The organism is Halomonas sp. AOP5-B2-8 (assembly GCF_052376475.1).
In the GTDB taxonomy this organism is placed as follows: Bacteria; Pseudomonadota; Gammaproteobacteria; order Pseudomonadales; family Halomonadaceae; genus Vreelandella; species Vreelandella casei.
This window is the reverse complement of the sequence record NZ_JBQSVS010000004.1, coordinates 460,853-518,523: the sequence shown is the minus strand read 5'-3', so window position 1 is coordinate 518,523 and position 57,671 is coordinate 460,853. Positions and strand designations below refer to the sequence as shown.

The following is a 57,671-nucleotide window of genomic DNA, read 5'->3' as shown; positions in this document are numbered from 1 at the left end:
AATCAGCGCATCACAGGTATAAAGGCCGCTATCGCCTTTCAACGTAAACGGTTTTTCGCCTAAACTGACCTCATTGATATGGTCGAACAGTACTTCCGTATTGAAGCGTTCAGCATGCTGCTGCATGCGTTCCATCAATTCTGGGCCCTGAACACCCTGAGCGTCACCCGGCCAATTATCCACGTCGGTCGTCGTCGTTAGCTGCCCGCCGGCTTGAATACCGGTGATCAATAACGGCTTCAAGTTTGCCCGGGCGGCGTAAACGGCGGCCGTGTAGCCAGCCGGGCCGGACCCAAGAATAATCAAACGCTCATGACGAGTTTCCATGACACCACCTTCTAGAGACTTAACTGATAGCTTTATCGATAGCCGTGTAAACAATAGCTATGCAAACAATTTGGCAGAGAGTCTGCCTGAAATGGCGTCAAGTACAAGCTATTGCAAGGTTTGCCATAGGCTATTAGGCGAATAAACCTTGAAAGCAACTGTGCAAACACCCATGTATTATTACTATGGTAAGCCATACTATAAAGAAAGACCGTGACCGTCACGTTGAGCTAAACGCTCAGCAACAAGAGGAGAATGGCATGAGCAAGATACCTGATACGCTAAGTACCTTAGAGGTTGGCAGCACCACGTATCACTACTACAGCCTCCCCCAAGCGGCCGGGGTGCTCGGCAACATCGATCGGCTGCCCAAAACGCTCAAGATTCTACTCGAAAACCAGCTGCGCTTCGCCGATGACGAGAGCGTAGCCGAAGAAGACATGCAGGCCTTGGTCGACTGGCAGGCCGAAGGCAAATCTAGCCGCGAAATAGGTTATCGCCCCGCGCGCGTATTAATGCAGGACTTTACCGGCGTGCCCGGCGTAGTGGATTTAGCTTCCATGCGCGCCGCCGTAGAAAGCCTTAACGAAGACCCTGCGAAGATCAATCCGCTGACCCCTGTCGATCTGGTCATCGATCACTCAGTGATGGTCGATAATTTCGGCAACGCTGGCGCATTTCAAGAAAACGTCGATATTGAAATGCAGCGCAACCGCGAGCGCTATGAGTTTTTGCGCTGGGGCCAGCAGGCCTTTGACAACTTCCGCGTTGTGCCACCCGGCACCGGCATTTGCCACCAGGTGAACCTGGAGTACTTGGGCAAAACCGTATGGACCAAAGAAGAGGACGGCAAGTCCTTTGCTTACCCTGACACGCTGGTGGGCACTGACTCACACACCACGATGATTAACGGCCTGGGCGTGCTTGGCTGGGGCGTGGGCGGCATTGAAGCCGAAGCAGCCATGCTCGGCCAGCCGGTGTCGATGCTGATTCCCGAAGTGATTGGCTTTAAGTTGACTGGCAAGATGCGCGAAGGCATTACCGCCACCGATTTGGTGCTGACGGTCACTGAAATGCTGCGCAAAAAAGGCGTAGTGGGTAAGTTTGTTGAGTTCTACGGCGACGGTTTGAAAGACCTGCCGCTGGCCGATCGTGCCACTATCGCCAATATGGCGCCTGAATACGGCGCTACCTGCGGGTTCTTCCCGGTCGATGATGAAACGCTGAACTATTTGCGTCTAACCGGACGCGAAGATGACCAGGTTGCGCTTGTCGAGGCGTACAGCAAAGCCCAGGGCCTATGGCGCGAGCCCAACGATGAGCCGATATTCACCGATGCCCTGCAGTTAGATATGACAGAGGTAGTCGCTAGCCTTGCCGGCCCCAAACGCCCTCAGGACCGCGTGGCGCTACAAGACATGGCGTCGGCCTTTGGTAAGTTCATGCAGGAAGATACGAAGGCAAGCGCTACAGAGAAGGGCAAGTTCTCTTCTGAAGGTGGCCAAACCGCCGTGGGCGTAGAGCGCAGCTTCAAAGATGACACCAGCCAAGCCGTTAAGCTGAATGATCGCGACTTCAGTCTTGACCCTGGCGCGGTGGTCATTGCAGCCATTACGTCGTGCACGAACACTTCAAACCCAAGCGTTATGATGGCGGCGGGGCTGCTGGCACGTAAGGCTCGCGAAAAAGGATTAACCACCCAGCCATGGGTGAAGACCTCACTGGCACCGGGTTCTAAAGTAGTCACCGACTACCTAGCCGCCGCGGGCTTAAATGAGGACTTGGACGCCCTAGGCTTTAACCTGGTCGGCTACGGATGCACAACCTGTATCGGCAACTCAGGCCCTCTTGCCGATGAGATTGAGCAGGCGATTAACACCGGCGACCTTGCTGTCGCGTCGGTGCTTTCCGGCAACCGTAACTTCGAAGGCCGCGTTCATCCGCTGGTAAAAACCAACTGGCTTGCATCGCCCCCCCTGGTTGTTGCCTATGCACTGGCCGGCAACGTGCAGCGCGACCTTACCAAGGAACCGCTAGGACAAGATAGCAATGGTGAGCCCGTCTATCTCAAAGACATTTGGCCGACTCAGGCTGAGATTGCCACTGCCGTCGAGAAGGTCAACACCGATATGTTCCGTAAAGAATACGGTGCGGTGTTTGAGGGCGATGATGTCTGGAAAGCGATCAGCGTTTCGAAAAGTAAGGTCTATCAGTGGCCTGAATCCACCTACATCCAGCACCCGCCGTTCTTTGAAGGCATGGGCCGTGAGCCGGATGCCATCGAAGACGTACACAGCGCCCGCGTGCTAGCGATGCTGGGTGACTCGGTGACCACCGACCACATTTCCCCTGCCGGTGCCATTAAACCCGACAGCCCTGCAGGCCGCTACTTGCAAGAAAACGGCGTCAAGCCTGTCGACTTCAACTCTTACGGTTCACGCCGTGGCAACCATGAAGTCATGATGCGCGGTACTTTCGCTAACGTTCGTATCAAAAACGAGATGCTTGATGGCGTCGTCGGTGGTGAGACTCGCCATGTGCCCAGTGGCGAACAGATGGCTATTTACGATGCGGCCATGAAGTACAAAGAGGAAGGTAAACCGCTAGTCGTTATTGCCGGTAAAGAGTACGGCACCGGCTCCTCGCGAGACTGGGCTGCCAAGGGTACGCGCCTGCTGGGCGTGCGCGCAGTGATTGCCGAATCCTTCGAGCGTATTCACCGCTCCAACCTAATCGGCATGGGCGTTGTACCGCTGCAGTTTGCGGAAGGTGAAAGCCGCCAAACGCTAAAATTGACCGGCGACGAAGAGATTTCGATTGCGGGTTTAAGCGATCTCACGCCGGGCGGCACGGTGAAGGTAGTCATCAAAACTGCCGATGGGGAACGCACCGTTGATGCCAAGTGCCGAATTGATACGGTAAACGAGCTGGCTTACTACCGCCACGGTGGTATCCTTCACTACGTGCTGCGCAAGATGATCGGCGCAGCCTAAAGGTAAAACCTACCAATGCTTGCATGCCCCCACCTCGGTGGGGGCTTTTTTTTGCCTTAAACCTGCGTTTAGAAAGCGCGGCGACGGTAAGTACGGTAATCCGGCGACCAGGACGCTTTGTCAATTAGCTCACGCAGTGTAGTTCCACTGGTTTGCAACGCCACGCCGTTTTGCTGGGCCTGCGCAGCCACCTCAAAAGCAATTGACTTACTGATCTCACGAATGCGCGACAGCGGCGGTAACAACGCACCCTTGCCATCTTTCACCAGCGGCGCTTCGCGAGCCAGTGCCCGCGAAGCGCTCATCAGCATTTCATCCGTGATGCGAGTGGCACTCGCAGCAATAACGCCCAGCCCAATACCTGGGAAGATATAGGCATTGTTGCACTGAGCAATGGCATAGGTACGGCCGTTATAAACAACCGGCGCAAAAGGACTGCCGGTAGCGACTAGCGCCTGCCCATCAGTCCAGCGGATGACATCTTCCGGTACGGCTTCAGCCTGCGAGGTGGGGTTCGAAAGCGGCATGATCACCGGGTGCTCGCAGCCCGCGTGCATCGTGCGCACAACCTGTTCGGTAAAAATACCGCGTTGGCCGCATACGCCAATCAATACGGTTGGTTTGATCTGCGCAATGGTCTCTTCCAGGCCTTGGCCATTCCAATGCGCCACTAACGTAGCGTCATGGGCTAAACGGCGCTGAAAATCTCGCTGCCATGCTTGGTCGTTGGTCATCAGGCCATCGCGATCAACAATATAAATACGCGCCCGCGCTTCGCTTTCGGTCAAGCCTTCGGCTTCCATCGCGACAACGACCTGCTCAGCAATACCGCAACCCGCTGAACCACCGCCCACAAACACCACTCGCTGCTGAGCAATGGTTTCTTCACGGGCCTGGCAGGCGGCCATTAAGGTGCCGACCACCACCGAAGCAGTGCCTTGAACGTCATCATTGAAACAGCACAGCTCATCGCGATAGCGCTCTAAAAGCGGCACCGCATTGGCCTGAGCAAAGTCTTCAAACTGTAACAACACATTAGGCCAACGGCGCTTCACGGCGGCAATAAACTCTGCCATAAACGCCTCATATTCTTCTTGCCCTACCCGCTCGTGGCGCCACCCCATGTACATAGGGTCATCCAACAGTGCTTTGTTGTTGGTGCCCACATCAATCATGATCGGCAGTGTATAGGCGGGGCTGATGCCGCCACAGGCGGTATACAGTGCCAGTTTACCAATCGGGATGCCCATTCCACCGATTCCCTGGTCGCCCAGGCCTAGAATCCGCTCACCGTCCGTGACCACGATCACTTTAACGTTATCCTTGGTCGCGCTGCGCAGGATGTCATCCATATGTTCGCGATCAGGGTAGCTAATGAACAGGCCGCGATGATTACGATAAATATTAGAGAATTCCTGACACGCCTGCCCCACCGTCGGGGTATAGATAATCGGCAGCATCTCTTCAAGGTGCTGGGAAACCAGGCGGAAATAGAGCGTCTCGTTATCGTCTTGAATGGCGCGCAGATGAATGTGCTTCTCAAGATCACTATGGCACTGCTGGTACTGGCGATAGACGCGCGCTAACTGATCATCAATGGTTTCTACTCTCTGAGGTAGCAAACCAATCAGGTTAAACGCCAAGCGCTCCTGTTGAGTAAACGCACTGCCTTTGTTCAATAGCGGCATTTCGAGCAAAGAAGGACCGGCGTAAGGAAGGTACAAGGGGCGTTTACTCTGGGTAGTCATAAGCACTCTCTTTTAATGTCTATCACTGCTGCAATGCAGCAACATCGGGCGTTTGCGGCGTTTGGGCTTAATGTAACATGCTCCTGAGACAAAGGTAGAAGAGACCCGTATTAAGCGTAAAAAAATGCCCCGACCAACGGCCGAGGCATCGAAACAATGACACGTTAAAGCAGAACGTGATTAGCAGCTTTTGGCCGCGGCTTGGCGCCCTTCTATACCTGCAAAAAAGAACGGACGCAGCTTAACGCCCACCATATTCCCCGCAAATGCCGCCACCAGCCACACCCAGCCGTGTAGGCTGCCCGAGGCAATACCGCTGAAGTACGCGCCAATATTGCAGCCATACGCCAAGCGCGCGCCATAGCCCAACATGAGGCCGCCGATAATCGCTGCTAATACGGACCTCAACGGAATTTTGAAATTAGGCGCAAAGCGACCAGCCAAGCTTGAGGCCGCCAGCGCGCCAAGCATAATACCGACGTTCATTACCGTGGTAATGTCGTTCCATACACTGGTTTCCAAGGCCGCTGCATTGCCAGGCGCCTGCCAATATCCCCACTGACTAACATCACCGCCTACCAGCCCATAGGCCTTGGCACCCCACAGCGCGAACGCAGAGGTAATGCCCCAAGGGCGGCCTGCCAGTGCCAGGGTGGCAAAATTTAACAGCGCCAGTGCCACCGCACCCGCTACCAGCGGCCACGGGCCTGTTAACCAACGCGAATAGCCATACTTATTCACGACAGGCGCCTGCTCAAGCTGTCCATGGCGACGTTTCTCCATCACCCAGGTAAAGGCAGCGATAGCAGCAAATAGCACCAGGCTAACCGCTATTCCGCCGCTTACTCCGGCAACGTTAACCAGCGACACTGGCTGAAAGGCGGGTAAGCTCTGCCACCAGGCAAAATGCGCCGTGCCAATCACCGAACCAACAATGAAGAAAACCAGGGTGATCAGCATGCGCGCATTACCGCCGCCCGCTGTAAACAGCGTGCCAGAGGCACAGCCGCCGCCCAACTGCATGCCAACGCCGAAAATAAATGCTCCAACCAGTACCGAAATACCAATCGGCGAGACAAACCCAGTCACCGGTGTACCAAACAACGTGCCCGCGCCAAGAGCCGGGAAAAACAGCACCACGGCAATCGCCAGCATCACCATCTGCGCGCGCAGGCCACGCCCTCGTCGCTCGGTAATAAACACACGCCATGCGGACGTAAAGCCAAACGCCGCATGGTAAAGCACCATCCCCAGCAGGCCGCCGACAATCATCAGCAGCCCGGTATTGGCTTCAAACACCATCCCCACCAGCAACGCGCCTAAAACAATCGCCGCCGTGGCGATCAGCGGCACACGATAGCTTGCGGGTTCAACAATAGAGGTTGTGGACATAGGTCACCTTTAGCAACACCAAAAGCGCCTGTTAGAAAACAGGCGCTTTTGATAGACATAGACAATAGTTGCAAGCCTAACGATAGTAGTACAACGCGGGAAATTCTTTATTTAGCAGTGCTTATAGCTTTATGGAATATGGCAACTAAGACATAGCAGCTGGCCAAGGTGGGCGCCGCCGCGCAGAGGATCCGGTGTCAGGCCGATGCAGACCAAGGCAGGAGCACTCATATCTTGTAGGTGGCCGCTGCCACCGTAGATGCGTAGAGAACGAATAATGATAGAAGACTTACCGCCAAGAAAATTAGCAACTGCTTTCCTTGGCAAGTAATGAGTGCGTCGGGCAGCATCAATGCTGCATTATTAGTCAAACTCAGAATAGATATTTAGTGACGTTTTCTGTCCCTTTTTGCATCTTTTTTACGTTGAAGTGTATTGAGTCCGTTACCAGCACTATCGATAAGTACTATAAACGTAGTTACTATAGCAAACACTGCGGATAGACGACTGATCGTCTCTAATACCTCCCATAATGCGCCTGTTAAAATCCTGTCGAACCCAAGGTGCCCGAAGTGCCCAAGTACGAGTGACCCACCGCTTGCAAAACAAATTATAAAGGCCCATATCCGAACCTTGTTGATTAATTTTATCGTCTTATTCATCTTGCCCTCCTCCGATGTCCAACCAGGCATCGTTGAGCGTGCTAATGATGCCGTTTAGATCCAGCGCTTCTACGCCGTTGGCAGAGGCTTTGGGGCCAAGTAGGTAATACGCCCACCGGGAATAGCGTGGGTTTCCCCGGCCTGATGGGGCTGTTTAAGATCAGGCTGTGGCAGATCCGGTTCTCCTAAACTCATTGTTTATACCCTGATGATAAAGATCAGAATCTCAAAGCACGTCGACCTTTCCTTCTTCATAAGCTGCATTCGGCAAATGTTCTTTAAAAAACTGAATGCGCTCATCCAACTCCTCTGGAAGACAATAAATAAGATGTGTACGCGGCCTATAGCTTGAATTCCGCTTGAAAGGCTTCCACTGATACGTCAAGGCAATCATGCTTCGTTTTCGCCAGACCTTGATATGCTCCGTTTTTGTCCAGTCAATCTCTTCATGTCGGCTGCCTCGGGCCATTTCCTGATAGCCTTTTGATGATCCCATCATCCAGGCCGCGAAACCCATTGTTAAAGGACCCAGGCTGGTAATGAGCAGCGACTGATCCATGAGAATCAGCACCAGAACAATCGGCATCAAAATAATGGCGGACCATTTTAAAAATGGTTTTACCGAATCCATCTGAGGTTTCCAGGAGCACACTTCAGCGTTTTGCTCTGTAAATCTGTAAACAAGGATGGAGGTCTGATGAGTCATACTCATGGCGATTAACATAAAGAGGGTGAACATCCCCCCCCCGATCAAAAAAGAAACTAACGGCGACTCATCAACGAGCGCCATAAAATACCCACCTCCCAAACTGATAAGAAAAAATACAGAAAACAAAGCATTCGCCGCAGACGTATTATAGTTACGTGCCCGGATTTGCCAGCTCACGACTGCAGACTCATCCACATGCTTCCACGGCATCTGAGAGACATAGTCCTGTTTGGGTTGTACAAACCACATATAAATATCCTTACTCTTCTAAATTCATGGGTACCGTGATGTCAAAGCGAGCTGGCAGGCTGATGCCTTGGCCTTCTTCGCTATTAGGCTCGATCTCTTTTTTGCCACGGGCAGCATTCGGCTTGTAAAAGGTAAAGCCCAAACTGTTTTCTGATGATGCGAGCAGCGTCTCTGCATAATTCGCTGCCAGTACAAACGGCTCGCGCTCGGCTTGTTCACTGGCGGGAATCCAGGCTTGCCATACTCGTACATCGTCAGTGTCATAGCCAGCGTCAGCGGGTAGCACAGCCCCCCGTTCACCTTGTTGAGTGGGACTCTGCTCATAACTGTTAGCAGGTGCCCAGAACCCGCCTCGCGCATTATCGGACAGTTTGATGGTTTCACCCGCAAGCAAAGCGGGAAAAGCAACTTGTACCCAGCAACCTTGGTACACGCGGCTCATTTTACCCGTCCCATAATAGCTCATGCTGGATGAGTCAAATTCCAGTTCAGTGACACTGGTGAGCTTCACAGAGGGCTGAAGCAGAATTTCCATTAGTGCCTGCCACTCGCGCTGATGCCCCTCATCACTGGCTTCCCATGCTATTTCGCCTTGTCCCCACGTGCTGGTATATAGCCACCCCCGCACCCCCTCACGGTTATATCGTGCGGCAAAGTGGGAGGCGATTAGATGGATAACACCGGCAGCAAATAGTATTCCTGAGACCCACGGCCCTAATATCCAAGCGAAGGCAAAAGTTCGGCCCAGAAGTGCGACACGTCCTCCAGTAGCTCCAGCTAACTGAAACCCTGTAGCCACAGTTATCGCCGCGCCAGCAGCTCGTTTTGTATGCAGAGCGGCACGCTCGCCACCAGAGGTTGCCTTTTCCAACTCTGTGCCCGTTTGCCACATATCAAGCCCAGCTGCAATTGCCCCAATAGCCGACAAACCTGCCATACGAGTCGCTAACTTGGCGGCGATACGTGATGCCGCATTTCTACTATTGCTTTTCCATTCACCTATAGAGGCATCCGTAAGTCGGATCATATTACCATTAAGCCGGAAGGACTTTTTCGCTGCGCGGTTCCAAAACGGCATGACCCATAAGCTCATGACCGCTACTGTAGTAGCCCCCGTGGTCGCCGCCAGTTTGCGCATATCCTCGTCATCAGCGCCTTCTTTTTGGGCGATATGTGCAGCATCTATAAAGTTGTAAAGATTTAACCCTGCGATTAACAGTGCCAGGCCACCGCCCAGTTGTTCAACGCGATTTGTCACGTGACGGCGAACGGCACTGGCCCCGTCCATCAATTTTAGTTGGTGCTGATAACGAAGCTCGTGATAGCCCGCGCTGGTAAGATTATTGGCCCGCGTTTGATTACCTGATGCGCTCTGATCCAGCGAACCGTCGGTGGCGGTAACACGCTTGGGTTCATTGAAGGCATGCTCGTAACGTTGCTCTTCAAGTCGTCCCAATTTACTGGTGCTTGCCGCGCGTTCCTGAGCGCTATTGCCGGCGTTTTGGCCACGCAGTTCTTCGGTCTGAATTTCTCCCGAGATTCGCCATGCTTGTTCCCGCCATTCACGATGTTTGGCCTCATATTCGAGGTCGATGACAATTTCCGTTGAGGCGACATCGGGATGTACGAGCGCCACCATTGAAGGGTGCATCAGTGCCCTGGTGGCTTTCGCCATCGACGCCTGGCTCTTGGCGCTTAACGAAGGGAGGAATTGATAGCCAATGGTTTCCCATAGCTTTGTGGATGAGCCGCCAACCTCTTTGCGAAGCGTCTCAAAAGCCTCTCTGACATGCGGCGCCAGAGCCTGATAAATGGGATGACTCTGCACCTCCTCAAGCTTTAGAACGCCGATAGCAGCGTTGACTTGCGTCACCGCGCTTGTCGCCGTTACACCACTGTCTGCGGGCTCTCCATCTTCGGTACCTTGTTCAATGAAACGTTGCGCAATGGTCTCGAGGGCATCGGATAAGGCGGGGTCAAAGTTACTCATCGCAAAACCAATCAGCGAGTCGCGTGCTTGGTAGGTGCTATCCAGCCATGCTCGACCTGTCTGCGTAGCGCCAAGTGCTTCCATGGCCATACAGCCGCATTCATGAATGGCCTTGTTTTGCTCGGCATCACAGGTATCAAAACAGAGATCCTGGGCGGATGTTGGCAGCCGCTCTAACCAGATAATCAAGTCCGCGATACTGTTTTCCACATGAGCTTGCAGACGCTCAAGCTGTGGGCCTTTTTCAGTCAAGAAGGCAATCGCGTCATCCAGTCGGACATCAAGGCGAGGCAGCTCTTTTCCGCGCCACTCTTCGTATTGCGGGCTATTGCGGCCAGGAGGGTTCGACATGCCGAGCTCAATCAGCTCTTCGCGACGCTGGCTGATACGCTGTTGCCTCTGAAGCAGGGTATGATCTGAACCATTAGTTACATTTTTTAAGGCATCGAACAGCTCACCGGTTTTGACGGTCAACTCGCGATAACGCTCCGGGTCTTGGCGGACGTCATTACTGATCAGGTCATCAATATCGATCAGACACAGCGCTTTAACGACTTGTGCCGTCTCGAGCTTGTGTCCATATTCGTCCAGGAAAACTTCTAGTTCCATTTCGCGCCCAACCAAGGCCATGGTCAGGTCGTTAACGATTCCTAAATCATCATCAAGGGCTACAAAGATCGCTTCATCGTGTTTTTCAACGTCGGCGAGTACGCTGTCTTGCGTAATTTCAGGTTTTACGGCGAGTAGATGATAAATGCTCTCCTCTTCGTCTCCGCCTTCACTACCCTCCGTCTCTTCTCTTTCGACCGTCGCTACCGTCGTGCTGGTAAAGTTGTCAACGGCGCCATTGGGTGCAATATCCGCTACGTACTCGGCGAGCTGTGTTAAAGGGCCTGCGTGGGCAGACAATGACGCTTCATCTCCAGTGCCATTCATCACTGCCATTAGATCCACCGAGCGCATAATGCGTTGGCGTGCTTCGGTGTTTTCAAGAATATGCGCGCGAATACGGTCAGTCCATTTTACCGAAGAGTAGGCAAGTGCGATGGACGTACAGGTAGCGTAAGTGAGATGAGGTGCACTATTGAACGTCGCGCCTTCCACACGATACTCATCGATACGCTGCTCCCCCTCTTCCTCTACCCACACATAGAGCCAGCCATCGCGCAACTGGCGCAGCGTATAGCTACGGGTATCAATGGAAGGATAACCAGGCCCTTGCCATTGGTCTGCAATCGGGTGGGGCGCAGCTGAGCCCGCCTGTTCCGGTGCTTCATCAATGGCATAGCGCACTGGAAAAAGGGTAACGTCAAGAAGTAAAGGGCAGACACCACCGCCTACGGGCGTTTCGTCAAAGGCGGCGTCGCGAGATTGTGCCTGAGCATCCGAGTTAGCCATGTTTGTCCTCGTTTTTTAATCGTGATACCTGCGCGATGCTATCCGGCGGTGTCTCTGAAGTCCGACTCCAGGCATCTAGCGCATAAAGTTGCTCTTGTCTGGAAAGGGGTTTATTGCCATCGGATTGTGTTATCCAGCGGTCATATAAACCATCTCGCGCCGTCATGAAATCGCTGCCCCAACGCAAACTCAAACTGAGCCAAATAGCGACCTGACGCTCTGTATTGGCGCCCCAAGCGGCAGCATCGCCCAAGCGTGCATCAAGCCACCGCCCTCTATTCTCAGCAGAAAAGCACTGCCACTCCTCAGGCATATGATCGCTGAAATAACTCGTCAGACGCTCCTTGAGCTGCCAACGGGCCACGGTATCCAGCGCCGTTAGCTGAGTACTCCCCATGGGCGTAAAAGTCTTTGCCTGAACCGCTGTGGGTGATTCCTGCCTATCGTTTAATGGAAGCCGTTGCCACGTCACTGGGCGCGGTTCTGCCCAATTAGGCGCCCAATCGGCCACCCACCACGTGTCGATGGGCCCCATCATCTCTGCCGGTAGAGCACTTCCGTAGCTGACCAGCCAATGCCTGGTGACAAGTGGGTCAGCAAAACGCAGTATCTGCTCTTGCTCCCCTTCCCCCTTAAAAGTCACAAACTGTCCAAGATGCTTACTCAACTCGCTGGTGCTTGCCTGGCTGCTCAGTAACGAAAGCGAACGATACAATTTGCTGTCGTCGTTAGCGCAAGCTTCATCCGCTAAACGGCTGCTTTTCAGGCGCACCAGTATCGGCCCCTGTTCCGCTAACGATGACCAACGGGTCATCAGGTAGAGGGGCTCGATATCCTCAATGTCATCGCGGCCATACAAGCGTTTGAGGGCATTGGGGTAACGGACGCCATCCACCAATGCATGGGTTATTGCCTGGGGGCGATCCATCTAGCGTTTTCCCTGGCTCAAATCTTCACAAATCTCACAACGTGCAGGCGCTTTGAGCAGGGTTTTAAGCTGAGCCGGACGATTAACAGGTGCAACCGCTTGATGGTTTTCAGTCTCAACGTCCACCGGCAACTGCGGCCCCTGCACCGCCTGCCCACTGCCCGAGCCTGGGCTTCCCCCCGAGTTGATCTTGACTTGCGGGCCAACAATCGTGACGCCGCTGGGGTCGATTTTCAGGAAACTGCCGCCTGCTTTTAGAGTGATTTCAGCACCGGCTTCAATCACGACTTTCATGCCTGCCTTGTGATGGATTTCTTGACCTGCTTCTAGCAGCTGGGCCTGGCCGATTTTTTCATGGTGCGTGCCGTCGATCATCAGGTGGTCGTCGCCGTCGACCTGGGTGTGGCGGTTGTTATGCACCGTGTGGTGGTCATCATTGTCGACTTCGCTGATGCGGTTGTTGTGCACCTTAAGGTGGCTGTCGTTTTGAATTTCTTCAGTGCGGTCGTTAAGCGTTAGCAGCTCCAAGTCTTTCTGGGCATGCAGCCAAATCTGCTCTTCACCCGCCTCGTCTTCAAAGCGCAGTTCGTTGAAGCCTTCGGCCTTGTGGCTCTGGGTACGGATGACCGTGCGGGTTTTGTGCTCCGGCAGCGGATACGGCGCGGTGTTGACTGCGTGATAGGTGCGCCCGGTGACCAGCGGCTGATCGGGGTCGCCTTCCAGGAAAGAAACAATCACTTCGTGGCCAATACGCGGGATGGCGATGCTGCCGTAGCCGCCGCCCGCCCAGCCTTGGGCAACGCGTACCCAGCAGCTCGCCGTGTCGTTGGGTTCGGCGTAGCGGTCCCAGGGGAACTGCACTTTGACTCGGCCGTGTTCGTCGCAGTGAATTTCCTCGCATTCGGGGCCGACCACAAAGGCTACTTGAGGGCCATCCACGCGGGGCTTAGGATTGGGAGTGGCCCGCCAGGGAGCGTCGCCTGGCGTCAACGTGACGTGGTTAATATAGCGAGTCATACCCCCTGATTCGCTGCTGCTGATGCTGTCTTCTTCCAGCGCCTGGGGCTGCTCGCCGTGGTGAATAACACTGATTGCCTGCCAATCACGGTTGAGGCTGTCAGTATCGTGATCAGTGAGTGTAAAGCGCAGGCCGGGGGCCAGCTCGGGTAGATCACTTTCGGCATTGGCGGTGATGGTCTCGCGGCGCAGCTGCTCCAGGCGAATGCGGGTAAACGGTTCACCGGAGGCGTCCTGTTTATAGCGGCCGGGGTAATCAAAATGTTCGTAGTCAGACTGCTGACCGTGGGCCTCGACATCGCGGCCCAAATGTTCGTGTAACTGGGCGTAGGCCGGGTTCTTGAAGCTATAGTCTTTCAGCGTGGCGGAGGCTGCAGCGACGCGGGCCTTTTGACTCAGCTTGCGCACATGGCGGCTGGGAGCCGTGCCCCCCGCTCGGCTGTGATAAGTGCGTTCGCCAAGGCTCGTGAGTACTTGCGGATCATCGGCAAAGATCAGCCGGTGGCCGCCGCCATCGGTGTCTTCACCTCGTTCAGCAAATTCATGAAAGTAGAATAGGCCTTCTTCGGCGGCGAGGCGCTCGATAAAGGCGAGATCCGTCTCGCGGTATTGAACGCAGTACTCGCGCTCAGGAAGATCGCGGTTAACCGCAAAGGCCACATCGGTGATACCGCGCTCATCGCACAGAGTATTAATGATAGTGAGCGGATCGGTCTTCTGGAAAATCCGCGAGTTGTGGCGTAGCGAAAGCCGCCAGAGCGCGGGGCGCAGTACCAGCGAGTAAAAAGTGCGTCTGTGGCCGCGATCACCTCGGCCAAATTCAGCGATAATGCCGTGCACGCGGCGCAGCGGTTCGCCATCCTGCCAAATAGTCAGGGTAGCTTCGCTATCAAGGAGGTCGGCGGCGTCTAGGCTGCCATCGCGGCTAGCCAGATTCAGCGCCAGCTCAAAGGGTTGGGAAAGCGCTTCGCGGTGGGTGAAGTCGATCACCGCCACCTCGTCCACACCGGGGAGTGTTAACGTAAATTGCAGTCCTGTGCTTGTCATCTCAACTTCCCTCTCCTGAACCAGACCCGATGACCACGCCACCGCAGTCCACGCCGTGGCCCGTTAACGCAGCGGGTTTGCCGTCGATTAAAATAGTGCCCGAGCCCTGTGCAATGGCGCGCGGGTGCGTGGAGTGGTTGGGCTTGTCATGTGGCGCGAGCGGGTCGCCTACGCGAGCGACGGGCTTACCGTCCATTAGCACCGTGCCGCTACCGGCGGTTACCGGCGTAGCAGAAAAACCGTCGTGGTCGGTTCCCATATCGCCCACTAGTACAAATTGCTGGCCCATTGCGGGTACTCCTTATTACATGACTGCATTACATGACTGCTTATTCGTGCGGCTTACTCATCCCGCTTATTCGTCCCACTTTGCGGGCGCTTCGTAGCTGGCGACCTCAAAGGCATCAACGTATTGGCGAGTAAAGCCGGCGGCTTCCAGGCTATCGATGGCCGAGTGGCACACCAACGGCAGGCGTGTCTGCAGCGGTACGCCGCTGAGGCTGCGGCGCACGGCCATGAGTAAGCGGGTGCCATGGCCGCTGCCTTTCCACTCTTGGCTGATGTAGAAAAAGCGTAGCTGCCAGGCAGCCTCATCGTCAGGGCGACAAGCCAGCACCATGCCTAGCGGCGGCCCGTCGCCATGGCGTAGCGCCAACAGTCGGCCCTGCCAATGCGCAACCTTGCCTTCGTCGCGCTGTAGCCACAGGCCGCGGTGAACGGTAAATTCCAGCGCCCGACGCAGCGTTTCCAGCACGCTTTTATCTTTTAGCACCCACGGTGAGTGCCCCTTGGCATCCGCGTGGTAGACCGCTTCGATAAAACTGTCGATGTCCTCGCTGCGCGCCTCCACTAGCGGGCGGGCGCGCTTCACGCTGCTCTGACGCTTATGGCGCGTCGTAGGCTGAGACGTGCCGGCGCTAAACAGTTGCTTAAGTTTGGTCAGCATTGCTGCCTCGCTCGGCGTAGAGCGCCGCTGGCAACTGGAAGCCCGCCGCTAGCGGGCGCGTAAAGGGGTTGGCTGAGCCGTTAGCAAACAGGCGATAACGCATCGAGCCGCCATCGACGTTGAAGCGCAGTTCCAGCTCCCGCTCGCTGACACTGGTGATATCGGCTTGTTCTAACAGCCGGAACCAGGCCCAGGCGCCGTCTTGAGTCACGCTGCGCGGAGAGCGGTTGATTTCACTAGGCACCATAGTGACGCGACTTTCATTGCCACCGCGTAAAGTATTGGGCCAAATCATCGAAACACGCTGGCTGGCGCTGTGGGCGTATTCGATCAGTTGGCCGTCCACGCTGATCACACTGCGACGCTTGTCAGGGCTTAAGCTCACCGGCTCTAGGGCGAACTCCACATCCAGCGCGCCGTCGCGGCTAAAGTAGGCGCGACGAATTTGCTCGGCCTGTTGAACGGCGGTGTGCAGGCTATCGCGCAGTAGCGAGTTACCGTCAGCATCAACTAAGTACTCGGGCGCGCCCTCAATAAAGGGCTTTAAGCTTTCTTCATAGAAGGCATCTAGGGTGCCGCTGGGGGCAAAGAAGTCTTCAAAGTCGCTAAGCGCTACTTCACTGGTGGCGCCAGGGGCAAGCGGGTAGCGGCCGGCTAGGCGCTCTTGATAAGGCGCGACCACTTCATCCAGCCAAAGGTGTTCTAAATGACGCGTGGCACTCACCATCATTAGCTGCCAGCTCTGATCAGCCAAATCATGCAGCATTCGGCCTACCGGCTGCGGCGTGTTTTCGGCAATGCGCTGTAGATTGTAAATGGGGTCGTTACCGCGCAGCGAAAGCCGATCACGCACATTCATAAAGGCTGCACGCTCTGCATCGCTCGACTCTTCAATTTCCTGCAAGTAGTTGCGCAGCTCAGTAACCGCTACCTTAATTTCCTCAAGCGACGAAGGATTGTCATTACGCGCCTGGCTGAGCTGGTTAATCGGCGTAAAGGGCTGCTCAATGGCCAGCGCTAGCTGGTATCGCTGAGATTCGCGCAGCGCTGCGCGGGCCTGTTCGTCATCCTCGGGCAGCTCAGGATAGAGGCTGGTATTACGTTCAACGGCGTTCAACAACCTGTCTAATGGGCGCTGTGAGCCTACCAGCGCATCCGCCACCACGATGGCCTGATGAATGTCCGGCAAAGGCACCAGCTGCGTATTGCGCAAGGCATCGCGCCAGCTAACGTGATAGTCACTCACGTAGTATTCGCGCAGCGCCGTTTGCAGCTGCTGTTTATCGGCTTCGCTAAAGTTGATGTTATCGCGCTGACCCAACACCCACACGTCGATCAGCGCAAGCTCTGTGGCTCGATCAAGCTCTTGTAGAAAGTAATTCTCGAAGCCGTCGCGGGTCACCAAGTGAGGCAGCTGCACGTACTCGGCCTGGTCATTGCGCGCCATAAATACCGTATTGAACAGCGTGCCGACGCTAAGACGCAGATCAAGCGGTTCACCTTGGCGGCTACCGGCGACTTTCAAGGACGTATACACCCGCTCATCAATCGGCTGACGAGAAAGCTCTTGCTGTGCCGCGTCGATGCTACCTTGAAGCGGTGCCATGGCCTGCTGGGCACGCTGCTGACCGTCAGCAATATGCCCCTTTAGATCGCTATGTATCAACGCGTAGTCAAGGTGTGTCAACAGGCGCTCTTGAACATCGCCCTGCTGAGGAAAGTAACCCTGCCAGCGCTGCGCCATAAAGCGCTCTACCCGCTCAGGCTGACGGCCACTGGCGTCTGACATCATGCGCAGCACGCGCAGTAGCGCTAATTTCGCGTTACTGCCTTCCTCGGAACGATTCATGTCGTCCACGATGCCGATCATTAATGCCGGCAGGAACTGATTTTCCAGCATCGCCAGATAGGCACGTTCAACCTGGGCGCCAATGATATGCCCTTGATAAAGCCCCATATCGGCAAGGTAAGGCGTGTGCGTGCGGTATTCGGAGAAGGTTTCCAGCGCATAGCGCAGCCTGTCCAGCGGTTCTAAAAATTCATAGCCGCTGGGATCGTCGCTTTGGAAAGCCTCAGGCTGAGTGGCTAAAAACGTTGCCGCCCGCTCTTCTACTGCGGCGAGAGAGACACTGTTCTTTTGATAGAAATGCGCCCAGCCACCGACCAGCCCAACGCCCATGATCAAGCAGGCAACCAGACTAATATTGCGCGCCCGACGGCGCCTCTGAGTCATACGGGCGTTATCGCCCGCCAAGCCCGCTTCGGGATAAATAACTTTATCAAACAACTCTTCGGTGAAATAAAGCGCGCTGCGGGTGGCCCGGTGCGCAGGCTGCACGGTATCGCCCATGCCGTAGCGGCGCGCGGCGGCATCAACAAACGGATCTTCCGGCACGCCCTGCTGATAAACCGAGGTGAAATACGTGCCGCGCACCATCGCCGCCGTTGAGAAGCGATCGCTCGACAGCGCCTCGGCCAGAAAGCCGAACAGTACATCGCGCAGCCCCGCTAACTGGCGCACAAACCGGAATACCGACTCACGCTCATCGCGGTCGCGGCACTCGGAAAGCATGGTCGGCATATGCTGGTTCAAGCGGGCCAGCATGGCGTCATAATCAGCTTCGAACTCAGACTCCCATTTCCCGGGCGTGTCCATCGAAGCCGCTGAAAAGGTAAAGCCAAGCGGCGCACGGCGGGCTGCGCGGGAATAGTGGCGGAAGAAGTCGTCAAAGCCGTGCAGCAAGTCCATTTTGCTAAACGTGACGTAAACCGGTAGCCGGGTGCCGTGACGCTCCATTAATTCACGTAAGCGGCTTCGCAACAGCGCGGCATAGGCTTTTCGTACCGCCACTTGGGCGTGGCTTAAACGGGCTAGATCCAGCACCAGCACAACGCCATCTAACGGCCGCTGGGCACGATTGCGCTCAAGCCAATCGACAAAATGATCCCACAGTCTGCGCTGTAGCTCTTGAGGCTCACCGCCTTCCATAGCGCCCTGCGTTAGCAGCTCACCATCGGGGTCAATCAGCACCGCTTTATCGCCAATCCACCAGTCAAAGCCTAGCTGGCCCTGCTTGCTACTCTGCCCGGATGCTTTCATCACGTGGGTCAGCGCAAAGGTTTGGCCGGAGCGATTGATCAGGCTGGTTTTGCCCGCATTTTCGACCCCCATCACCAGGTACCAAGGCAGGCGATAACGGCTGTTATGGCCACCGCCTAGGCTCGACGTAATCTCAGTCAACACGCTGTCGAGCGACACTTCTTGTCGCTCCACCTGCGACATAATCGGGTCTTGCTGGCGAGCGTCTTCGTGCTCACGCTCTTCATCCAGGGTGCGCAGCCGGCGCGCTAAGCGGACACCCCAGATCACAGCAATAAGAGTGACGACGGCCAGCGTTGCCAACAGGCGGTTAGTTAACGGGGCAAGCGGCATGACGTCGCGTATTTCCCAACCCGGTCCCAGCCACCAAATAGCGACCAGTAATACGATGAGCAGCACCGCCCACAGCAGTGTTGAGATCCGCAATAGCCCTTTCGCTTTATTACCATGCGCATTGGCACGGTTTTTCGCTGTTTGTGCCCGCGACAAGCCAGGCACCCAGCGGCTCAGCTTTGATGTTAATGTTGACCACATTAGCCTTTATCCCTCGTCCCTGTTACTGATGAATATTGTTTAGTGCGTTTCTTTAACCGCCGCGTGAAGACGCGACACAAGCGATGGTTCCCACTGCTCCATCGCAAGTTCGGTGATGGTTTGATGCAATGTGCGGTAGTGCTGCTGCGCAAGGCTTTCCAGGCCAGTTTCATGTAAAAGGTCCGCACTTGCTAAACGCCAGTAGGCGCTTTCACGAGGCGATCGGGCGGCGCTAAGGCCTTGATCAAGAACTTTTAATGCCGCGCCCACATCGCCACTTTCCATTTCCTCGCGAGCCTCTTCTAAGCCCGCCTGCCAAGTATCATTACCGCCACTGCTGGCCCCGCCGCTACCCGGCATTCCGCTGCTATGCAGCCAGCGCTGCGTCTCATCATCGACGAACGCCGCACCGTTATTAAAAGTCAGCGCCTCAATGCCGGGCAGGCGTTGCACAAAGCGCTGCGCCTCATCACGGATCGCCTCAGCGCAGCGCGGATGCCCCAGCTGCTTGGCAATCCCGGCGCTCAGCCGATGGCCTTCTAGCCAATAGGGGCTAACCGCTAGGCTGTTTTCAATGCGCTGCCATAAGTCGCTGTCGCCGCCGCGCGCAAAGGCTTCTCGGTAGCCGGCAATGCGGTCGGCGGAAACGGGCGCAAGCTCTGTTCGCCCGCCCTCTTTAGCCGAAGGCAGCGCCTGTATGGCACTCCACACGGCGTAGCGGCGAAGGCGGTAAGCAAGCGGCTCACCCGAGGCCTGCTCGGTCAAAAAGTCCGCCATCTTGAGCAGCGCCTGACGATTCGAGCGCTCGTTACCCGCTTCTAAGCGCAGCTCCGGCACTTTCGCGGGCGCCTCAGCCGTCGGTGCCGCTTGCTGCCCTGCTTGGCTGCTCGCGGTCTCGCTTCGCTCACTCGGTGGCGTAGCGCTATTGGCTGAAGGCGGTGTCTGCGTAGGACGCTGCGCAGTGAGCTGGCGACTTAACTCATTCAGCGCTTGCCCGGGTAGCGAGTATTGCTCTACGCGTGCCTGCAGCTCCGTTAGCGCTGTATTGCAAGCCTCGAACTCATCGTCCGCATTATGAAAGTCCAGCCCGGCGGCGAGCTTTACGCTGCGCTGGCTAAACTGCTGAAACAACCGCGGGCGCAGCTTGGCGCCCCGCGGGCCATTAAAGGGATAGGCATGCGCCCACCAGGGCTGCTCCAGAGCACGCGTTAACAGGCGCAGTGACAGCGCAAAGCGCACGCCATTGCCATCGTGCTGTAGGCAGTGCAGCAAATGGCCTAGCACTTTTAGGTCTTTGCCGCGCTCGCTCAGCATGCGAATCGCCAGCGTTTCAGCGCTTTCCCACGCGACACTTGCATGTTGCAGCGAACCGACTTTCATCATTTCAGCATCAAGGGCTAGGTAGTCGCTGGTTTCCTCAAGCGACTCCCCCACAGGCTGCCCGTCTGCATTGTTAGCCAGCGGGGCCAACAGGGGGTCAAGATGAGCGACGGCGGTAATACGCATAGTTGGCTCCCTTACCAGCGGCACGCTTCGCGCATGGGCTGAATGGCTTGGCGCAAGCCCGTGATGTCAAAACGCAAACCATTCAACACGGCAACATCGCTCGTCAGCGTGACCTCATCGGCGTTAAGCAGCTGTCGCAACGTCTCAATCGCGGGCAGCCCACGGCCGCCGTTAAGTACATGGCCATCGTCGCGTGCGCGCCACTGCTGCTGAATACTGCCCGTATTAGTCGAAAGCTGAAGATCAACGCGAGCCTCGTTGACCGGTTCAGGCATGTGCAGTTGGAAGCGAGTGATCGCGTTCTCACAGGCCATCACCATCACCGGGCGCGGCGGCGTGGTTCCCAGCGCAGGTACGCTCATCAACACATCGTCGCCGGCTTGTTCCACCATCAGCCCTAGCGCCTGTGTATCTCGCTCGGACTCTTGGCGCTCAATGGCGTACCACAGGTCGGATAGCTTTGAATCGTTTGTCGCCGTCAACGTTGGTTTAAACACGTTGTCGTAGCAGCTAAGCCGATCTAAACGCGAGGGTTCTTCCGCGCAGGCCTGCGCGTTATCCAACACGCTCTCTGGCACTGCTTGATGCTCGTCGGCGTACAGCCCAGCGCTACTGCAAGCGCCTATCATGAGCAGCGTCCTGCATGACCATTGGCGCGTCAGTGAGGTCATTTTCATTTGGTATCCAGTTCTAGCAGTTGGCACTTGTGCGCCAGCGTTCGCTTAGGTAAGCCAAGACTTTCAGCGGTTTGTGCTCGGTTGCCGCCAAAGTGCAGCAACCGCTGACGAATAATGTCGGACTCGACGTCCCGCAGCGCCTGGCGCAAGTCGTCAATACTGTCCGGCAACGCATACGCACCCCGGCTGGTCGGTAAAGTCGTATGTACGGGCGCGTCATTATCAAGCTCTCCTGGCAGCACATAGGCATCAATATCGGTGCCTTGCGCGGTCATAGCGCAGGCGTAGTCGATGAGGTTTTTTAACTCGCGTACGTTGCCAGGGTAATCGCGACCGTGCAGTAAGCGCAGCGCCGCGGGGGTGATGCCCATTTCGACACGCTCTTCACGCTGGCAGAAATCGGTGATAAACGATTGCGCCAACTGAGCGATATCATCGCGCCGTTCGGCAAGCGGGGGCAGGGGCAACGGGAACTGGCCGAGCCGGTAGTAAAGGTCGGCGCGGAACTGCTGCGCGCGGATATGCTCGCGTAGCGGCTGATGGGTTGCAGACACTATGCGTAAATCGGCGCAGCGTTCTTCGCTCGCCCCCAAAGGGCGATACCGGCCGCTCTCCAGCACGCGCAGCAGCTTGGCCTGCAGCGCCAGCGGCATATCACCCACTTCATCCAGAAACAGCGTGCCGCCGTCGGCTTGGCTAATCAGCCCTTCCTGGGCCTGGTCCGCGCCTGAAAACGCCCCTTTGGAATGACCGAACAGCTCAGACTCCAGCAGCGCTTCGGGAATGGCAGCGCAGTTAATCGCCATAAACGGGCCTTTCGAACGCGCCGAAAGCTGGTGCAGGGCACGCGCCACCCGATCTTTACCCGTCCCGGTTTCGCCTTGCAGCAAAACGGCTAGATTAGTTTCTGCTGCTCTCACCACTTGGCGGCGCAGCGTGTGCATAGCCACCGACTGCCCCAGCAGGTCTTCTGCTAGCTGGTCTGCCAACGTCTGGCGCCGGGCACCGTCGTTAAGTTTGGCGAGCGAATCACGCAGGGCGCGCGTACGATGCCGCTCGCCCTGCTCTCTCGAGAGCCGAGCCCACAGCCTGCATAGCAATGCTTCAAAAGCGGCCATGCCGGGCTCATCATTAAGCGCGGTGAGAGCGTCCCGCTCGCCGACCATCAACAGCACACCCAGCCACTCTTGATCACCGTCCATTGCCCGTAGTGGCCGCACTTGGAGGCATTTATTCGCCGCTAAGCGCGCCACTTGCGTTTGAAACGCGCGGTGGTCCAAGCGCGTGCGTGCGTCCCCCACGCTGAGCGTTAGCGCTTTACCGCTACGAATAACGTGGGCGTAGGGATGGCTAAAATCACTGCAATCAAACTGCGCGGCATCGCCGTCACGCCCCAGCCAGCGGCCGCTGCCCTCTACATAGAGGCACTCTACGCCATCCAGGCCCAGGCCATCACGCACCAGCGTTGCTGCGCGCGCGCGCAACGCCTCTGCGTTAGCACTCTCTACTAGGGTTAATGCAATCGGCATTGCGGCTAGCAGCGTCATGGGGTTACGCGACCTCCGCGGTAAAGGTGCCCAGTGCAGCATCGACACCCAGCGCAACGCGGGTCACCTGTTCACGACGCGCCATGCGTTCGAGCAAGGCGCGCGACAACGGCGGAAGCAGCTCACCGTCAATCACCGATTCCAGCATGCGCGCGCCGTTTTCACTGCGGGTGGCGCGCTGGCAAATTGCATCAACCAGGGTGTCATCCAGCGCCACATCAGCATGCCGATGGCGTTCGCGAATGCGCGTTGCCAGCGTATTCAGCTTGGCTTTGGCAATATCGCGCAGCGTATCGCCATCTAGCGGTAGATAAGGCACCACTTCCATACGGGCGAGGAGTGCGGGCTTGAAGAACTCAGCCAGCACGGGATAAAGCGCCGTATCGAGCTCGGCAGCGTTGTCGCCATGGCGTACAATAGCCTCATAGCCAAGGTTCGAGGTCATGAAAAAGAGCACGTTTTTACAGTCGATTAAGCGCCCTTCTCCGTCGGCCAGCTCACCTTTATCGAACGCTTGATAGAAAAGGTTCAACACATCGGGGTGCGCTTTTTCGACTTCGTCCAGCAGCACCACCGAGTAAGGCCGCTGGCGGATCGCCTCGGTCAATAGGCCGCCCTCGCCAAAGCCCACATAGCCAGGCGGTGAGCCAATTAGCCGAGAAACGGTATGCTTCTCTTGGTATTCGGACATATTGATAGTGGTCAGAAACTGGCGCCCGCCATACAGCTGATCGGCAATCTGCACCACGGTTTCAGTCTTACCGACCCCGCTGGGGCCCACCAATAAAAAGGCGCCCAAGGGCCGCCCTGGCCGACGTAGATCCGCACGGGCAGTCAGCAGATGGCGGTGAATGCGCTCTACCGCGCTGCTTTGGCCCTGGATTAATTCCCCTAGATAAGTAGGCAGCTCGGTAAGCCGCGTTAGCTCATCACTGGTCATGCGCTCTACCGGGACGCCTGTCCAGTCGCCGATCACCTGGGCAATCTGTGCTTCTTCAACGCTAGGATTAACCAACGCAAAGGTTTCTTGCAGCTGCGTCAACTGCTGTTCACGCTCGGCCAGCGCCTGATGAATGCCTTCAGGCAGTTGATCCAGCGCATCGCTATTGGTGGCGTCTAGCAACTGGCGATGCATCGCAACAATCGCATCAACACACTCACGCTGCGCCTGCCAAGCGGCTTCCAGGCTTGCTAGCTCCTGCTCAAGCTTGACTAGGCGCTCCGTTAAGACGTGATGGTTTTCACTATCGGGCTCGCGACCCAACAGTCGTTCACGCTCGAGCTGGTCGCGCTCACGCAATGCGGCGGTGTGCTCGCTTTGTAGATGGCTAAGCCTGCGCGGCGGCGTGTCTAACGCCTGTGCTAATCGCGTGCAGGCGGTATCCAGCACGTCGATCGCTTTGTCCGGCAGCTGCCGCCCGGCCAAGTAGCGTGCCGACAGTGCCGCAGCGGCGCGCAAACCGCTGTCGCCAATCAGCACACCATGGGCACGCTCATAAACATCGCGCAGGCCGCGCAGAATCACCAGCGCCTGCTCCACGCTCGGCTCAGAGAGCGCTATAGGCTGGAAGCGCCTTGAAAGCGCGGGGTCTTTTTCGAAGTACTTTTTGTATTCACGCCACGTGGTCGCGGCAATGGTGCGCAGCTCGCCGCGCGCCAGCGCAGGCTTGAGTAAGTTGGCTGCATCACCGCCGCCTTCCTGATTACCGGCACCAATCAGCGTGTGCGCTTCATCAATAAACAGCAGCGTAGGGCGCGGTGCGTTTTTCACCTCATCAATCACTGCTTTCAGGCGCTTTTCAAACTCGCCTTTAACGGCAGCGCCTGCCTGCAGGGCGCCTAAATCAAGGGTCAGTAGCTCAACATCTTTTAGCGCTGCAGGAACCTGCCCTGCCACTATGCGTGCTGCCAACCCCTCCACAACGGCGCTTTTACCCACCCCGGCATCGCCGATCACAATCGGATTGTTCTTGCGCCGACGTCCCAAAATATCGAGCATCTGGTCGATTTCCGGGTCGCGCCCCAGCACGGGGTCGAGCTCGCCTTGGCGTGCCTGTTCGGTTAAAGAGGTGGCAAACCGCGCCAGCGCACTATCGTTTCCAGGCTTCTCGCTTCCAGGCCCCAATCTTTCAGACCCCATGCCAGACTGACGCCCTGCATTTGAGGATGGATCACTGGGAGCCTCCGCCGATTCGGCGGTAAGGTGCTCTAAATGGCGGCGCAGCGTTTCGCGATTGATATCCGCCAGCAGGCGCACCGAACCCGCGCCAAGATAGCGCTCAGCGTTATGCAGTAAAGCCGTTAGCACGGCGCCACTGCGTAATGCACGGTGCTGATATTCGGTAGCGGCGAGCAGCCAGGCGTCTTGTAATAGCTCCACCAGCAGCGGTGAAAAGCTGGGCGTGATGATCTCCAGATCGCGTGGCGGGCGCGTTTCTTCGGCAAGCGTTGCACGCAGCGCCGCAGTGTCGATCTCAAAATGCTCGCACAAACAGCGTACATCGCACAGCGGCTGGTCCAGCAGCGCTTGCAGCAAATGCGCGGCAGCAACTTCGGGCGCCTGTTGCTGTGCGCACAGCACTGCGGCTTGTTCGAGTCCTTGGCGGGTGATCGGGTTCAGGCGATCAATAAGCGCCGGTAGCTCTACCCTGAGCATGGTATCTCCTAACGATAGATTTGGTTAAGAAGCAAGGTGATCTGCTCAGCCTGCTGGTCAAGTGACCATGACAGGCCCATATACACCGCCACCATGGCAAGCCCAAATAGCCCAAAGATGCCCCAGATAGGAAAGCCCGTTCGCCGCCCTTGGCGAGCGTTAACAACGTTACGCAATGGCTGCGTAAGCGCCTCTTCAGAGGGCTGATCCAGAGTAGAAAGCTGCTCACCTAGCGCACGAACGATTTGTTCGTACTCATCACGGCCGTGGGTCATCACTCGATAGCGACCTTCAAAACCCAGGCATAGGCATAGGTAAATAAACGCCAGCATGTCGCGGTAACGCTTGGGCTCTTGCTGCAATCGCGCCAGGATAGAAAAGACTTTTTCGCCACCCCAGGTTTCGTTATGAAAGCGCGTTAGCAAGGAGTGTTCCGCCCACTTACTTTGCCGCCCCCAGGACATTCCCATCACCGCTTCATCGATGAAGGAGCACAGCACGTAGCGGTAAGCGAGCAGCGTTGCCCGGTCGTAGCCTTGTTCGGTCAGCTCGATTTCAATCGCGGCAATTTCGTCGACGACCTGGCGATAAAGCCGCTCAACATCGCCTGCGCTATCGAGCTGGCGCACACGTACCACCATGCCCAGCAGGCTGCTCGCGGCGTCTACCAGCGGATTTAAATTGTGGCCGCGCAGGCGAAACCAGTAGTCCTCATCGGCATCCAGCTGCTCGGCGTGGCTGTGTATTAAATGCTCTAGGCCACGCTCATTGATCAGGTCTTCATGGCGTGCTTTGCTGCGCTCAGCGCGTGGGCGCGCCAAATTGCGCTCGTCGGTCGTGAGATGTTGCATGGCTTAACTCCTGATGGCCCAGAACTGCATTTCCAGGCCGGGGAACTCCCCTGCGACGTGGAAGGCAAACCCGCTGGCACCGTTGAGCATTCCCCAGGCTTCGCTCTGACGGTCCAATTGGAAGTAGCTATAACCGGCGTGATAAGGCAGCTCGCGAGGAGCAACCGGCAACGGTTCAAGCGGCACACCGGGTAACTGAAGACTGATAAGGTCGCGAATACGCTCGACGCTGGCCACTTTGGTTTGCTGTAAGAAAAGCTTACGCAGCCGCTCGTTGGGCATATCTGCCCGCACCGCCAGAATAAACTCCGCCGACTCGATCAGGCTGACATCGGAAAGCGGCGCCACCAGTAAGCCAAAACGGCGCGTTTGTAGCTGAATCGCCACCGCACGTGGCTCAAGCACGGTTGAAAGCGCCTGGCGCATCATCTTCATCAGCGGCCGGAACGCGCGATCAGGGTGATCGTGGTCATAGGCGGGGCACTCTGGCGGCAGCCGCGACTCATCGGTAAAGGTCACTAGCTCACAGGCCACTTCGTGCATGGTGTCGTAAAGCCGCTCAGGATGGAGCTGCCCTAGCCGTGCCAGATGCTGAAAACGCGGCTGAGCACGGTTAAGCAGTTGAAGCAGCATGAAGTCGGTCACATCGGCCACGCCTGCCTGGTGGGGTGTCGAGAGGCGCTGGGCAATATTGCGCGCCCGTTCGCGCATTAGCCCGGCCATTTCACCCACGAAACGCTGAAGCCCAGAAGCCGCCTGCACGTTAAGCAGCGTGGGCAGGAACTGCTCATCCAACACGAGGCTGCCATCCGGGCGACGCTCAACAATACGCGCAACCGCCAAACAGGCGTAGCCGCTGCGATCATCGCGTTCTAAAAGCAGCCGAGGGGAGACGCGTGCAACGTCTAGATCTGCCGAGTCGCCATCGCGGGAATGTAGGTCGCGCACGCTGCGTGACAAGAGACGATAGCGGGCCGGCAAATCATCGCCCGGCCAGCGCACTTCGCCCACGCCATCGGTTGCCAGCGGCAGACCTAAATAGACCACTTGGTTGGTAATGCTCGCATCGCTGATTTCTAGCGGGCTAGGCTCCATATCATCAGCGGGCAGATGAAAAGCAACGCCATCAGGCATAACGCCACTAGCGCGACTGATCGCTATCCGCCCAAAGCTTAAAAACTCGCTGTTCAGTTCCAGCGATAGGAAGCCATATAAATAGTGGCTAACCCCTTTTAGACGCGTATCGATTAAGCCTTCTAGGCTGCGCTGCTGCTGCTGGAAATGCTGGGGCTTGATGAATAAGCCTTCGCTCCACACCACACGATTTCGGCTGGCCATTATTCCTCCTTCCTTAGCTCGACTTCATTGGCACGGAGGTGAACCAGCAGGTGGTAATGCTCGCCACTAGCCTTTACCTTAACGACCTTTTTCCACTCGGCTTCGTTGGGCGTTGCATAAAACGCAATCAGCCCGATGTAACGCGTGTCTTCATCGACTTCAAACGGTTCGTAAAACTTCCACTGCCCGGGCAGTAAAGTGAAGTCGTCATGGGTCAGGTAATTCGTGCCTAGCGCTTCCTCTAAGTCACGGCTTAACTGACCCAAGTCGGCAGCCATTAGCATGGAATCGTCTTTTAGCTGCAGCACCTGAAAGCGCAGCGGCGTTCCTTCACCTTCCACATTGGGATTGACGTTCGGCTCGGCAATCATGCTCAGATCGACCGTGGTGGGCCGATCTTCGGGATAGCCAACGGGGATTGAAGGATCACGCATAACCTGCCACGTTTTCACACCCGCCTCACGGGTTGAAGCACAGCCGGCCAACAGCAGCATGAGGCCGGCCAACCAAACAAGACGCAGCATCTTCGACATGCTCATGCTTGAGGCGATCATGCCTCCTCCCGCTGCTGGCGACGCACCGACTGGTCATACGCCTGCTCAAAAACTTCCCAAAACAGCTTTTGAAAACCTTGCTGGCGCCCTGAGTTGAGCTCGCGGTAATAGTGGTGATACATCTCCCACGCCCAGCCGCCTTCGTCTTCAATACGATTGCCCGCACCGCGGTAGGCATGAAAACGCTTTAACAGCGCTTCAGGTGAAAACGCATCAAGAATAGTGCCGAGCGCATGCCCAATGGCCTCCTCCACAGCGGCTTGATGCTGGCCTTGATGGCGCAAGCACTCGGCGACGGCCTCAGGGGCGGACAGATGCACAGGGCTACGCTGGGCCGAAAATAGGGTTTCAGCGGTCTCTTCGTAGGACTGCCCCAGCCGCAGAGGATTATCTTCAATCGGCTGTAAACGACGGTCGCGCAGCGGATATTTACTATTATCCTGGGCCTGCTGCAGTATCCGCAGGCCATCGATAGTGGCTCGCAGCGTTTGGCCTGCTTCTTCTAGAAACGCCTGCTGTTCTTCGCTGTCACGAAAACTTAGATCCAAACCTAAGCCTTTAAGCAGCGGATCTGCGCCAACATGGCCAAGCGCCTGTGTTGTGGGTGCTTGCCAGCGATCTTCCAATTGCTCACCAACCGAGCGCTCTAAGTCGTTTAGCTGCCGCTCATCCATGCCACTGCTCCTCTGCGTCGTTGTGCTAGTCGTGCTAAAAGACGGTTTATTAAATGCCTGTTCTTGATAAGACGGCTCTTGATAGCCCGAACCTTGATAGCCTGATCCTTGATAGGTCTGACGCTGTGAAAACGCCACACTCTCCAACGGCTCAATGACGTCTGAAGCGGCGTCATCACGGTCTAAGGCCACCATCGGGTCATGCTGAATAGAGCCTGGCAGGGCACCACCCAACGCCTCGATGGGGTCACCCTTTTCAGCCTCATGGCTAAACGTTTCGCCGGCGCCCGCTGGCCATAGCGTGGCATCAGCCGTCACGTCGTCATGCTCTTCGTCGATGAGCCGAGAAAGCGAATGGACACCGGGCTGCCAAGCGTGCCGATCGCCTAGGTGCACCTTTAAGCAGTACTCACCGACGAGCAGTTCATCGCCATCGCGCAACGCCACTTTTCGGTTGCGCCCCACCGGCAGCGTGGTGCGGTTGATATAGGTGTGGCCGCTGAGATCGACCAAGCAATACTTGCCGTCAATCTTGATGATTTCGGCATGGCTGGGCCTAATTTGCCCACCGTGATCCTGGAGCAGCCAGTCGTCATGAGGGCTGCTACCCAGCGTGCCGCCGTCCTGTTTAAAAACAAAGCTGCTGACTGAGCGGCCTTCAAGCTGCTCGCTGTTAGTTACCACTAACGTTATGGCTTCAAGCTGATTAGCGTGCATGGCTTAACTCGTCATCTGAATGCGTACACAGCGGCGCGCTGTGCTGTCGTCGCTTTCTGGGTCAACAAACGTGGTCCACCCAAGCTGGCATGAGCCGGTGTCGCCTAAACGCATCGGCTTGACCTCACTCTCCAATAATTCAAGTTCAAGGTCGTAGGCCAGCGGCTCGCGCAGTACAAAGCTCACTAGGGTTCGTAGCGGTTTGTGTTCTTCACCGTCGGGCAGAAAATCTCTGAAACGCGCTAAGCTCAGCCCGCGCAAACAAAGTGCAAACTTGCCTTTAACATCGGCGACACGCTCCCCGGTGACCATATCTTCTCCTAGGGTCATTCCCGCCATGCCTGTGCGGCTTCGCTGGTCCGCTGGAATTTCTACCCAGCGCATCACCCACTCGTCTATCTCGACACTGGCTAAATCAAAGCAGTGGCCCACAATGCCGCACACCACATCCGGCGAGCGCGAGCGCCCCGCTAACAGGCCTGCGTAGGCGAGCATTTTGCTCCAGTTGATTGGCGTTTCGCCGCGCAGGTCGCTGTCGGCAAGCCCAACCAACGCAAAAATGGCGGCGGAAAAACCATCGGCAGCGTCATCTTGATAGCGCACGTAATGGCGATATTTACGCCAATTACGGTGGGCGAGCGTCAGCAGCCGATGGTTGAAGAAGTCTAGAAAATCGCCTGCGGCACCTTCCTGGTGGGCGGCGCTATGCGCCAACGTTTCCAAGTAGTAACCGGGTAGTGGGGACTGCGAACCCTGCAACCCGAGAAAACTGACTTCCATCTCATACTGGCCTGCCTGGCTTTCTCGCAGGGCGAGCACGTCACTGCTGGGAAAGCCTAGCGACGCCGATGCGCTGTAGCGCACTCGTTGAAAAGAGGGCACGCTACCGCTATACCGCTGCTCTAAGTCATCGCCATGATGCCGGTGCAGAAGCTCGACGAGTCGATAAAACTCGTAGCGTCGCGCCCCCTGAATCACGGGGGCAAGCGCTACATTAGGGGCTGCTGCCCCGCCTGTAAGGTCCATGTGTAGCGCTCTTGGTTATGGCGATTAATGACATGCAACTCGTGAAAAGAGTTGATGCTTGCGTAAAGCGAAAAGAAGCGCGCCAGCACGCTACCAAACAAATAGAGGCCGCCTTCGTCACCAAAGGCCTCCTGATCAAGCGTCATCACCGAACGCAAGCCACGCACGGGCAGCCCTTTACGCAGCCGGTCAACCGACTGGGTGTCGATATCGATAATCCCGGCTAAGCGTTTTTGCGCCACCCGCTCAGCCTGGCGGTCCACCAGCGCACGAAAGTCATACGCCCGTAGTACCGAGCACAACGCATCACGCTCAAGCAGCGAGAGATAGTTAAGCGACAGGTTGGAAATCAGTATCCACAGCAGCCCATCGTCAAGCGCAGGGCGCAGCACCGGCGTTGGCCGGGTGATATTGCGAAACGCAGCGTAAGCAGGGCTCTCTTCGGTCGGCACGCACAGGTCGCCAATAGTCAGCTGCTCGGGCAGCTCACGGTTACTGCAGGTCAACTGTAAAGAAATCGTTTCGCGACGCCCCACGCGGGCCCGCTCATCACCGCGCACAAACGCAATGTCATGATCAAAGCCATCGCTGCGCAGGCTGTCGCGCACGCGAACGCGGTAATACAGCGCTTCACGCCCCCGGTCTTGCTCTATTTGGTGTTGAAAGCTTTCAAACGGGACGTAGTTTCTTGGATTTCCCTGGGCATCCGCATGCTCGCCCGCCAACCCGCCCTGCACCTGATCAACGCTGAATACCTCGTAGTGAGAAGGCGATCGGCTGCTAGGTCGAATACGGTATTCGCTGCGTTCACCGCTTAAATCGATGGGCTCAGCATCATGCTCAAAGAGATTGATCGCCGGCGTGCAGTACAGCGCCAAGTGCTCATCTTGCACCCGCGCATCGGTCGGCAAGATGCGTGAAAACACACAGCGCAACGTCACGCTGCGCGCCGCCTCCCCAGGCAAATACTGGTTTAAATTCAGCACATCGAAAAAATGGAACGCCTCAGGAAAGCAGAGGTACTCCTGCAGTATGCGGTAACCTTGATGAACGTTCTGCGGGTACGGCAGCAGTGCCTGATCGCGCTCATACCCAACGGCTTTTAAAGCGCTAGCGGGTAATGTCTGTACCTTACCGTCGATCTCTAGCTCAAGGCGGGCCAGGTAATGGCTCATCCATAGGTACAGCGTACGAGCGGTATAGCCATCGCCGCCCAAATGCAGGCGCAGAGCGTTAATTCCCATGGCATTCATCGGCTGATCGCTGCGTACGTCCATGGTCAGCTCAACGATAGACGACTCGCGCGTGTGGCGGGCATCTACACCGGCATGCGCTAACGGATAAAGCACCACGTCATGGCAGGTACGAAACTGGCACGCCGTGCCGTCTACCGGCTCGCTAGCAAGTTCAGTGCCGCGCGGCACTTGCTGCTGCTGGCTTAGCGCGTGCCACGTCGGCGTGAACTGCACCACGGTCATGCTGGGTACGGGGCGAAGGTAGTTCGGCCACAGCATGCTTATTAAGGAGTGAGTGAGTTCCGGGAACTCATCATCCACCTTCTCGCGCATTCGCCCCGTGAGGAAAGCGAATCCCTCTAACAAACGCTCTACGTCAGGGTCCGTGCTACGCTCAGAAAGAAAGCGGCTCAGGCCGGGGTTTGCATCTGCAAACTCCCGCCCCTGGCGCTTCAAGAAGTTGAGTTCATCTCGATAGTAGCGATTAAGCATGCGTGCCTCTTAGGTCTATCAGTTAAGGCACTGATAACGCTTGTTGTTGAGCAACAAATCGATAGTGGCGTGGGTGTTATCTCTGCCCAGCGCAACCGTTGCATGCACCTGAAAACGTAGCTGCAGCGGGTCACCGTGATTGGGCAACGACTCAACGTCCACGCGTTTGACTCGCGGCTCAAAGCGTTCAATACACTGGCGGATGGCTTGCTGAATATTGAGCTCTAGATCCAAAACGCCGATCGTGGCGTCGTTGAAATCAAGCAGCCCCAGCTCAGGAGCGCACGCACTGTTGCCTGGGTGGCTATTGAGCAAATCAACCAGGTGGCGCTTGACCGACGCCACCACCGCCATTAGCTCGTCGCCTTCGTCCCGCAGCACGGGCTGGTGAGGCGCCGCAAGGCGTTCGAATAAGCGGCTCCCCAACGACTCTCTTCCCTGCGACTCATTTATCAACGACTTGCTTCTCAACGACCCACTTCTCAGCAATCCACCGCTGTCAGCTGCCATGACGGTGTTCCTTTATTCTTTGTCGAGGCGTCCAACAAGTGAGAGTTCGAAGTTAGCACCCATGTATTTAAAGTGCGGACGCACGGACATGGAGACTTGGTACCAGCCTGGCTCACCCTCAACATCAGAAACCTGAATAGAGGCAGCACGTAGCGGGCGGCGGCTACGCACATCTGCAGGCGGATTTTCCTGATCAGCCACGTACTGACGTATCCAAGCATTCAGCTCACGCTCAAGATCCTGACGTTCCTTCCAGGAGCCGACCTGCTCACGCTGAAGCACTTTTACGTAGTGTGCCAAGCGGTTGATGATGAACATGTAAGGAAGCTGTGTGCCCAACTTAAAATTGGTCTCTGCCGCTTTTCCCTCAGGGGTATTGGGGAAGACCTTGGGCTTTTGAACGGAGTTGGCTGAAAAGAACGCAGCGTTATCGCTACCCTTACGCATGGTTAGTGAAATGAAGCCTTCTTCGGCCATTTCAAACTCGCGTCGATCGGTGATTAACACCTCGGTAGGAATTTTCGCCTGTAGCTGGCCCAGCGCTTCGTAGGTGTGCACGGGCAAATTCTCAACCGACCCGCCGCTTTGTGGCCCAATGATATTGGGGCACCAGCGATACTTGGCAAAACTATCGGTTAGCCGCTCGGCTAAAAGGTAAGCGGTATTGCCCCACAGATAGTCTTCGTGACCTTCACTCACATTTTCACGGTAGTTAAAGGTCTTGATGGGATTTTCTACCGGATCATAAGGCGTCCGTAGCAAAAAGCGTGGCGCGGTTAAGCCCAGGTAGCGGGCGTCTTCCGACTCACGCAGGCTGCGCCAGCGAGCATACTTGGGCCCTTCAAAAATCGCTTTGAAGTCTTTGATATTCGGCAGCTCTTCAAAGCTATCGATACCAAAAAACGAAGGGGCAACAGATGACATAAACGGCGCGTGCGCCATGGCGCCCACGGCTGATGCATACTGCAGTAGCTTCATGTCCGGCGTGGCAGGTGAAAAGTCATAATGGCCAATGATACCGGCAACGGGCTCACCGCCGAACTGGCCGTAGCCAGCGTTATAAACGTGCTGATATAAGCCGCTCTGGCTGATTTCAGAGGCGAATTCAAAGTCTTCTAGCAGTTCTTCTTTGGTCGCATGCAGCACATCAAGCTTAATATTCTCACGAAAATCGGTGCGATCAACCAGCAGCTTCAAGCCGCGCCACGCTGACTCTAGCTGCTGAAAGCTGGTTTCGTGTAATACTTCATCAACTTGATGACTAATTTTGCGATCAAGCTCAACAATCATGTTATCAACAAGTGATTTATTGACCTTAGGGGCCGCCTCGCCGCCATTCAGCAGCTCAGCGATAAACGCCGCCACGCCTTGCTTGGCAACATCGTACCCTTCATCGGCAGGCGCCATGCGCGTTTGCGCCATTACCTGATCAAGTAGCGATACCTCTGCTTCTGTCTCTACCGATGCTGCTGTGCCCTGCTGCTTTGCTGACTTACTCATCACTGTGCCTCGAATACGCTATATCGCATTGAAAAAACGCTGCTAATACCTAGGATTTATTTATCCTTATCGGCATCCAGCAAGTGCAGCTCGTTTAACAGCTGCTGGCGCGCTTCGTCGTTTTCCAGCAGCTTCTGCAGCCGATCACGAAAAGCAGGCACGTTCCCCAGCGGCCCTTTCAAGGCAACCAGCGCTTCGCGCAATTCAACGAGCTTGCGTAATTCAGGCACCTGCTTTGCGACTGCGTCAGGCGAAAAATCTTCGAGTGATTTGAAATCAAGATTGACAGCGATATCGTTCGCTTCATCACCTTCATCGAGCCGGTTAGGCACCGCGGTTTGTAAACTCAGTCCCGCCTCACGCATGACCGATTGGAAGTTGCTTTTATCAACAGAGACGGCCTGGCGCTCTTCAATAGGGGTTTCTTCCTCCCCGCCTTTAAAATCACCCACCACCATTAGCTTGAGCGGCAGTTCCGTTTCGGACTGCTGGTCACCGGTAGCTGGCACATACTTGATATTGATGCGCTCTTTCGGCGCAACGGTTCCTTGCTTAGCCATGGAATTTAGCCCTGGAGAGAAATGTATCAATGTAACTGTTAATAGTTCTCAATCTAGGGACGGTAACTAATTGCTTGGACATGCACCAATCACGGCTTCTCTACCTATAACACCCCAGCTGCCTAAGAACCGTTAAGCACTCAGTCATCAAAATAGGATTTACGCCACGTTAGCGACACATTTTAAGAAGTTAGGCTGCAAATTATCAAAATAGTAATTAACATTCATTTGCTAATCATAATTTGTAAGATATCTCTTACAAACTCTGTCGGCAATCTCTTAAGGTTATTGACTGAAATCACGCACAAATGAGGCGGCTAAAATGAATAGCGCCTTAATGATTAAGCTGATCAGAGATTGAATAAAAGAAAATATGCACCACGTTTTGAATATCTACGTTACTCAATGAAACCAAAAGCACTCATAAATTACTATAAAAAATAGTCTAAAATTATAACCAAAGATGAATGAGCAATTCGTTGCCAAGCAAGCAAAGAGTTGCTTAAAATAGGCAATATTTTGCCTAATAATAATTAACAATTAATATAATTATAAATAAACTATTGAAATTATTGATTAAATTATAAACGGCATGACCCTTGCTTTATATATTGAGTCAGCGTGACATTTCTTTCTATATCTCAGTCAAGGAGCAGACCATGCCAACACCATGTTATATCAGCATTGAAGGCCAAACTCAGGGCAACATTACCGCTGGTGCCTTTACACCGGACTCTGTCGGCAACATTTATGTTGAAGGCCACGAAGACGAGATGCTGGTTCAAGAGTTCAAGCATGTGGTTACCGTACCGACTGACCCGCAGTCTGGTCAGCCTTCCGGCCAGCGCGCTCATAAACCTTTTATCTTTACCGTTGCTCTCAACAAATCAGTACCGTTGATGTACAACGCTCTTGCGTCTGGGGAAATGCTGCCTAACGTAGCACTCAACTGGTACCGCACGTCTGTTGAAGGTAAGCAGGAACACTTCTTCACCACAACATTGACCGATGCCACGATCGTTGACATCAACCTGCGCATGCCACATGCCCAGGACATCAACAAATCTGAATTTACTCAGTTGATGGATGTGTCATTGGCTTACCGCAAAATCGATTGGGAACACACCGTTGCCGGCACCTCCGGTTCTGACGACTGGCGCGCTCCGATTGAAGGCTAAGCAGAACCGTTAAAACGAACCTGCAAAGCCGCGTCTCAAAGCACAGTGCATGTTGTAAAAAAGCCCCTTTCATTTGGAGAATATAGTAATTTCTATGTAATTCTCTGAATACCGGGCTGCACATCCCATGAATATCATATTCATGGGATGTTTTTTTACGCAGCGTGTAAAAAATAAAAAGCTACCTTGGCTGTTGTTGCCATCTTGGTTTGCTAACCAAGATTGTGCCTGCGTGCTATACCGCCCCGTACCTCTGTCGGAGGAAGACAAGATCTAGTCTAAAGCACAGCTGTTTCCTTACTGATGCTAAACAAAGGGTTCACACCTCTCTCTTCTTACTTCAGCTTTCGGCCAGTATCGAACAGCAGGGCATTAACGCAGAGTGGAAAAATATTGTGTAGGCGATTTGCCTAGCGCTTTCTTGAACATCGTGATGAATGCATTCACAGAGTCATACCCCAGAGTGCCGGCCACACTTTGCACAGAGGCGCCCTCTGCCAGATGGCTCAGTGCGATCATTAGATGCAACTGCTGGCGCCAGCGTCCGAAGCTCAGCCCGGTAGCGCTTTGCACTAGTCTCGCCAGCGATCGCTCGCTGGTTGCAAGCCGGGCGGCCCACTGGCGGAGCGTTGTACGGTCACCGGGGTCTGCAAAGAGCGTATCTGCAATCTGTCTGATTTTCGGGTGGTCTGATATTGGCAGGTGCAGCTCTTTAACCGGCGCGTCAGAAAGCTGTTCGAGAAGCACCGCAACCAGCCGCGCTGTTTTGCCCTCGGAAAGGTAAGTCGGCTCCTGTTCAGCAAGATGCAGGATCAACTCCCGGACAAGAGGTGTGATGGCAACCGTACAACATGCTTCAGGCATAACTGCCGCGTCAGGCTCAACAAATAGGAAACAGGTGCGGGCGTTTTGGGTAACTCGGCAACTGTGAGGGGTGCCGCCGGGTATCCATACCGCATGCTGGGGAGGAACGAGCCACAGTGCGTTCTGTACCTCACAGCTCACCGCACCGCGCAAGGATAAGATCAGCTGGCCTTTACGGTGATCATGCGGGCTAATACCTGAATGATTCAGTTCGGGCGCGACCTTGAGGGCAATCGCTGCCTGAGCAAACACATCTGAATCGAAATCTTCCGGCGATGAAACGCCTTTTTTGAAATTTGGCATAATTTAGTTATCAGGTGTCATAATCTCTATATTATATGAGCGTTCTATTCTCTACAGTTCTTCTTTTTTATGAGAAGAGTTAGAGAATATGTTAGACACAAAAAACAAATGGCATGCCGTTGCACTCGTAGTGGGCATTCTGTTTATTGCCGCCAACCTGCGGGTTCCGTTTACCGGCATAGCGCCGGTTCTACCGCTAATCCAGAATGATTTTGGACTGAGCAACTCCGCTCTGGGCCTGCTTACTTCACTGCCTTTGCTTGCATTTGCTGCCTTTTCCCCGCTGAGCGCATCCGTAGCACGGAAGTTCGGAATCGAGCGCACCCTGTTTGGAGCACTAGTGGTCATTTCGCTGGGTATTCTGCTGCGTTCCGCAGGAAGCGCCTGGGCGTTGTACGCCGGTACTGTACTGATAGGCACGGGGATCGCCCTGGGCAACGTGTTACTACCTGGCCTGATTAAGCGCGACTTCTCAACGAACATGGCATCCATGACCGGCGCTTACGCCATTACGATGGGCGCAGCGGGTGCTGTGGGGTCAGCCGTGATCATTCCCCTGACGCAGGCGTGGGGGTGGCCTATTGCTCTGAGCTTGTTAGTTGCAGTTCCGCTGTTTGCGCTGGTTTTGTGGCTGCCTCAGCTGAAAAAACACGACCCGGTGAACCTGTCCGGTCCGAAAAAATCAGCAACCGTGGCCGTCTGGAAATCGCCTCTGGCATGGCAGGTCACACTGTTCATGGGCCTGAATGCGATGCCTTTTTATGTCGCTGTAGGCTGGCTGCCTACTATTCTGATAGACCATGGCATATCTGCCACACAAGCAGGATCGGTGCACGGAACGCTTCAACTCGCCACGGCAATTCCGGGCTTGATATTAGCAGCCACGCTGCGCCGCCTGAAAGACCAGAAGCTAGCGGCCGTAACGACCAGTCTGCTGGTTGCCATATCCCTGATCGGACTTATTTATGCGCCAAACCTTGCCATGTTATGGGCCGCGCTTTTGGGCTTTGGCTCTGGCGCTAGCATGATGCTCGGCCTGACGTTCATCGGGCTGCGCACAAAAAATGCTGGCGACACGGCGGCGCTGTCAGGAATGGCGCAGTGTGTGGGTTACCTGATGGCAGCAGCTGGCCCCCTGCTGCTGGGTCAACTGCACGACTGGACCGGCGGCTGGACAGCGCCGTTGTTAACAACCGCAGCCATCGCCGTTGCCGGCGCATTCACCGGCATGATGGCCGGGCGAAATGTCCAACTTGAACCTGGTTCATCGTCGAACTGAATCGGCACTTTAGATTGCCGAATTACCATCGCGGACAAGCTCGGTGATCCAATCAGCAAATGCGCTCACGGCTGGCGAGAGAAAACGCTGATGTGGATAGAGCAAGTTGACCGGCACGGAGGCGGGCTGCCAGTCCGCCAGAACTTCAATCAGCCGGCCTTCTTCCAGATGATCTGATACCACTTCCTCAGCAAGCTGTGCCAGCCCTAACCCTTCAAGACACATTTTTATGTAGAGTCCTGTCTCATTGGCGGCCGCAGCGCCGCTGACCGAAACTGACATTTTTTCAGTGCCACTGGCAAAGCTCATTTCACCCGCTCGCCTGGCGTGTCCTGAAAAATAATGGACGGCTTGGTGCTGTGCCAAGTCTTCTGGAGTCTGCGGAATACCCTTCTCTGTGAGATAGGCTGGAGAAGCACACGTCACCCAGCGAAATCGGCCGAGCGGTCGCGCGACGAGCGTTGAGTCATTGAGTTCCCCAGTCCGAATAACGCAATCTACGCCCTCCTGAACGAGATCGACCTGCCGATCGTTGACGCCTATCATCAGATAGATATCTGGATACCGCCTGTAAAAGGCTTTCAGATTGGGCATGACGACAAAATGTGCAATGCCGCCAGGCATATCAACCCGCAAACGTCCCTGCGGCCGTTTAACCGAATCGCTCAGGCTAGACTCTGTCTGCTCAATCAGTTTCAGTATTTCGCGACATTGTGCCAAATACTGTGCACCCTCAGTCGTCAGACTGACCCGCCGCGTTGTTCTGTTCAGCAAGCGCACCTGTAAATATTTTTCAAGACTTTTAATCGTGCTACTCACCGTCGAGGCCGGTAAGGACAGCGTTTCCGCCGCGTGAATAAAGCTCCCTGCCTCAGCTACACGGACAAAAATCTGCATTGCCTGAATACGATCCATATTCTTTTTCCATGAGCCACAGCAGAGGTCATCATTGTTCGTTATTTCTGGATAATGAAAACAGTTTAGCTGTCTTTTTCAGACGAGTCACTTTGCGTATCTTTTCTTCATCGAATTTCAAAAAGGTGAAATGAAGATGACTGATTATATTCGAAATATAGTACAGACCCATGACTCGCTAACGGCCCGGACGCTTATCCGTGGCGCTACTGTTCTTAGTATGGACGATGATATAGGCAATTTAGTCAGCGCCGATATCCTTATCGAAGGCAGCACCATCATAGCCATTGATGAAGATATTGAGGCCAGTGACGCCGTCATTATCGATGCAGCAGGCATGATTGCCATACCGGGCATGGTTGATTCTCATCGTCACTCTTGGGAGGGGCAGCTACGCCGACTTAATCCGAATGCTACATGTCTGGAAGACTACAGCAATGCCACGCACTTCTCTTTTGCCAAATACTATCGCCCTGCCGATAATTATATCGGCAACCTGCTAACGGCCTTAGGCTGTATTGACGCGGGTATCACCACTGTCATAGACAATTCCCATAATAGCCGTACGGCTGAGCATTCCGATGCTGCCGTTGAAGCCCTGTTTGATACGGGCATTCGCGCCATACATGCCTCGGGTGCGCCCGTTGCCGGAGAGTGGGACGAAGCGCACTGGCCAGGTAACTGGCAACGCTTGCAGGAAAAGTATTTTAAGAATAACCCTGACAGCCTTGTTTCTCTTGGGGTCATGGCTCAGTTGGAGCCAGAGTTGTGGGCCGAGGCTCGTCGATTAGGGCTACCCATTGTGACTGAGTTCTTTGGCTCTTTGATGGCGTCTGAACTTGAATCACTGCATCAGCAAGGCCTTCTGGGCCCAGATAATATCTTTAATCACTGCACGTCATTGCCTGATGAAGGTTGGAAAATTTTGCGTGAAGCGGGTGTGCGGGTCAACGTATGTCCGCGCTCAGATGCGCACTACGGCATAGAAGATGGCATGTTCGCTATGCCGGCTGCGCAGCGTCATGGCATCAATCCTGGGCTAAGTGTCGACAATGAAACGTCTTACAGCACTGACATGTTTATGGAAATGCGCGTGGCATTTTACCTGCAGCGGGTCATGGGCATGCATCAGCAGCATACTTGTGGCTTTAAAGAGGCGCTAACAACACTCCCGGCCGCACAGCTTCTTAAATCGGCGACCGTCGATGGTGCGTATTGTGCTGGATTGCAGGACAAAATTGGTAGCCTGACACCAGGTAAGCAGGCCGACATTGTTCTTATCAATGCTGAGGACATCAACCTTTACCCATCAGGCAATGCATTCGGCACGGTGGTACACGCAGCAGAACGTAGCAATATTGATACGGTTATGATTGGCGGACGTATCGTCAAGCGCGATGGCAAGGTAGTGGGAGTGGACAGCGAGCGACTCCGTGCCGCAGTCGACGAGTCCCGTGAGCATCTTTTCGCAGCCTCAGGCTACCAGCCTGACATTTTTGCTGAGACGTTTTTGCCGCTTGAATCGGCTCAGTAAGGAGAAGCGAGATGAACTCAGTATATTATCTGCTGGCCATCTTCGCCGGGCTAGGCATTACCCTGCAGACCACGTTGAACGGTCAGTTGGCTAAAGGCATCGGAGGAGACTCTGTGGCTGCGGCTTTGTTTTCTTTTACTGCCGGCGCGGTGTGCCTGGGTCTCTTTTCACTCATGCGAGGCGGGATAGTCACCTCGCTAGCCGCTATTCCTGCCCAGCCTTGGTGGAGCCTGATAGGCGGCGTGCTAGGTGCCAGTGCACTGCTTAGTTACGTGGTGCTTGCACCCAAAATTGGTCTGTCAGCCCTACTCGGGCTGGCTATCGCAGGGCAAATTACTTCATCGCTTTTTATCGATCATTTTGGATTGATGGGTGCCGATGAACGGCCTGTTTCTCTCATCAAGCTGTGCGGGTCGATAGTGATGCTAGTAGGACTGGCCATCGCCCTGTTCGGTGACAGATTATCAGCGCTTTTCCCCAACTGATTGCTGCGAACGGCCTAATCTGATTTTTTACGCTGCACTCCACTGGCTTTAGCCAGTATGCCAGTTCGGAAATTACGTTTTGGTCTTGTTGCCCACTGCCAGCTATTTGTTTCTTGGTGCATATTAGCCTCTCTAATTAGATGGCCAAATTCACTATGCCACTCCATATCCAGCATAAAATAGCCCCCTAAGAAGGAGGCTATTATCTAGATTACATATCTTTAGGGCTATACGTACCGGCTGGAAAGGGCTTTTTTCACCAGATGCTAAAGCAGCTAGAAAGCCATAAGGCCCAGCGTCTAAACAAATCGCCCCAAACCTACAGCGGCACGCAAACGGTCCATGGTCTGCGTGGCTTCTTCGCGGGCGCGCTCGGCGCCTTTTTGCAGCACTGCCTCAATATGCGCAGGGTCTGCCATTAGCTCGTTATAGCGCTCACGTGGGGCGCTCAACTGAGCGTTCAAGTAATCAAACAGCTGATTTTTTGCATCACCCCAGCCAATACCTTCTGCATACTGATCACGCAGACTAGCGGTTTCTTCTGACGTGGCGAACGCTGAGTAAATTTGGAATAGCGTGCAGCTATCGGGGTCTTTTGGCTCACCCGGCTCTAGCGAATTGGTCTTAATCTTACGCACCAGCTTTTGCAGCTTTTTCTCAGCGACAAACAGCGGAATCGTATTATCGTAGCTTTTGGACATTTTACGGCCATCTAAGCCATTCAGCAGCGGCACCTTATCATCGACGACGGCGTCAGGCAGGGCAAAGTGCTGGCCTTTATAAAGGTGATTAAAGCGCCCCGCGATATCACGCGCCATTTCGATATGCTGAATTTGGTCACGCCCGACCGGCACCTTGTTGGCGTTGAACATTAGAATATCCGCGGCCATCAGCACGGGATAACCAAACAGCCCCATAGTGATGCCTTTATCAGCATCCTGATTTTCCGCTTCTTCATTTTCTGCTACCGCTGCTTTATAAGCATGGGCACGGTTCATCAGGCCCTTGGCGCATACGCAGGAAAGCATCCACATCAGCTCGGGGATTTCGTGAATGTCCGACTGACGATAGAAAATGGCATTGTCAGTATCTAACCCCAGCGCCAGCCAGGTCGCGGCAATCTCCAACCGTGACTCCTGAACACGCTTCGGGTCTGGGCACTTGATCAACGCATGGTAATCAGCCAGAAAGTAAAACGATTGAACGTTGGGGTCTTGGCTTGCCTCAATGGCAGGCTTGATCGCCCCAATGTAGTTGCCTAAATGGGGCGTGCCGGTGGTAGTAATACCGGTAAGAACGCGGGTTTTAGCAGACTGACTCATGATTTCTGGCTCGTCGTTGAACGTACATGGCAATATGATACGTGCATCGACATCGCGATGCGACAACTGCGGTTAGTCTCTAAATTCAGGCATTTACTCAAGAAATAAAAAGTAAGGATGGCTCACCACCACCGGCCCTTCTTGATTTGCATATAGCGCGCCAAACGCAACGAGGCTCTTTCTATCATCAACGATTAACGGCAAATAGAAACACACGGCCGTTTCGGTTGCGCATTGGTCATTAACCTGCCCGAGATGAGTAATATCATCCCACGTCATTTCTTCAATCGCGCTGCGTGAGTACGTTTTCGCCCCCCAATCTAGCGCATCCATATCTTGTTTGAACGCTGCCTCTAGCGCTTTCGAATAGGCGGACTCAGCGTTCATCGTGGCCTGCACCACTGCCCGGTAGTTACCCGCTAAGCGCTCGTCAATCAATGCGCCCTGCATGCCCGACATACCTAACATCAGCGCAGCGGAGAGTAGCGCCATAACAATCACCAACGCCGCGCCCCGCTGCTGTCTCATGAGCGAGCCTCCAAAAAGGCCGCCACCTTGTCACGCTCACTCACCGTCCACGTAAACTGGTCGCAGGTTGCATTAGCACTTTCCCGGCAGTCACCGACAAGCAGCATTACGCTCGTCGACACACCATCAACATTGGCTTCGTAAAGCGCTGGGCAGTCGGCCGCGCTGTCGACCTGGGCGAGATCAACCAAGGGCTGATGTTGTCGTTCATCTTGAAGCACACAGTAGTGGCGGGTACCGCCATCGGTGCGACGCTCATCGGGCGCTATGGCGTAATTCGCTATATTGCCTTTGCGCGCCGCTTGCGTAAGGGTATTCACCGCAAAGACTAACGCCTCTTGCTTGCGGCTAACGGCATCCACGGCTCTAAACGTTTGGAAGGTGGTTAGAAACAGTTGGCCAGCCCCCAAAATAATGACCGTACCAATCGCCATGGCCACCATTACTTCAACAAGCGTAAAGCCTCTTTGCCCGCTCGTCATCGTCCGCCTCCCGCTAGATCAGGCAGGACAAGCGTATAGGTCAGCGTATGGTTCAGCGCGTTTGATTCGGCGCCACCTTCGCGACTCGCCAGCGCAATCACAATGGTAAATTCGCACCCAGAGCGCCGTATGCCACTTGCTGATTCATCAGCTCTGCGCAGAGGGTTCAACCCATTATCACCAAACCCACTATCACCAAACCAATGAGCCTTCCAGTCTGCTTCGACATCAATACTGGCACAGCCATCGACATCGTCGCTTGCTAGCTGGGCCCAGAGGCGCTCCTGTGCATCCACGGCGGCTAGATTGGCTATCGAATGCTGATAGCCGGTCGTGGCGCTGTGTAGCGCCTTTAGCTGCATGGCCGCCACGCCGATTAAGCCAACGGACAGAATCACCAGCGCAATCAATGCTTCGATTAAGCTAAAGCCCCGCTGCTGGCTCGGCTCACCAACACGCATTAGGCAACCTTTCACCACGTGCATTTAAGCGCAGATCTTCAGCGCAGCCGTCTTCTTTAAACGAGCTGGCGGTTAGCATATAGCCGCTATCGTGGGGTGTTAACGCGATGGCATAGTGCTGATCGGGAGACAGCTCACCAATGGCACAGTCATGATAGGAGTAGGTACGCGAGTAGCAGCGTTCAAGTTCAGAGGCTGCCTGCATTAGGCCGGCGTGAGCATCCGTGCGCATGGATTGCTGCACGTAACGGGTATAGCTGGGGTAGGCAATGGACGCAATCACGCCAATGATAGCGACCACCATCATTAGCTCAATCAAGGTAAAACCGAGCTGGCCGCTCAACGGAAAACGGCCAGTGGAGGAATGAGGAGCATAGGACATGCGACTTTTCTCCTGGGTCAATCCGCTCATACGGCTTAGCGAGCGGATATAGCACGTAGAGATTAGTACCTAACGATAGCTCTTAAAAAACAGCGCTTAAAAACAGCACTGAAAAAGCGTATTAAAGTTAGCATGTCACAGATTGCTACACGATGCCTAGCCGCTCACAATGACCTTTTCACGTAGTTCTTTAGGCATGGAGAAGGTAATTGTCTCTTCGCGCCCCTGCAGCTCTTCCGGCACCGCAGCACCGAGGCTTTGCAGCTTAGCAATAACGCCTTTGACCAATACTTCAGGGGCACTAGCACCGGCGGTAACGCCAACATGGGCTACATTTTCAAGCCACTGAGGATCAATTTGATCAGCATTGTCGATCAGATAGGCAGGCGTACCCATGCGCTCTGAAAGCTCACGCAAGCGGTTTGAATTCGAGCTATTCGGGCTACCCACCACTAGCAGTAAATCACTCTGATCGGCTAGCTCACGCACGGCGTCCTGACGGTTTTGAGTGGCGTAGCAGATATCGTCATTACGCGGCCCCTGGATCGCAGGGAACTTGTCACGTAGCGCAGCAATGACCTTGGCAGTGTCATCCATCGAAAGCGTCGTTTGAGTCACGAAAGCCAGCTGCGAAGGATCGTGCACGTCAAGCTTAGCCACGTCTTCCTCATCTTCTACCAAGTAGATATGCCCACCCAGGGAGGTGTCGTAACGCCCCATGGTGCCTTCAACTTCAGGATGGCCTTCGTGGCCGATGAGCACACACTCTTGACCGCGTTTAGCGTAGCGCAGCACTTCCAGGTGGACTTTGGTGACCAGCGGGCAGGTGGCATCAAAGACCTTCAAGCCACGCCGTTCGGCGTCCGCCTGAACCGCGCGAGACACGCCGTGGGCAGAGAAAATCACGATGACGTCGTCCGGCACTTCATCCAGCTCTTCTACAAACACAGCCCCACGGGCGCGCAGCGTTTCAACCACAAACCGGTTATGCACGACTTCGTGACGCACATAGATAGGCGGGCCAAAGACATCCAGGGCACGGTTAACGATATCGATTGCGCGATCCACGCCGGCGCAAAAGCCACGCGGATTGGCCAATTTTATCTGTATGGGCTGTGCTGGCGTCGGTTGCATAGGTTGCATCGATTGCATAGTAGCGCCTTGATGCGTAAGCGCATCGCTTAGTGAATAAGAACGTCGCTAGTGCTAGTAGGCCTAGTGATAGTAAGCCTAGTGCGTGGTGGCGGGCTTAACGTCCAGCACTTCCACTTCAAACGTGAGCGTACGGCCAGCTAGCGGATGATTAAAATCGACCTCAATGCGCTCGCCGTCGATAGTTTTGACCACGCCAGGCAATTCCGTTCCCGCTTTATCCGCAAACGACATCACCATGCCTATTTCTGGTGCTTCATCACCAAAGTCGGCACGCTTGAGCGTCTGGATATTCTGCGAGTTATGCTGGCCAAACGCATGTTCGGGGGTAATTTGAAAACTACCGCTCTGCCCCGCACCTAAGCCTTTAATCGGGTGCTCAAAGCCTGGTGGCAAATTGCCATCGCCAAATTCAAAGGTTGCCGGCGCTTTGTCTTTGGTCGAATCCACCAGCGTGCCATCTTCTAGCTTCAAGGTGAAGTGTAGCGTCACCTCCATGCCATCATCGATACGGTAGTCGCTCATTACAGCTCTCAATAGTCGATTAATGAGAAGCAGCGTGCGCTTTCTTGCGCCGCCGCTCACCCATGATAGATTCCCAGATTAGTGCAACTGCGCCCAGGGTGATGCCAATATCCGCCACGTTAAAGGCCGGGTAGTACCACCCAGCCACGTGGAAGGAAAGGAAATCAACCACATAGCCATGCACGAGGCGATCATACAGATTGCCTAAAGCGCCGCCAATAATCAGCGGTAGCGCAATCACCAGCAGCTTCTCGTCGTTTTTGACTCTTGATAGCCATATCGTTAGGGCGACGCTGGCTCCAACCGCAATAATGGCGAAAAACCAGCGCTGCCAGCCCGGGTGCGTGGCTAAGAAGCTAAACGCCGCGCCAGGGTTATGCAGCAGCGTGAGATTGAAAAAGGGCAGCACCTCCACCGGCTGTGCGTAGCCAAGCTGGCTGCTGGCCACGTACTTGGTGAGCAAATCGAGCACGATCACCGCCGCAGCGATCCACAGCCAGCTCAAGGGCCGCTTCATGGGCGGCCGCTCACTGGCATCGGTAGCATTGGGCGTATTGGCAGCATTAGGCATAGTAACGAATCTCGCCTTTGCCTTCTGGAAGGTTGCTAATGCAGCGACCGCACAAATCAGGGTGATCGGCATGGGTGCCGACATCCGGACGGTGGTGCCAGCAGCGCTCGCACTTGGTGTTTTCGCTAGTGCTAACCGCGACTTTCAAGCTATCAAGCTCGGTTGCTTCCGCTGAATCACTCGCGTCTGCTAAAGGCTTGAGCGTGACATCGCTGGTCAGCATCACAAAGCGCAGCTCATCGCCCAGCTTGGCCAGCGTCGCCTGCAGCTCATCGCTGACATACAGCGTGACCTCGGCGGCAAGGCTGCCCTTAATCACTTTGGCATTACGCGCATCTTCCAGGCACTTATTCACCGAGTGCTTAACTTCCAATACCTGCTCCCAGAAGGCGCGACCCAGGTCAGCGCTTTCGTCTAGAGTGGCAAGGCCGGTGTAGTATGTTTCAAGCAGCACGCTATCGCCGCGTTTACCGGGGATATTCTCGTGGATCTCTTCAGCAGTGAACGAGAGAATCGGTGCAATCCAACGGCTCAGTGCTTCCACGACATGATACAGCGCGGTTTGTGCACTACGACGTGCCAGCGAATCTGTTTGCGTGGTGTACTGGCGATCTTTAATAACGTCGAGATAGAAGCCGCCTAGCTCACGCGCGCAGAAGCCGTGCACCTGCTGGTAAACATCTAAAAAGCGATATTCTTCATAGGCTTTTTCAATGCGCACCTGCAGCTGGGCGGCGCGATCGACCACCCACTGGTCTAGCGCCAGCATGTCGCCGAAGGCCACCTGATTACGCTCAGGATCAAACCCGTTAAGGTTTGAAAGCAGGAAGCGGGCGGTGTTACGAATGCGACGGTAGACGTCTGACGTGCGCTTCAAAATTTCGTCCGATACGGCCATTTCACCGGAATAATCGGTAGAAGCGACCCACAGGCGCAGAATATCGCCGCCCAGCTTGTCCATCACTTCTTGAGGCGCGACCACGTTGCCCAATGACTTGGACTGCTTACGGCCCTGAGAATCCACGGTGAAACCATGGGTCAGCAGCTGACGATATGGCGGATGGCCGTCAATCGCCGAGCCGGTGAGCAGTGACGAATGGAACCAGCCGCGGTGCTGGTCAGAGCCTTCCAGATACAGGTCGGCACGCGGGCCGCTTTCATGACCGTGCGGGTGCGAGCCGCGCAGCACGTGGCGATGGGTGGTACCGGAGTCGAACCACACGTCCAACGTGTCGGTGACTTTATCGTACTCAGCGGCCTCAGCACCCAGCAATTCAGCGGGCTCAAGACGGAACCACGCGTTGATTCCTTCTTGCTCAACGCGCTTGGCCGCCTCTTCCATCAGTTCAACGGTACGCGGATGCAGCTCGCCCGTTTGCTTGTGAAGGAAAAACGGAATGGGCACGCCCCAGTTACGCTGGCGGGAGATACACCAGTCTGGGCGGTTAGCAATCATGCTGTGCAAGCGCGCTTGGCCCCAGGCGGGGGTAAACGACGTGGCGGCAATGCCTTCCAACGCGCTCTCGCGCAGGGTTTTGCCGTCTTTACCTTGAATATCCATGCCCACAAACCACTGCGCCGTGGCGCGGTAGATCACCGGCGTTTTATGGCGCCAGCAGTGCATATAGCTATGTTTGATCGGCGTATGCGCCATCAGCGCATCAACATCGCGCAGCTTCTCGATGATATTTGGGTTGGCTTTCCAAATCATCTGGCCGCCGAAGAACGGCAGGTCGTCAGCGTACACGCCGTTACCCTGCACCGGGTTCAGCATGTCGTCGAACTCCATGCCATGCTCGCGGCAGGTGACAAAGTCATCCATACCGTAAGACGGCGCAGAGTGGACAATACCGGTGCTGCCGACCTCTGACTCGACGTAATCCGCTAGATAAATCGGCGACAGGCGGTCATAGAACGGATGGCGGAAATTGATCAGATCAAGCTTGGCGCCTTGCGTGGTGGCAATCACCTCACCTTCCAGGCCAAAGCGCTCTAGGCAGCTTGCCACTAGCTCTTCTGCTAGCAGCAGCAAACGCTCGCCGGTATCAACCAATGCATAGGTGAACTCAGGGTGAACGTTCAGCGCCTGGTTAGCGGGAATAGTCCACGGCGTGGTGGTCCAGATGACCACAGCAGTAGGCTTGGGAAGCTCGCTTAGACCAAAAGCCGCGGCGAGCTTGTCGGTATCTTCCACCGGAAAAGCCACATCAATGGCATCCGACTTCTTATCCGCATACTCAACTTCTGCTTCCGCCAGCGCCGAGCCACAGTCAAAGCACCAGTTAACCGGCTTCAGGCCTTTAAACACATAGCCCGCTTCCACCATATCGGCTAGCGCACGGATCTCGCCGGCTTCATTGGCGTAATCCATGGTGCGATAAGGGTGATCCCAATCGCCGATAATGCCCAGGCGCACAAAGTCAGCCAGCTGCGTTTCAACTTGGGCACCCGCGTACTCACGGCAGAGCTCACGGGCTCTGCTCGGTTCAAGATGCTTTCCGTGGGTCGTTTCTACCTTGTGCTCAATGGGCAGGCCGTGGCAATCCCAACCTGGCACATAGGGGGCATCGAAACCGGCTAAGTTTTTCGACTTAACGATAATGTCTTTAAGAATCTTATTAACGGCGTGACCAATATGGATACTGCCATTGGCGTAAGGAGGGCCATCGTGAAGCACAAACAACGGCGCGCCTGCACGTGCTTCCCGCAGGCGCTGGTAAATATTCATATCCTGCCACTGGGAAACTCGACCCGGCTCCTGCTTAGGCAGCATGCCGCGCATAGGAAAGTCAGTTTCAGGCAAATTCAGCGTGTGCTTATAATCCATGGTCTGGTCAGCCGTTGGTAGCATCGGCGTCATCCGCCGAAGAAGAATCAGAAGAAATTGTCTTGGAAACAGTTGTATTAGAAACAGTCGTCATGGAAACGGCAGCCTCACGCTCAAGCGGAGCCGAGGCCAGCGGAAGAGAGCTGTCTTGTTCAGAACGATTTGAGTCAGAGCTGTCTTTTTCAGAGCTGCCTTGATCACCCGGGGGCGCCGCGAAGTACTGGCGAGCACGGGCCTGATCGCGTTCAATTTGCGCTTTTAACGCCTCAAGGCCGTCAAACTTCACCTCGCCGCGCAGACGCGTGCAGGGAAAGACGGTCATGTGCTGGCCGTAAAGGTCGCCGCTAAAATCCAGCAGGTGTACCTCTAGCGTCGGCCGTTTTGACCCTACCGTGGGCCGAAACCCTACGTTGGCGACTGCCGGGTAGCGCCGGCCATTTTCAAGCTCAACGATGACTGCAAACACACCGCGTAGCGTTAACGGCTGGGGTAGAAGCGGCAGGTTCGCGGTCGGCACGCCAATCGTGCGGCCTAACTGCTGGTCGCGCACCACGCGGCCATCTAACGAATAGGGCCGACCAAGCAAGCGCGCAGCGGCGGAAAAATTGCCGCTGGCCAACAAGGTTCTTACCCGCGTACTGGAAACGCGCTCGTCGTCCACGGTGAAAGTGCGGGTGTGCTCCACGCCAAAGCCCTGGGTGAGGCCAACTTCTGCCAGCAGTGCGAAATCACCAAGACGATCACAGCCAAAGCGGAAGTCATCACCGACCACAAGATGCTTAACACCCAGCCCATCAATCAGCACCTGATCGATAAACTCACGCCCGGTCAGGCTGCGCAGCACCTCGTTAAACGGCAGAACCAACACCTGCTCGGCGCCGAAATCACGCAGCAAGCGGACCTTTTCACGCAGCCGCGTTAAACGTGGCGGCGCTTGATCACCGGCAAAAAACTCACGCGGCTGGGGTTCAAACACCACCACGGTAAGCGGCACATTCCAGCGCGCCGCATGCTCGCGGCACTGCTGCAGAATGGCTTGATGGCCGCGATGCACCCCATCGAAGTTTCCGATCGTTGCAACGCAGCCACGATGAGCCGCTTTTAAGTTGTGCAGACCTCGAATGACGCGCATGGCACCTCAGCCGTTAGAGGACATAAAGCCTCTGATTATAACGAACACGCCGTGTAACAAATACACCCGCTAGCGCGCAGCCTCACGATTGCATTTTAAGATGGCGAAAGCGCAGGCCAAATGCCGCCAGCCACGCAGCGTAAAGCGAGCCACCCAACATTACTAACCCGCTCACCCAGGCTATCCGCTGCCAAAGGCTAAAGGTCAGCCACGCCTGCCAGTCAGGAGCAACAAAATAGAGCGCCCCGCACATTAGCGCACTGCCGCCCACTAGCTGCACAGCGTAGCGTTTCCAGCCGGGCTGAAAGACCAACACACCCTGTTTATGCAGCAAATAGCCCAGCAAGCCAGCATTTAGGAACGCAGAAAGTGCCGTCGCTAGCGCCAGCCCGGCATGAGCCAGCGGCCAAATCAGCACCAGATTCAGGGCCATATTAGCGACCATGGCAATAATACCTACCTTCACCGGGGTGCGCGTATCTTGGCGGGCGAAAAACCCCGGCGCCAGCACTTTAATCAGCATAAACGCGACTAGGCCGAAGGCGTACGCCCGCAGGCTCATGGCCGCCATTTGAATGTCATTGTCGGTCATCGCGCCATAATGAAATAGCGTAATCAGCAGCGGCTCCGCCAACACCGCCAACGCCAGCGCGGCCGGCAAGCCTAACAACAATACAATGCGAATAGCCCAATCGAGCATCGCTGCAAAGTGCTCTTTAGACTGATCGGCATGTCGTTTCGACAGCGCGGGCAAGATCACCGTACCAATCGCCACCCCGAAAACGCCCAGCGGTAGTTCAACGAGGCGATCTGAATAATAAAGCCACGACACGCTGCCTGCGGCCAGCAATGAGGCCAGCACGGTATCCAGCAATAAATTAATTTGCGATACCGACACCCCAAACAGCGCCGGGCCCATCAACTTTAGAATCCGCCGCACACCTTCGTGGGCAAAATTGGGCCACGGCGTCGGCATCAGCCCTAAGCGCAGTAAAAACGGTACTTGAAAAGCCAACTGCGCAACCCCGGCGATCAGCACGCCCCAGGCCAGCGCCATGGCCGGCTCTTCCATCATCGGCATTAAAAACAGCGCTGCGCCGATTAGCGAAAGGTTAAGCAGCACCGGCGTAATAGCGGGCACCGCAAAGCGATTCCAGGTATTCATGACGCTGCCGGAAAACGCAGTGAGCGAAATCAGCAGTAAATAGGGGAACGTTAGCCGCAGCATATCTGCGGTGAGCGCCAGCTTTTCAGGATCACGCCCAAAGCCGGGGGCAAACACCCAAATGAGCCACGGCGCGCAGAGCATCGCCACGGCGGTAATCAGCGCCAATATCGCGGTTAAGCTGCCCGCAGTGGCGTTCAGCAGTTCACGAATTTCGTCTCGATTACGCTGAGTGGAATACTCTGAAAGCACCGGCACAAAGGCCTGGTTGAAGGCCCCTTCTGCAAACAGCCTGCGTAGGAAATTAGGGATTTTAAACGCGACGAAAAATGCATCAGCGCCGCCGCCTGACCCTAAAAGGGTAGCGACCACCACATCACGCGCAAGCCCCATCACCCTCGACAGCATGGTCATCGCACTCACCACGAGGCCCGAGCGCATTAGCCCACGGCGGGCTGACGAGGCATCGGGGGAAGTATTGGGTGTTTTTGTCGCCGTCATAAGCTATCCAGAAAACCCGCCCAAAAAACGTATCTAGCAATCGTAACTAGAGAAACCATTCAGACACAAAAAAACCGGCCGCAGCCGGTTTTTTATGGCGCCTGCCGGCTTACGCCGCCAGTGCTTTAATACGCTTGTTCAAACGGCTCTTCAGGCGAGCTGCTTTCTTCTTAGACAGCACGTCTTTGTCTGCAATACGGTCAACGACCGGCTGCATGGCCTTGAACTCTTCCATTGCCTTAGCGTGGTCGCCGGTGCTGATCGCTTTCACTACACGCTTGATGTAGGTGCGGACCATGCTGCGCTGGCTGGATTTCAGGACGCGACGGTTCTCGGCCTGGCGGGCGCGCTTGCGTGCTTGCTTGCTGTTCGCCACAGGGTATCTCCTTGGAGAATAAAGGTTGCCGATAAGCGGCAACGAAATTAAATATGTATTCGTCGGCTGCGCTATCACAGCGCGACGTTTCACCCTACAAAACTAATCCTGCAAAAATCATAAAAGACAGTTGTTTAGCACTATCTTTTCAAAATTCTTGCCTAACAGGATGGCGTAGTCTATCACGCGCTACGCGTGCTTGCTAGCGGTTGTCAATACGTCAGCGAAGGTAAAGACACAGCACTAGGCAGAGCTTCCCCACACTACAAAATCAGGATTCAACACTTGCGCCGGATCCGCGTAGCACAAGGGCTTTCCTTCCAATGTCACCACGCGCCCGCCTGCCTGTTCAACAATCGCCTGGGCGGCGGCCGTATCCCACAGGCTGGTTGGCCCAAAACGCGGGTAAACATCGGCGCGACCTTCCGCGATCAAACATGACTTCAGCGAGCTACCCATGGGCTGCACGCTGTGCTTTCCAAGGGCCGCTAACCAATCCGACATCCGCGGATCAGGGTGCGAGCGGCTTCCCAGCACGCGCCATGGCTGCCCTACTTGCGGCGCGGGGGCGGTATTAATCGCCACATATTGCCCGTCTTCAACAATTTTAAATGCGCCTAGGCCGCTGGCGGCCACATAAGTGTGCGATAAAGCCGGCGCCACCACCACGCCCAACATCGGCTGTCCGCGCTCAATTAGCGCTATATTGACGGTGAACTCATCGTTGCGCTTAATAAATTCTTTAGTGCCATCCAGCGGGTCGACCAGCCAATAAAACCCCTCGGCGTTAGCGCCTTCAAAGCGCTGAGTGTCTTCTTCTGAAAGTACCGGCACGTCAGGCGTCAACGCCTGTAAGCCTCGCACGATAATCACATGCGCGGCTTTATCCGCCTCGGTTAGCGGGCTATGGTCAGCCTTAAGCTCAACGGCAAACTCACGGCGATACACCTGCATAATCGCCGCGCCCGCCTCAACGGCCAGCTGCTCAACGCTTTTAAGTAACGCTTTGGTCAGTGTCGGCATTTCATTCTCAGACAATATACGTTCAGCGCTTACGGCGCAGCCTGCCCCGAGGGAGCTAAAATTTTGCGCAAAAAGTGCCGCGTTCGCTCATCTTTGGGCGCAGTGAATAAAGTTTCAGGCGGACCTTGTTCAACGATACCGCCGTCGTCCATGAACACCACGCGGTCGGCGACTTCTCTAGCGAACTGCATTTCGTGGGTCACGACGATCATCGTTTGGCGCTCAACCGCCAGCTGCTTCATCAGGCTCAACACTTCCTCTACCCACTGCGGGTCAAGGGACGAGGTAGGCTCATCAAACAGAATCACATCGGCATTGGCCGCCATGGCCCGGCCAATGCCTACCCGCTGCTGCTGGCCGCCGGAAAGCGAAGCCGGGTAAGCATCTGCTTTATCAGCCAAGCCGATTCGCTCTAGAATTCCCCTCGCCCGCGCATGCGCCTTCGCTTTGGGCAGCTTATCCACCACGACCATGCCTTCGCTGATGTTCTCAAGCGCGGTTTTATTCGCAAACAGGCCGTAGCTCTGAAACACGAATGCCGTACGACGGCGCAGGGCAAGAATATCTGCCCGGCTGGCGCGCTGGGTATCGATACTCAGGTCACCCACCTGCAGGCGACCTGAGTCCGGCCGTTCAAGGAAGTTAATACAGCGCAGTAGCGTTGACTTACCGGTACCCGAAGGGCCAATGATCACGATAATCTCGCCTTGCGAAAGGCTTAAATCGACATCTTGAAACACCGTATGGGCGCCAAAGCGCTTCGTAATGCCTTGCAGCGAAATCATCGTTGGTAGGCCTTATTCAGATACGTCTCTAAACGGCGCTGGCCCCAGGAAAGCACTTCCACCACCGCCCAATAGATAAGCGCCACTAGCAAGAACGCCTCTAAATACAAAAAGCTGCCCGCCGCCTCTTTTTGCGTCGCGCCCATCAGCTCAGTGACACCCAGTGTAAACGCCAGCGAGGTCGCTTTAATCATATCGATGAAGTAGTTCATCAGCGTGGGAGTGGCTACGCGGGTGGCCTGCGGCAAAATAATCCGCCGCATCAGCTGCGGCTGGGTCATGCCAATGGAAAGCGCCGCTTCGGTTTGGCTGCGGTCTATTCCCACAATCGCGGCGCGAATGGACTCGGCCATGTAAGCAGAAAAGTGTAGCGTGATTCCCAATACCGCCGCCGTTACGCCATTAATCGAGACCAACGCTTCAACCAACTGAGGCAGGCCGTAGTAGAACAAAAACAGCTGAACGAGCAGCGGCGTACCGCGGAAAAACGAGATAAACAGCATTGAAAACCCGTTTAGCACCGGTACTTTTGACACGCGCACGACCGCCAGCAGGCATGCCAAAATCAGCGCAAAGAACATTGCGATGGTCGCCATTTGAAGGGTGAGTGGCAAATAGCGCAGCAGAACCGGCAGCAACCCCCACATATATTCAAGGTTAAGCATGATAGTTAAACGTATCAATAAACATATAAGTAAACATCGCTACTTCGCTGATAAGCAAACGGCCGTGGCAATGCCACGGCCGCGTTCAACAGGTTAGGCCAAGCGTTACGGCTGAGTGATATCCGTATCAAACCACTTTTCAGATATCTCACGTAGCGCTCCGTTTTCACGCAGCTCTGACAACGCCGCATCAACACGATCACGCTGCTCACGACCCGCTTCGTCATCGCGGAACGGCAGCGCGTTTTCGATAGTGGTAAACGGCTGGCCCGCCAGCATCAGCGGCAAACCGCGCTCGCTAATGACCTGCGATGCACTCACACGATCCATCACGAAGGCATCAACACGGCCCAAGGCCACATCCTGCTCAACGTTAGACTCGTAGGTCCGAATGTCGATTTCATCGGCATTGGGCTGTTCTCGCAGCAGCTGCTCGTAGTTAGAGCCTAGGTTCACCGCGACACTTTTGCCGGATAAATCTTCAACGCCTTCAATGGCGTCATTGCCCGCCTTCACAACCACCTGTGCCCCGTCATACACATAGGGCGCGGTAAATACGTACTTGGCTTCACGTTCAGGGGTAATGGTGATCTGGTTGGCAATCGTATCGATACGCCCAGACTCCAACATGCCCGCCAAGCCAGAGAAGCTTGCAGTAACGAACTCAATGTCATCGCCGGAGAGCTCACCCACCGCGTTCATGACATCAACCTCAAAGCCTTTAAGCTCGTCTTGCTCAACGTAGGTGAACGGGAAATAGCCCCCGGACATGCCCACACGTAATGTATCGGCTTGGGCTGAGGCAGCAAATAAACCACCTGCAAGGCTAAGCGAGAGTGCCGCAAGGGTAAGATTAAACTGGCGAGTTAACCGCATAACGCTGCTTCCTTACTTAAGTGGTAAAAGGCTAATGAAGATTATCTTACTCGCTCAAACAAAAACGAACAAAGGAATATTAAATCTTCTTTTTATTCTTTTTATGAATATAGTGCCCGACGCGACCTTATCAAACGACTCTCTCACAATAGCGGCTGATAGCAGGCCCACCGCCGCTAAGCTTTCGCCTTTCCAGCAATCACTATTTTCAATCCCGCAGGTTAAGGTTAGTGAGAGCAAATGCCCTGCTCTTGCCTACTCTGGCCAACGTCTATTCTTTGTCATAGGCCACTCCACAACAGACATTGCCCCGATCTAGACATTGGCCAGACTTAGACCTTGGTCTATAATGCACTGCAACAGGCCCACCTTGGGCTGACTGCAGGAGATCATTTGATGCCTTCACTACTTATGCCTGCCGAGCTAATAAAAGCACCCGTGCCTCTTGCGCATGTACAGCGTAGCCTTCGCCAGTGTTTATCGATTGCCGCCGAGCTGCTCTACGACCATGGCCATGTGTTAGAAACCATTACCCTGCCCCAGCGCGGCTTAGCCCGCCGTGAGCTGCTAGCGCTTAGCGCCGCGGCCCCTACTTGGGCAACCTGCCAACAGGTGATGGAAACCAGCGAAGCCGCTACGTTCAACGAGTATGGCCGCTTTGTACTAACCCACCTTGGCCGCGAGCTGATGTTTGATATGTTTGGGCAAGGCGCCGCTGACTGCGCCTAGCAGCTCGCAGATAGAAACACCTGAACGCAGCGCATAAAAAAAGCCCGCCGGTATAAAACCGGCGGGCTTTTTTGTCATGGTATTAACGCAGACCAAGCATCGAAAGAATGAACAGAACTACCACGATAAGACCGATGATATAGATAATATTACGCATAGGGCGCTCCTTGCTTAGTGCGTTTTAGAGAAAATCAAAGGGTTGCTCACCCTTGAGCTAGCACCCATATCCTAGCAGGCTTTTGACCCTTTTGCGTAATATTGACGCGTTTCGGGGCCCAAAATTTGCTTGTAAGCGTGGCTCCGCATTGACCAGCACAGCGCCTGACCATAAGAGACAGACCACTAAAAAGGATCTGTCCCAACGTTTAATGGCAGATTCGGAACCTCCATCCCGCCTGGTTGCTCAAACCTGTATTCTCTACACCAAAGGTATTGCAATGCGCGTTCATGTTTTGCCGATTTCGCTCGCCGTTATGTGGTTATTTCCTACCTTTAGTGCCGCCGCCAATGAACCTTCCGCCAATGCTCTTCAGGCGCTTGATCAGCAGGCCGCTGCACTGAACCGCGTGCATAACGTCGTGGTGGCTTACGAAGGCGATATTGTCCATGAGCTTCACCAAGATGGGCCGGGCGTGGCCTCGCCTGCCAACATTAAATCGCTATCTAAAACGGTGCTTGCGGCCATTACCGGTGCGGCGATTGAGGCGGGCGTTATCGAATCCGTTGAG

49 protein-coding genes (2 of these 49 running past the window's edge) are annotated in these 57,671 nt (G+C 55.2%); 7 read left to right on the top strand and 42 right to left on the bottom strand.

Annotation, left to right across the window (positions count from 1 at the left end):
- Positions 1–327 carry the start of a thioredoxin-disulfide reductase gene (trxB, locus tag ACT3RP_RS12490; protein WP_441686576.1) on the bottom strand. It extends 627 nt beyond the left edge of the window, so 327 of the gene's 954 nt are visible here — the first part of the coding sequence; its start codon is at positions 325–327; its stop codon lies beyond the left edge, outside the window.
- Between the two features lie 260 nt (positions 328–587).
- Here trxB and acnA point away from each other — a divergent pair, with 260 nt between their 5' ends.
- A complete protein-coding gene (gene acnA / locus ACT3RP_RS12485) occupies positions 588–3,320 on the top strand; it encodes an aconitate hydratase AcnA (protein ID WP_441686577.1) in 2,733 nt (910 codons plus the stop codon).
- A gap of 68 nt (positions 3,321–3,388) precedes the next feature.
- Here acnA and ACT3RP_RS12480 read toward each other — a convergent pair whose 3' ends face one another.
- The 23 genes from ACT3RP_RS12480 to tssB all read right to left on the bottom strand — a co-directional run bounded on the left by ACT3RP_RS12480 (position 3,389) and on the right by tssB (position 34,883).
- Positions 3,389–5,068 carry an NAD-dependent malic enzyme gene (locus ACT3RP_RS12480; RefSeq protein WP_444625049.1) on the bottom strand — a complete coding sequence of 560 codons (1,680 nt, stop codon included), beginning with the start codon at positions 5,066–5,068 and terminating at the stop codon, positions 3,389–3,391.
- A gap of 180 nt (positions 5,069–5,248) precedes the next feature.
- Positions 5,249–6,460, bottom strand: a complete 1,212-nt coding sequence (locus ACT3RP_RS12475) for a YeeE/YedE family protein (protein WP_483393890.1) — start codon at positions 6,458–6,460, stop codon at positions 5,249–5,251.
- Positions 6,461–7,191: 731 nt separating this feature from the next.
- Positions 7,192–7,317, bottom strand: coding sequence for a hypothetical protein (locus ACT3RP_RS12470; protein ID WP_483393889.1), 126 nt, complete (start codon positions 7,315–7,317; stop codon positions 7,192–7,194).
- A gap of 31 nt (positions 7,318–7,348) precedes the next feature.
- Positions 7,349–8,080, bottom strand: coding sequence for a hypothetical protein (locus tag ACT3RP_RS12465; RefSeq protein ID WP_483393888.1), 732 nt, complete (start codon positions 8,078–8,080; stop codon positions 7,349–7,351).
- A 10-nt stretch (positions 8,081–8,090) separates the two neighbouring features.
- Positions 8,091–11,468, bottom strand: coding sequence for a T6SS effector BTH_I2691 family protein (locus ACT3RP_RS12460; RefSeq protein ID WP_483393887.1), 3,378 nt, complete (start codon positions 11,466–11,468; stop codon positions 8,091–8,093).
- Positions 11,461–12,396, bottom strand: coding sequence for a DUF4123 domain-containing protein (locus tag ACT3RP_RS12455; protein WP_483393886.1), 936 nt, complete (start codon positions 12,394–12,396; stop codon positions 11,461–11,463). Before ACT3RP_RS12455 ends, ACT3RP_RS12460 begins: the two co-directional genes overlap by 8 nt.
- A complete protein-coding gene (locus tag ACT3RP_RS12450; protein WP_483393885.1) occupies positions 12,397–14,460 on the bottom strand; it encodes a type VI secretion system Vgr family protein in 2,064 nt (687 codons plus the stop codon).
- 1 nt (position 14,461) lies between these two features.
- Entirely contained in the window at positions 14,462–14,749 is a 288-nt protein-coding gene (locus ACT3RP_RS12445) for a type VI secretion system PAAR protein (protein ID WP_441686822.1), read from the bottom strand.
- 66 nt (positions 14,750–14,815) lie between these two features.
- A complete protein-coding gene (locus ACT3RP_RS12440) occupies positions 14,816–15,406 on the bottom strand; it encodes a GNAT family N-acetyltransferase (RefSeq protein WP_096277951.1) in 591 nt (196 codons plus the stop codon).
- Positions 15,390–19,040 carry a type VI secretion system membrane subunit TssM gene (gene tssM, locus ACT3RP_RS12435; protein ID WP_483393884.1) on the bottom strand — a complete coding sequence of 1,217 codons (3,651 nt, stop codon included), beginning with the start codon at positions 19,038–19,040 and terminating at the stop codon, positions 15,390–15,392. The genes ACT3RP_RS12440 and tssM overlap by 17 nt, the downstream gene beginning before the upstream one ends.
- Positions 19,041–19,079: 39 nt before the next feature.
- A complete protein-coding gene (gene tssA / locus ACT3RP_RS12430; protein ID WP_483393883.1) occupies positions 19,080–20,546 on the bottom strand; it encodes a type VI secretion system protein TssA in 1,467 nt (488 codons plus the stop codon).
- Positions 20,547–20,557: 11 nt separating this feature from the next.
- On the bottom strand, positions 20,558–21,223 hold the full coding sequence (gene vasI, locus ACT3RP_RS12425) for a type VI secretion system-associated protein VasI (RefSeq protein WP_483393882.1): 666 nt from the start codon (positions 21,221–21,223) through the stop codon (positions 20,558–20,560).
- A complete protein-coding gene (locus ACT3RP_RS12420; RefSeq protein WP_483393881.1) occupies positions 21,220–22,770 on the bottom strand; it encodes a sigma-54 interaction domain-containing protein in 1,551 nt (516 codons plus the stop codon). The genes vasI and ACT3RP_RS12420 overlap by 4 nt, the downstream gene beginning before the upstream one ends.
- A gap of 4 nt (positions 22,771–22,774) precedes the next feature.
- Complete coding sequence (tssH, locus tag ACT3RP_RS12415; RefSeq protein WP_483393880.1) at positions 22,775–25,426, bottom strand: type VI secretion system ATPase TssH; 2,652 nt, start codon at positions 25,424–25,426, stop codon at positions 22,775–22,777.
- 8 nt (positions 25,427–25,434) lie between these two features.
- Positions 25,435–26,277 carry a type IVB secretion system protein IcmH/DotU gene (icmH, locus tag ACT3RP_RS12410; protein ID WP_441686018.1) on the bottom strand — a complete coding sequence of 281 codons (843 nt, stop codon included), beginning with the start codon at positions 26,275–26,277 and terminating at the stop codon, positions 25,435–25,437.
- Between the two features lie 3 nt (positions 26,278–26,280).
- Complete coding sequence (tssK, locus tag ACT3RP_RS12405) at positions 26,281–27,615, bottom strand: type VI secretion system baseplate subunit TssK (RefSeq protein ID WP_096277937.1); 1,335 nt, start codon at positions 27,613–27,615, stop codon at positions 26,281–26,283.
- Positions 27,615–28,169: a type VI secretion system lipoprotein TssJ gene (gene tssJ, locus ACT3RP_RS12400; RefSeq protein WP_225734152.1), complete on the bottom strand. Its 555-nt coding sequence runs from the start codon at positions 28,167–28,169 to the stop codon at positions 27,615–27,617. The genes tssK and tssJ overlap by 1 nt, the downstream gene beginning before the upstream one ends.
- On the bottom strand, positions 28,166–29,560 hold the full coding sequence (gene tagH / locus ACT3RP_RS12395; protein WP_444625038.1) for a type VI secretion system-associated FHA domain protein TagH: 1,395 nt from the start codon (positions 29,558–29,560) through the stop codon (positions 28,166–28,168). Before tagH ends, tssJ begins: the two co-directional genes overlap by 4 nt.
- 3 nt (positions 29,561–29,563) lie before the next feature.
- Positions 29,564–30,586 carry a type VI secretion system baseplate subunit TssG gene (gene tssG, locus ACT3RP_RS12390; RefSeq protein WP_483393879.1) on the bottom strand — a complete coding sequence of 341 codons (1,023 nt, stop codon included), beginning with the start codon at positions 30,584–30,586 and terminating at the stop codon, positions 29,564–29,566.
- On the bottom strand, positions 30,550–32,313 hold the full coding sequence (gene tssF, locus ACT3RP_RS12385; protein WP_483393878.1) for a type VI secretion system baseplate subunit TssF: 1,764 nt from the start codon (positions 32,311–32,313) through the stop codon (positions 30,550–30,552). Before tssF ends, tssG begins: the two co-directional genes overlap by 37 nt.
- Positions 32,314–32,331: 18 nt before the next feature.
- Positions 32,332–32,823, bottom strand: a complete 492-nt coding sequence (tssE, locus tag ACT3RP_RS12380) for a type VI secretion system baseplate subunit TssE (protein ID WP_096277931.1) — start codon at positions 32,821–32,823, stop codon at positions 32,332–32,334.
- A 12-nt stretch (positions 32,824–32,835) separates the two neighbouring features.
- A complete protein-coding gene (gene tssC, locus ACT3RP_RS12375) occupies positions 32,836–34,323 on the bottom strand; it encodes a type VI secretion system contractile sheath large subunit (RefSeq protein ID WP_483393877.1) in 1,488 nt (495 codons plus the stop codon).
- A 56-nt stretch (positions 34,324–34,379) separates the two neighbouring features.
- Positions 34,380–34,883: a type VI secretion system contractile sheath small subunit gene (tssB, locus tag ACT3RP_RS12370; RefSeq protein ID WP_096277926.1), complete on the bottom strand. Its 504-nt coding sequence runs from the start codon at positions 34,881–34,883 to the stop codon at positions 34,380–34,382.
- A 659-nt stretch (positions 34,884–35,542) separates the two neighbouring features.
- Between tssB and ACT3RP_RS12365 the strand changes: the two genes are divergently transcribed.
- The gene (locus ACT3RP_RS12365) at positions 35,543–36,061 is read left to right on the top strand and encodes an Hcp family type VI secretion system effector (RefSeq protein ID WP_096277924.1); all 519 of its coding nucleotides are present in this window, start codon (positions 35,543–35,545) and stop codon (positions 36,059–36,061) included.
- Positions 36,062–36,433: 372 nt separating this feature from the next.
- Here the strand turns inward: ACT3RP_RS12365 and ACT3RP_RS12360 are convergent, their stop codons facing one another.
- Entirely contained in the window at positions 36,434–37,228 is a 795-nt protein-coding gene (locus ACT3RP_RS12360) for an AraC family transcriptional regulator (RefSeq protein WP_444672003.1), read from the bottom strand.
- A gap of 88 nt (positions 37,229–37,316) precedes the next feature.
- On the opposite strand from ACT3RP_RS12360, the gene ACT3RP_RS12355 reads away from it, so the two are divergent.
- The gene (locus ACT3RP_RS12355; protein ID WP_483393876.1) at positions 37,317–38,507 is read left to right on the top strand and encodes an MFS transporter; all 1,191 of its coding nucleotides are present in this window, start codon (positions 37,317–37,319) and stop codon (positions 38,505–38,507) included.
- 9 nt (positions 38,508–38,516) lie between these two features.
- Here ACT3RP_RS12355 and ACT3RP_RS12350 read toward each other — a convergent pair whose 3' ends face one another.
- A complete protein-coding gene (locus ACT3RP_RS12350) occupies positions 38,517–39,422 on the bottom strand; it encodes a LysR family transcriptional regulator (RefSeq protein ID WP_444672001.1) in 906 nt (301 codons plus the stop codon).
- A 136-nt stretch (positions 39,423–39,558) separates the two neighbouring features.
- Between ACT3RP_RS12350 and ACT3RP_RS12345 the strand changes: the two genes are divergently transcribed.
- The gene (locus ACT3RP_RS12345; RefSeq protein WP_483393875.1) at positions 39,559–40,956 is read left to right on the top strand and encodes an amidohydrolase family protein; all 1,398 of its coding nucleotides are present in this window, start codon (positions 39,559–39,561) and stop codon (positions 40,954–40,956) included.
- 11 nt (positions 40,957–40,967) lie between these two features.
- Positions 40,968–41,441, top strand: coding sequence for a DMT family transporter (locus ACT3RP_RS12340; protein WP_483393874.1), 474 nt, complete (start codon positions 40,968–40,970; stop codon positions 41,439–41,441).
- 299 nt (positions 41,442–41,740) lie between these two features.
- Here the strand turns inward: ACT3RP_RS12340 and ACT3RP_RS12335 are convergent, their stop codons facing one another.
- The 16 genes from ACT3RP_RS12335 to ACT3RP_RS12260 all read right to left on the bottom strand — a co-directional run bounded on the left by ACT3RP_RS12335 (position 41,741) and on the right by ACT3RP_RS12260 (position 56,214).
- The gene (locus tag ACT3RP_RS12335; RefSeq protein WP_483393873.1) at positions 41,741–42,763 is read right to left on the bottom strand and encodes a tryptophan--tRNA ligase; all 1,023 of its coding nucleotides are present in this window, start codon (positions 42,761–42,763) and stop codon (positions 41,741–41,743) included.
- A gap of 93 nt (positions 42,764–42,856) precedes the next feature.
- Positions 42,857–43,291: a pilus assembly PilX family protein gene (locus ACT3RP_RS12330; protein ID WP_483393872.1), complete on the bottom strand. Its 435-nt coding sequence runs from the start codon at positions 43,289–43,291 to the stop codon at positions 42,857–42,859.
- Complete coding sequence (locus tag ACT3RP_RS12325) at positions 43,288–43,773, bottom strand: PilW family protein (protein ID WP_483393871.1); 486 nt, start codon at positions 43,771–43,773, stop codon at positions 43,288–43,290. Before ACT3RP_RS12325 ends, ACT3RP_RS12330 begins: the two co-directional genes overlap by 4 nt.
- The gene (pilV, locus tag ACT3RP_RS12320) at positions 43,770–44,234 is read right to left on the bottom strand and encodes a type IV pilus modification protein PilV (RefSeq protein ID WP_483393870.1); all 465 of its coding nucleotides are present in this window, start codon (positions 44,232–44,234) and stop codon (positions 43,770–43,772) included. The genes ACT3RP_RS12325 and pilV overlap by 4 nt, the downstream gene beginning before the upstream one ends.
- A complete protein-coding gene (locus ACT3RP_RS12315; protein WP_441685997.1) occupies positions 44,221–44,616 on the bottom strand; it encodes a type IV pilin protein in 396 nt (131 codons plus the stop codon). The genes pilV and ACT3RP_RS12315 overlap by 14 nt, the downstream gene beginning before the upstream one ends.
- Before the next feature lie 156 nt (positions 44,617–44,772).
- Positions 44,773–45,768, bottom strand: coding sequence for a 4-hydroxy-3-methylbut-2-enyl diphosphate reductase (gene ispH / locus ACT3RP_RS12310; RefSeq protein WP_483393869.1), 996 nt, complete (start codon positions 45,766–45,768; stop codon positions 44,773–44,775).
- Between the two features lie 78 nt (positions 45,769–45,846).
- The gene (gene fkpB / locus ACT3RP_RS12305; protein ID WP_444625031.1) at positions 45,847–46,293 is read right to left on the bottom strand and encodes an FKBP-type peptidyl-prolyl cis-trans isomerase; all 447 of its coding nucleotides are present in this window, start codon (positions 46,291–46,293) and stop codon (positions 45,847–45,849) included.
- 19 nt (positions 46,294–46,312) lie between these two features.
- The gene (gene lspA / locus ACT3RP_RS12300; protein WP_444625030.1) at positions 46,313–46,864 is read right to left on the bottom strand and encodes a signal peptidase II; all 552 of its coding nucleotides are present in this window, start codon (positions 46,862–46,864) and stop codon (positions 46,313–46,315) included.
- A complete protein-coding gene (gene ileS, locus ACT3RP_RS12295) occupies positions 46,857–49,715 on the bottom strand; it encodes an isoleucine--tRNA ligase (RefSeq protein WP_441685992.1) in 2,859 nt (952 codons plus the stop codon). Before ileS ends, lspA begins: the two co-directional genes overlap by 8 nt.
- Complete coding sequence (ribF, locus tag ACT3RP_RS12290) at positions 49,699–50,823, bottom strand: bifunctional riboflavin kinase/FAD synthetase (protein ID WP_483393868.1); 1,125 nt, start codon at positions 50,821–50,823, stop codon at positions 49,699–49,701. Before ribF ends, ileS begins: the two co-directional genes overlap by 17 nt.
- A gap of 82 nt (positions 50,824–50,905) precedes the next feature.
- Complete coding sequence (gene murJ / locus ACT3RP_RS12285; RefSeq protein ID WP_483393867.1) at positions 50,906–52,489, bottom strand: murein biosynthesis integral membrane protein MurJ; 1,584 nt, start codon at positions 52,487–52,489, stop codon at positions 50,906–50,908.
- Between the two features lie 109 nt (positions 52,490–52,598).
- On the bottom strand, positions 52,599–52,865 hold the full coding sequence (gene rpsT / locus ACT3RP_RS12280) for a 30S ribosomal protein S20 (RefSeq protein WP_008959243.1): 267 nt from the start codon (positions 52,863–52,865) through the stop codon (positions 52,599–52,601).
- 243 nt (positions 52,866–53,108) lie between these two features.
- Positions 53,109–53,888 (bottom strand): 3'(2'),5'-bisphosphate nucleotidase CysQ, encoded by a 780-nt coding sequence (gene cysQ / locus ACT3RP_RS12275; protein ID WP_483393866.1) that lies wholly within the window; start codon positions 53,886–53,888, stop codon positions 53,109–53,111.
- Between the two features lie 29 nt (positions 53,889–53,917).
- Positions 53,918–54,673, bottom strand: coding sequence for an amino acid ABC transporter ATP-binding protein (locus tag ACT3RP_RS12270; RefSeq protein ID WP_483393865.1), 756 nt, complete (start codon positions 54,671–54,673; stop codon positions 53,918–53,920).
- Positions 54,670–55,338 carry an amino acid ABC transporter permease gene (locus ACT3RP_RS12265; protein WP_096277889.1) on the bottom strand — a complete coding sequence of 223 codons (669 nt, stop codon included), beginning with the start codon at positions 55,336–55,338 and terminating at the stop codon, positions 54,670–54,672. Before ACT3RP_RS12265 ends, ACT3RP_RS12270 begins: the two co-directional genes overlap by 4 nt.
- Positions 55,339–55,443: 105 nt before the next feature.
- The gene (locus tag ACT3RP_RS12260) at positions 55,444–56,214 is read right to left on the bottom strand and encodes an amino acid ABC transporter substrate-binding protein (RefSeq protein WP_483393864.1); all 771 of its coding nucleotides are present in this window, start codon (positions 56,212–56,214) and stop codon (positions 55,444–55,446) included.
- Between the two features lie 396 nt (positions 56,215–56,610).
- Here ACT3RP_RS12260 and ACT3RP_RS12255 point away from each other — a divergent pair, with 396 nt between their 5' ends.
- Together ACT3RP_RS12255 and ACT3RP_RS12250 are read left to right on the top strand one after the other, a co-directional pair.
- Positions 56,611–56,943 carry a hypothetical protein gene (locus tag ACT3RP_RS12255; RefSeq protein WP_096277882.1) on the top strand — a complete coding sequence of 111 codons (333 nt, stop codon included), beginning with the start codon at positions 56,611–56,613 and terminating at the stop codon, positions 56,941–56,943.
- Between the two features lie 437 nt (positions 56,944–57,380).
- Positions 57,381–57,671 carry the beginning of a serine hydrolase domain-containing protein gene (locus ACT3RP_RS12250; protein WP_483393863.1) on the top strand. 726 nt of this gene lie beyond the right edge of the window, so only the first 291 of its 1,017 coding nucleotides appear in the window; it begins with the start codon at positions 57,381–57,383; the stop codon falls past the right edge of the window.

What these genes read in the sequence shown, in the direction of transcription:
- acnA (WP_441686577.1), top strand. Translation starts at nt 588, where the DNA reads ATGAGCAAGATACCTGATACGCTAAGTACCTTAGAGGTTGGCAGCACC.
- ACT3RP_RS12480 (WP_444625049.1), bottom strand. Translation starts at nt 5,068, where the DNA reads ATGACTACCCAGAGTAAACGCCCCTTGTACCTTCCTTACGCCGGTCCT.
- ACT3RP_RS12475 (WP_483393890.1), bottom strand. Translation starts at nt 6,460, where the DNA reads ATGTCCACAACCTCTATTGTTGAACCCGCAAGCTATCGTGTGCCGCTG.
- ACT3RP_RS12470 (WP_483393889.1), bottom strand. Translation starts at nt 7,317, where the DNA reads ATGAGTTTAGGAGAACCGGATCTGCCACAGCCTGATCTTAAACAGCCC.
- ACT3RP_RS12465 (WP_483393888.1), bottom strand. Translation starts at nt 8,080, where the DNA reads ATGTGGTTTGTACAACCCAAACAGGACTATGTCTCTCAGATGCCGTGG.
- ACT3RP_RS12460 (WP_483393887.1), bottom strand. Translation starts at nt 11,468, where the DNA reads ATGGCTAACTCGGATGCTCAGGCACAATCTCGCGACGCCGCCTTTGAC.
- ACT3RP_RS12455 (WP_483393886.1), bottom strand. Translation starts at nt 12,396, where the DNA reads ATGGATCGCCCCCAGGCAATAACCCATGCATTGGTGGATGGCGTCCGT.
- ACT3RP_RS12450 (WP_483393885.1), bottom strand. Translation starts at nt 14,460, where the DNA reads ATGACAAGCACAGGACTGCAATTTACGTTAACACTCCCCGGTGTGGAC.
- ACT3RP_RS12445 (WP_441686822.1), bottom strand. Translation starts at nt 14,749, where the DNA reads ATGGGCCAGCAATTTGTACTAGTGGGCGATATGGGAACCGACCACGAC.
- ACT3RP_RS12440 (WP_096277951.1), bottom strand. Translation starts at nt 15,406, where the DNA reads ATGCTGACCAAACTTAAGCAACTGTTTAGCGCCGGCACGTCTCAGCCT.
- tssM (WP_483393884.1), bottom strand. Translation starts at nt 19,040, where the DNA reads ATGTGGTCAACATTAACATCAAAGCTGAGCCGCTGGGTGCCTGGCTTG.
- tssA (WP_483393883.1), bottom strand. Translation starts at nt 20,546, where the DNA reads ATGCGTATTACCGCCGTCGCTCATCTTGACCCCCTGTTGGCCCCGCTG.
- vasI (WP_483393882.1), bottom strand. Translation starts at nt 21,223, where the DNA reads ATGAAAATGACCTCACTGACGCGCCAATGGTCATGCAGGACGCTGCTC.
- ACT3RP_RS12420 (WP_483393881.1), bottom strand. Translation starts at nt 22,770, where the DNA reads ATGACGCTGCTAGCCGCAATGCCGATTGCATTAACCCTAGTAGAGAGT.
- tssH (WP_483393880.1), bottom strand. Translation starts at nt 25,426, where the DNA reads ATGCTCAGGGTAGAGCTACCGGCGCTTATTGATCGCCTGAACCCGATC.
- icmH (WP_441686018.1), bottom strand. Translation starts at nt 26,277, where the DNA reads ATGCAACATCTCACGACCGACGAGCGCAATTTGGCGCGCCCACGCGCT.
- tssK (WP_096277937.1), bottom strand. Translation starts at nt 27,615, where the DNA reads ATGGCCAGCCGAAATCGTGTGGTGTGGAGCGAAGGCTTATTCATCAAG.
- tssJ (WP_225734152.1), bottom strand. Translation starts at nt 28,169, where the DNA reads ATGATCGCCTCAAGCATGAGCATGTCGAAGATGCTGCGTCTTGTTTGG.
- tagH (WP_444625038.1), bottom strand. Translation starts at nt 29,560, where the DNA reads ATGCACGCTAATCAGCTTGAAGCCATAACGTTAGTGGTAACTAACAGC.
- tssG (WP_483393879.1), bottom strand. Translation starts at nt 30,586, where the DNA reads ATGGACCTTACAGGCGGGGCAGCAGCCCCTAATGTAGCGCTTGCCCCC.
- tssF (WP_483393878.1), bottom strand. Translation starts at nt 32,313, where the DNA reads ATGCTTAATCGCTACTATCGAGATGAACTCAACTTCTTGAAGCGCCAG.
- tssE (WP_096277931.1), bottom strand. Translation starts at nt 32,823, where the DNA reads ATGGCAGCTGACAGCGGTGGATTGCTGAGAAGTGGGTCGTTGAGAAGC.
- tssC (WP_483393877.1), bottom strand. Translation starts at nt 34,323, where the DNA reads ATGAGTAAGTCAGCAAAGCAGCAGGGCACAGCAGCATCGGTAGAGACA.
- tssB (WP_096277926.1), bottom strand. Translation starts at nt 34,883, where the DNA reads ATGGCTAAGCAAGGAACCGTTGCGCCGAAAGAGCGCATCAATATCAAG.
- ACT3RP_RS12365 (WP_096277924.1), top strand. Translation starts at nt 35,543, where the DNA reads ATGCCAACACCATGTTATATCAGCATTGAAGGCCAAACTCAGGGCAAC.
- ACT3RP_RS12360 (WP_444672003.1), bottom strand. Translation starts at nt 37,228, where the DNA reads ATGCCAAATTTCAAAAAAGGCGTTTCATCGCCGGAAGATTTCGATTCA.
- ACT3RP_RS12355 (WP_483393876.1), top strand. Translation starts at nt 37,317, where the DNA reads ATGTTAGACACAAAAAACAAATGGCATGCCGTTGCACTCGTAGTGGGC.
- ACT3RP_RS12350 (WP_444672001.1), bottom strand. Translation starts at nt 39,422, where the DNA reads ATGGATCGTATTCAGGCAATGCAGATTTTTGTCCGTGTAGCTGAGGCA.
- ACT3RP_RS12345 (WP_483393875.1), top strand. Translation starts at nt 39,559, where the DNA reads ATGACTGATTATATTCGAAATATAGTACAGACCCATGACTCGCTAACG.
- ACT3RP_RS12340 (WP_483393874.1), top strand. Translation starts at nt 40,968, where the DNA reads ATGAACTCAGTATATTATCTGCTGGCCATCTTCGCCGGGCTAGGCATT.
- ACT3RP_RS12335 (WP_483393873.1), bottom strand. Translation starts at nt 42,763, where the DNA reads ATGAGTCAGTCTGCTAAAACCCGCGTTCTTACCGGTATTACTACCACC.
- ACT3RP_RS12330 (WP_483393872.1), bottom strand. Translation starts at nt 43,291, where the DNA reads ATGAGACAGCAGCGGGGCGCGGCGTTGGTGATTGTTATGGCGCTACTC.
- ACT3RP_RS12325 (WP_483393871.1), bottom strand. Translation starts at nt 43,773, where the DNA reads ATGACGAGCGGGCAAAGAGGCTTTACGCTTGTTGAAGTAATGGTGGCC.
- pilV (WP_483393870.1), bottom strand. Translation starts at nt 44,234, where the DNA reads ATGCGTGTTGGTGAGCCGAGCCAGCAGCGGGGCTTTAGCTTAATCGAA.
- ACT3RP_RS12315 (WP_441685997.1), bottom strand. Translation starts at nt 44,616, where the DNA reads ATGTCCTATGCTCCTCATTCCTCCACTGGCCGTTTTCCGTTGAGCGGC.
- ispH (WP_483393869.1), bottom strand. Translation starts at nt 45,768, where the DNA reads ATGCAATCGATGCAACCTATGCAACCGACGCCAGCACAGCCCATACAG.
- fkpB (WP_444625031.1), bottom strand. Translation starts at nt 46,293, where the DNA reads ATGAGCGACTACCGTATCGATGATGGCATGGAGGTGACGCTACACTTC.
- lspA (WP_444625030.1), bottom strand. Translation starts at nt 46,864, where the DNA reads ATGCCTAATGCTGCCAATACGCCCAATGCTACCGATGCCAGTGAGCGG.
- ileS (WP_441685992.1), bottom strand. Translation starts at nt 49,715, where the DNA reads ATGCTACCAACGGCTGACCAGACCATGGATTATAAGCACACGCTGAAT.
- ribF (WP_483393868.1), bottom strand. Translation starts at nt 50,823, where the DNA reads ATGCGCGTCATTCGAGGTCTGCACAACTTAAAAGCGGCTCATCGTGGC.
- murJ (WP_483393867.1), bottom strand. Translation starts at nt 52,489, where the DNA reads ATGACGGCGACAAAAACACCCAATACTTCCCCCGATGCCTCGTCAGCC.
- cysQ (WP_483393866.1), bottom strand. Translation starts at nt 53,888, where the DNA reads ATGCCGACACTGACCAAAGCGTTACTTAAAAGCGTTGAGCAGCTGGCC.
- ACT3RP_RS12270 (WP_483393865.1), bottom strand. Translation starts at nt 54,673, where the DNA reads ATGATTTCGCTGCAAGGCATTACGAAGCGCTTTGGCGCCCATACGGTG.
- ACT3RP_RS12265 (WP_096277889.1), bottom strand. Translation starts at nt 55,338, where the DNA reads ATGCTTAACCTTGAATATATGTGGGGGTTGCTGCCGGTTCTGCTGCGC.
- ACT3RP_RS12260 (WP_483393864.1), bottom strand. Translation starts at nt 56,214, where the DNA reads ATGCGGTTAACTCGCCAGTTTAATCTTACCCTTGCGGCACTCTCGCTT.
- ACT3RP_RS12255 (WP_096277882.1), top strand. Translation starts at nt 56,611, where the DNA reads ATGCCTTCACTACTTATGCCTGCCGAGCTAATAAAAGCACCCGTGCCT.